Here is a 57671-nt window from a genome sequence, read left to right as displayed (position 1 = left end):
GGCACGCAGGAATAGAAGCTGTCCATCAGGAACGACTTGCCGCGCCCTACTCCACCCCACATGTAGACGCCCTTGGGCACATCGGGGTGCACCAGGAACTTCTTCAGCGCGTTGCTGCGGCGGCTCTTGTAGGCCACCCACTCGTCATAGCACTGCTGCAGCCGCGCCACGGCGCGCAGTTGCGCCTCGTCGGACTGGTAGCCGCGCTGCGTGAGTTCGTGCTTGTAAAACTCGGTGACGTTCATGTCGGGTTCAACCGGGGTGCTGCAAGTGAAAACGGCGCGCCGCAAGATGGCGGCGCGCCGGTGCTCACCAGATGGTGAACAGATGCCTTACATATTGAGCTGACGCTTGTCGACGGCCAGCGCGGCTTCGCGCATGACTTCCGACATCGACGGGTGCGGGTGGCAGACGCGACCGATGTCTTCGCTTGCCGCCTTGAACTCCATGGCCACCACGGCTTCGGCGATCAGGTCCGAAGCATTGGCCGCCACGATGTGCACGCCCAGGATTTCATCGGTCTTGGCGTCGGCCAGCATCTTCACGAAGCCGTCCGAAGCGCCCATGCCCAGTGCACGGCCATTGGCCATGAACGGGAACTGGCCCGACTTGTACTCGCGGCCTTCGGCCTTGAGCTGTTGCTCGGTCTTGCCGACCCATGCGATTTCCGGGAACGTGTAGATGACCCACGGCACCGTGTTGAAATCGATGTGCGGCTTCTGGCCAACGATACGCTCGGCCACGGCCACGCCTTCGTCTTCGGCCTTGTGCGCCAGCATCGGGCCACGCACCACGTCGCCAATTGCCCAGATGCCCGGCACCTTGGTCTGGCAGTGGTCGTCCACCTCGATGAAACCGCGCTGGTCCACGCCCAGGCCAACTGCTTCCAGGCCCAGGTTGTCGGTATTCGGCACGCGGCCCACCGACACGATCAGGCGATCGACTTCGAGCGTCTGGTCCTTGCCGTCCTTGTCGGTATAGGCAACGGTCACGTTGTCCTTGCCGGTCTTGACTTCGTTGACCTTGACGCCCAGGTTGAACTTCAGGCCCTGCTTGGTCAGCAGCTTCTGCGCTTCCTTGGCCACGCCATCGTCAGCGGCGCCCAGGAATGCGGGCAGCGCTTCCAGCACGGTCACGTCGGCACCCAGGCGGCGCCACACCGAACCCAGTTCCAGGCCGATCACGCCAGCGCCGATCACGCCAAGCTTCTTCGGCACCGAGTCGTACTTCAGCGCGCCTTCGTTGTCGCTGATCAGCTTGTTGTCGACGGCGATGCCCGGCAGATGGCGTGCCTTCGAACCGGTGGCGATGATGACCTGCTTGGCGGTCAGCGTTTCGCCGTTGACTTCGACCTGGAAGCCTTCGGCAGCCTTGCCGGCGAACTTGCCATAGCCCTTGAACAGGGTCACCTTGTTCTTGCGGAACAGGAACTCGATGCCCTTCGTCATCTTGCCGACGATATCGTCCTTGCGCTTGAGCATCTTGGCCACGTCGACCTTGACGTCGCCCACGGTGATGCCGTGGTCAGCCAGGTGGTGCGAGGCGTTCTCGAATTCTTCCGAGGATGCCAGCAGTGCCTTGGACGGGATGCAGCCCACGTTCAGGCAGGTGCCGCCCAGGCGCGCTTCGCCCTTCGGATCGTCATAGGCATTGCCTTCGAGGCAAGCCACGTTCAGGCCCAGCTGGGCAGCACGAATGGCGGCGATGTAGCCGCCGGGGCCGGCGCCGATCACCAGCACGTCGAATTGTTTGCTCATGGGAAATATCTCTTTGGCACGTCATGCCCGCCGCACGGCGGCGGGCATCCGGCGGCATCGCTTGCACGATGCGCTCGCCGGGTCCCCGCACCGGGTGCGGGGGCGACGACAAACGGTAGACGTAATGTCTGTCTGGGATGCGGACCGATTACAGGTCCAGCAGCAGGCGGGCCGGATCTTCCAGCGCTTCCTTCATGGCCACCAGGCCCAGAACGGCTTCGCGGCCGTCGATGATACGGTGGTCATAGGACATGGCCAGGTAGTTCATCGGGCGGATCACGATCTGGCCGTCTTCCACCACGGCGCGGTCCTTGGTGGCGTGCACGCCCAGGATGGCCGACTGCGGCGGGTTGATGATCGGGGTCGACAGCATCGAGCCGAACGTACCGCCGTTCGAGATCGAGAACGTACCACCGGTCAGCTCTTCCAGCGACAGCTTGCCGTCACGGGCCTTGGCGCCGAACTCGGCAATCTTCTTCTCGATATCGGCCAGGCTCATCTGGTCGGCGTTGCGCAGGATCGGCACCACCAGGCCACGCGGCGAACCGACAGCGATACCGATGTCGAAGTAGCCGTGGTACAGGATGTCGTTGCCGTCGACCGAAGCGTTGATGACCGGGTACTTCTTCAGCGCGTGCACGGCGGCCTTCACGAAGAACGACATGAAGCCCAGCTTCACACCGTGTTCCTTCTCGAAGCGGTCCTTGTACTTGTTGCGCAGGTCCATCACCGGCTTCATGTTCACTTCATTGAACGTGGTCAGGATGGCGTTGGTCGATTGCGACTGGATCAGGCGCTCGGCGATACGGGCGCGCAGGCGGCTCATCGGCACGCGCTCTTCCGGGCGATCGCCCAGCGCGGCAAAGTCAACCTGGGCCGACACTTGTGCCAGGGCCGGTTTGGCGGCGGCCGGAGCCGGGGCAGCCTTGGCGGCCGGGGCGGGAGCCGAACCGGCGGCCAGCACGTCACCCTTGGTGATGCGGCCGTCCTTGCCGGTGCCAGCCACTTGCGAAGCCGACAGGCCACCTTCGGCCATCAGCTTGGCAGCCGACGGCATGGCAACGGCGCCAGCGGCGGCCGGTGCGGCAGCGGCAGGTGCCGGGGCAGCGGCGGCCGGAGCCGGGGCGGCAGCAGCCGGAGCGGCGGCGCCAGCAGTGGCTTCGGTATCGATCTTGGCGATGATTTCATCGGCCACGACGGTGTCGCCGTCGTTCTTGATCACTTGCGACAGCACGCCAGCCGACGGGGCCGGCACTTCCAGCACAACCTTGTCCGTTTCGATCTCGATCAGGATTTCGTCCTGAGCGACGGCTTCGCCCGGCTTCTTCTTCCAGTTCAGCATGGTCGCTTCAGCGACCGATTCAGACAGCTGCGGAACCTTGACGTCAACAATAGCCATGGTTTGGTAATTCCTCGATGTATGCGTGTGTTTCGTTTCAGGGAGGTAGCCCCACGTGGCGCATTCCATTCGTTTGCGCCAGCGCGGGGTACCAACGAATTACTTGGTCAGAACAAAGCCCTTGAGCTTGGAGAAAGCAGCATCCAGCAGCGCCTTCTGTTGCTCGTTGTGCTTTGCGTAGTAGCCCACCGCGGGCGATGCCGAGGCAGGACGACCGGCATAACCGAGCTTCTGGCCTTCCGTCATGTTTTCCATGATGTAGTGCTGCACGAAGAACCAGGCACCCTGGTTCTGCGGTTCGTCCTGGCACCACACGATTTCGGTCACGCCAGGGTACTTCTTGAGTTCCGCGGCCACGGCCTTGTGCGGGAACGGGTACAGCTGTTCCATGCGGATGATCGCTGTGTCGGTCGCACCACGCTCCTTGCGGGTGTTGACCAGGTCATAGTAGACCTTGCCCGAGCACATGATCAGACGCTTGACCTTGCTGGCGTTCAATTCCTCGTGATCGGGGATCACGGTCTCGAAATGACCCTTGGCCAGATCGGACAGCGGCGACACGGCTTCCTTGTTACGCAGCAGCGACTTCGGCGTCATGATCACCAGCGGCTTGCGGAACAGACGGATCATCTGGCGACGCAGCAGGTGGAAGATCTGGGCCGGCGTGGTCGGCTGCACCACCTGGATGTTGTGGTCGGCGCAGAGCTGCAGGAAACGCTCGATACGGGCCGAGCTGTGTTCCGGACCCTGGCCTTCGTAGCCGTGCGGCAGCATCATCGTCAGGCCCGAGGCGCGGCCCCACTTCACTTCACCCGACGAGATGAACTGGTCGATCACGACCTGGGCGCCGTTGACGAAGTCGCCGAACTGGGCTTCCCAGATCACCAGCGCATTCGGTTCGGCGGTCGAGTAGCCGTATTCGAAGCCGAGCACGGCTTCTTCGGACAGCACCGAGTCGATCACCGTGAACGGAGCCTGGTTGTCCGACACGTTCTGCAGCGGCACGTACGAACCGGCATCCCAACGCTCGCGCGCCTGGTCATGCAGTACCGAATGGCGGTGCGTGAACGTACCGCGGCCAGCATCCTGGCCAGTGATACGCACCGGGTAGCCCGAAGCGACCAGCGATGCGAAGGCCAGGTGTTCACCCATGCCCCAGTCCAGCATCTGCTCGCCACGGCCCATGTTGGCGCGGTCCTTGATGACCTTCTCGACCAGCGGGTGCAGCTTGAGCTGTTCGGGGATCGTGGTGATCCGCTCGGCCAGGCGCTTGAGTTCGGTCACCGGCACGGCGGTGTCGGCGGCGTCGGTCCACTTGCGGTTCAGGAACGGCATCCAGTCCACCGCGAACTTGTTCTTGAAGTTCGACAGGACCGGGTCGGCCGTGTGCTTGCCTGCATCCATCGCGGCACGGTATTCCTTGACCTTCTCGTCACCGAATTCCGCGCCCACGAGGTTCTGCGCCGCCAGCTTGTCGGCGTACAGCTTGCGCGTACCCGGATGCTGGGAAATCTTCTTGTACATCAGCGGCTGCGTCACAGCCGGGGTGTCCTGCTCGTTGTGACCCAGCTTGCGGAAGCAGATGATGTCGACCACGACGTCCTTGTTGAATTCCATGCGGAAATCAACGGCCAGCTGCATCGCGTACACCACGGCTTCGGGATCGTCGCCGTTCACGTGCAGCACCGGCGCCTCGATCATCTTGACCACGTCCGTGCAATACAGCGTCGAACGGGCATCGCGCGGGTCGGAAGTGGTGAAGCCGATCTGGTTGTTGATCACGATGTGCATCGTGCCGCCCGTGCCGTAGCCGCGGGTCTGTGCCAGATTCAGCGTTTCCATCACCACGCCCTGGCCGGCAAAGGCCGCGTCGCCGTGCACCTGCACCGGCAGCACTTCCTTGTGGCCTGCGTCGCCACGGCGTTCCTGGCGCGCCTTCGACGAGCCTTCCACGACCGGGTTGACGATTTCCAGGTGCGACGGGTTGAACGCGAGCGACAGGTGAACCGGGCCACCTTCGGTCGAGACATCGCTCGAGAAGCCCTTGTGGTACTTCACGTCACCGGCCGGCAGGTCGTCGACGTGCTTGCCTTCGAATTCGGCGAACAGGTCAGCCGGCATCTTGCCCAGCGTGTTGACCAGCACGTTCAGACGGCCACGGTGGGCCATGCCGATCACGATTTCCTGCACGCCCTTGGCGCCGCCGTGCTGGATCAGTTCGTCCATCGCGGCGATGAAGCTTTCGCCGCCTTCCAGCGAGAAGCGCTTCTGGCCGACGTACTTCGTATGGAGGAAGCGCTCCAGGCCTTCGGCCGCGGTCAGGCGGTCAAGGATGTGCTTCTTCTTTTCGAGCGTGAACACGGGCTTGGAACGCGTGGTTTCCAGGCGCTCCTGCCACCAGCGCTTCTGCGCCTGGTCGCTCACGTACATGAACTCGGCGCCGATGGTGCCGCAGTATGTCTCGCGGAGGTTGTTGAGCAGCTCGCGCAGGCTCATCGACTCCTTGCCGAAATACGTGTTGCTGGCATTGAAGACGATGTCGAGGTCGGCCTCGGAGAAACCGTAGAACGCCGGATCCAGGTCAGGCAGGGGCGGACGCTCCTGGCGCTTCAGCGGATCGAGGTCGGCCCAGTGCGTGCCAATGTTGCGGTAGGCGGCGATCAGCTGCGTGGCAGCGACGCGCTTGCGGCCCATATCGGAATCGGCCGAGGCAACAATGGTCTTGATGGGGCCCTGCTTGGCGCGCTCGGCGAACGAGGCGACGATCGGTGCGTGGGGGATATCGCGGGCGTTGGAACCATCCACAGCCGGGACATTCTGCATCGCGTCGAAATACGCGCGCCAGTTGTCGGGAACCGAGCTGGGATTCTGGAGATAGGCCTCGTACAGCTCTTCCACATAGGGGGCGTTGCCGCCGAAGAGGTACGAATTGCTCTGATACTGTTGCATCATGGGGCGCTCACTATTCTCCGGGTATGCCGGAGTTAAGCGGGTTCATCAACCTTCCGCGACACGGCTTGACCGGTTAGCGGATTGCAAACAACTCTTGAGGATCCTGGCAGTGCCACCTTGGACGAACGGCACCACATGGGTGCCGTTGATCTTCGGCCTCACCGCCGGACCCGGAAGGGTCAGTTGTGCGGGGAAGGACCTAAGTCTTCACTCGCAAAAGCATAGCACGTTTGCTTATAAACAGTGGGGACTTTTCGTGATGCAAAATCGAGACAGTTTGTTCATGGACCTGCCCGGGCTCCGCTCAGGCGCCCGCTGCGTCCGGTGCAATCTGGTCGACCGCATCGGTAATCAGCCCATCGAGCCCCCACGACAACAGGTCCCGCGCCCTGCCCGGATCGTTGACCGTGTAGCACAGCACCTTGAAGCCAGCGGCGTGGGCAGCGGCAATGACGCCGGCATCGAGCTCGCGATGATTGGCGTCCAGCGCCACGCAATCGAGTCGGTGCAGGCGGTCGAGCCAGTCGCCGGGGAGCTTGTCGAGCAGCAATGCGCGCGGCAGGTCGGGCGCGGCACGGCGCGCGGCCGCCAGGGCATCCTCCGAGAACGACGATAGCAACGGTGGCACCGCAGCGCCCTTCCATAGCGAAAGTGCATCGAGGGCCACGACGGCACCGGTCCGGTCTTCCGCGCCCGGCACCGGCTTGATCTCGATATTGACCAGGAAGCCGTTGGCCCGCGTGTAACGGGCAATGGCCGCCAGCGTGGGAATTGGCTCGCCGGCGAAGGCCGGTCCGTGCCAGCTGCCGGCATCGAGGCCGGCCAACTCGCCCAGCGTCAGCGCATCGACCCGGCCGTGGCCTGAGGTCGTGCGATCCAGGGTGGCGTCGTGCATCAGCACCGACTTGCCATCGCCCGACAGCTTCACGTCGAACTCGAACATCCGGTAGCCGAACGACGCACCGTGCCGGAACGCCGCCAGCGTGTTCTCGGGCGCCAGCTTGCCCGCACCACGATGGGCGACATGGCGCGGATACGGCCAGTCGCGCCCGCTCATGCCATGGCCTCGATACGCTTGCCGCTCTGCACATCGAAGAAATGCAGGTGCTCGGCCGATGCCGTGATCGGCAGCTTGTCGCCGGCACGCACATGCATCTGGCTGTCCAGCCGCACCACGATCGGCTGGCCGCCGAGCGTGCCATAGGCATACGAGTCCGCGCCCAGCGCCTCCACCACGCGCACATCGACATTGGCGATGGCCTCATGCGCGGCGCATGGCTCCACGTGCTCGGGACGCAGGCCCATCAGCGCCTGCCCGGGCAGGTGCAGGCCCATCGGCAAGTGACCCAGCGTGGCCTGGCCATCGCCCTGCCCGTCCTTGGGCACCACGCGCATCTGCGCGCCACCCTGCTCACCGCTGCCATTGCCATTGCCGCTGCGCGCCACCGGCACCAGGTTCATGGGCGGCGATCCGATAAAGCTCGCCACGAAAGTACTGGCCGGGCGCGCGTAGACTTCGAGCGGCGTACCGATCTGTTCCACGCGACCGCCATTGAGCACCATCATGCGGTCCGCCAGCGTCATGGCTTCCACCTGGTCATGGGTCACGTAGAGGCTGGTGGTTTTCAAGCGGCGATGCAGGTCCTTCAGCTCCAGCCGCATCTGCACGCGCAGCTTGGCATCGAGATTCGACAGCGGTTCGTCGAACAGGAACACGGCCGGTTCGCGCACGATGGCACGACCCATGGCCACGCGCTGGCGCTGGCCGCCCGACAACGCGCGCGGCTTGCGTTCCAGCAGGGGCGCCAGCTCGAGGATGCCTGCCGCATGCTTGACGCGCTGCTCGATCTCGCCCTTCGACATGCCGCGGATCTTGAGCCCGTAGGCCATGTTGTCGTACACGCTCATATGCGGATACAGCGCGTAGTTCTGGAACACCATCGCGATATCGCGCTCGGCGGGTTCCAGGTCATTGACGACCTTGTCGCCAATATGCACCTCGCCACCGGTGATGGTTTCGAGTCCGGCCACCATGCGTAGCAGCGTGGACTTGCCGCAACCTGACGGCCCCACGATCACGATGAACTCGCCGTCGGCGATTTCCATGTCGATGCCATGCACGACCTGCGTGCCGCCGGCGTAGGTTTTCTGAACGTTGCGAAGAGACAGCTTTGCCATGGTCTGACCTTATTTTTCCGTTTCCACCAGGCCCTTGACGAACCAGCGTTGCATCAGCACTACCACCACGGCCGGCGGAATCATCGCCAGCATCACGGTGGCCATCACCAGGTTCCAGTCGGTCGCGGCATCACCGGAACGCGAAATCATCTGCGTCACGCCCACCACCACTGGCGTCATCGACTTCTGCGTGGTGATCAGCAGCGGCCACAGGTACTGGTTCCAGCCGTAGATGAACTGGATCACGAACAGCGCGGCGATGCTGGTGCGCGACAGCGGCAGCACGACATCCCAGAAGAAGCGCAGCGGCCCGGCGCCATCGATACGCGCCGCTTCGGCCAGCTCGTCCGGAATCGTCAGGAAGAACTGCCGAAACAGGAACGTGGCGGTGGCCGAGGCGATGATCGGAATCGTCAGCCCGAAGTAGCTATCCAGCAGCCCCAGGTCCGACACCACCTTGTAGGTCGGCAGGATGCGCACTTCCACCGGCAGCATCAACGTGATGAAGATCATCCAGAAGAAGAACTTGCGCAGCGGAAAGCGAAAATAGACGATCGCAAAGGCCGAGATGATCGAGATCGCGATCTTGCCCAGCGCGATGCCCAGCGCCATGATCAGGCTGTTCTTCATCATGGTGGAGACCGGCGACGCGGCCTCGCCCACGCCGTGGAACAGCACGGTGCGATAGTTCTCGATCAGGTGGCTGCCCGGGATCAGCGTCATCGGTGAATCGAGTACCTGCTCGGCCGTGAGCGTCGACGCCACGAAGGTCAGGTACACCGGGAATGCCACGATCGCGATGCCGAGAATCAGCACCAGATGTGTAATGAAGTCCAATACGGGACGACGTTCTACCATTGCTGTCTCCTCTTAGTATTGGACCTTGCGTTCCACGAACCGGAACTGCACCACGGTCAGGCCGATCACGATCACCATCAGCACCACCGACTGTGCCGCCGAGCCGCCGATGTCCATGCCACGGAAACCGTCGTGGAACACCTTGTAGACGAGCGTGTTGGTCGAATTGAACGGGCCGCCGTGCGTCACGGCATCGATAATCGCGAAGGTATCAAAGAACGCGTACACCACGTTGATCACCAGCAGGAAAAACGTGGTCGGCGAGAGCAGCGGGAACACGATCGACCAGAACCGCTTCCACGGTCCGGCGCCGTCGATGGCCGCGGCCTCGATCAGCGATTTCGGAATGCTTTGCAGCCCGGCCAGGAAGAACAGGAAGTTGTAGCTGACCTGCTTCCACGCCGCGGCCAGGATCACCAGCGTCAGCGCCTGGTTGCTGTTGAGCAGGAAGTTCCAGTCCACACCCATCTTGCGCAGTGCATACGACACCACGCCCAGCGTCGGGTTGAACATGAACATCCACAACACGCCGGCCACGGCCGGGGCCACCGCGTACGGCCAGATCAGCAGCGTCTTGTACCCGGTGGCGGCACGCACCACGCGATCGGCAAAGTACGCGAGCAGCAGCGCCACCGACAAGCCCACCACGGTCACGCCGATGGCAAAGATCGCGGTGACCTGGAACGACTCGATATAGTTCGCGTCCTTCCAGAGCGCCACGAAATTGTCGAGGCCGACGAAATCGAGGTTGATGCCGAAGGCATCCTGCTGCAGCATCGACTGCCACAGCGCCTGCCCGGCGGGCAGGAAGAAAAAGATCAGCGTAATGACAATCTGCGGCAGCACCAGCAGATATGGCAACCACGGTGACCGGAATACGACGCGTTTTTCCATGGTCGGGATACCGCTCCATCACTAGATACCAGACGAACCCCGGCGAACCCGAGCGAATCCGGACAAACGCAAGCGGGCGACGGTTGTGCCGCCGCCCGCCGCGTCCTGCGTTGCAGGAAACTCGTTCCTTCGTTATTCCTTCGCGGTCTTCTGGAAGCGTTCCAGCTGTTCGTTGCCGCGCGCAATTGCCGCATCGAGCGCTACCTTCGGCTCCTTCTTGCCGGCCCACACGGCTTCCAGTTCCTCGTCGATGATCGTGCGGATCTGCACCAGGTTGCCCAGGCGCACGCCGCGCGACTTGTCGGTGGTTTTCACGACCATCTGCTCGACCGACACCTCGGCACCGGGATTCTTGTCGTAGTAGCCCGACTTCTTGGTCAGTTCATAAGCAGCCATGGTGACCGGCAGGTAGCCGGTGGCCTGGTGCCAGTCCGACTGGATCTCAGGCTGCGACAGGAACGTGAAGAACTTGGCCACGCCCTTGTACTCTTCCGGCTTCTTGCCGCTCATCACCCACAGCGATGCACCGCCGATGATCGTATTCTGCGGCGCGCCCTGCACGTCCGGGTAGTAAGGCAGTTGCGACACCCCGAACTGGAACTTGGCGTTCTTGCGGACATTGGCCAACGACGCCGACGAGCCCGTGAACATCGCGCATTCGCCGTTATAGAACTTGGCTTGCGATTCCGCCTTGCGTCCGCCGTAGCTGAAATAGCCCTTCTTGACCATGTCCTGCAGGTTCGTGATGTGCTTCACGTGCAGCGGGCTGTTGAAGACCAGGCGCGCGTCGGTGCCGCCAAACCCGTTGTTCTTGCTCGCGAACAGCGTGTTGTGCCAGGCCGAGAAGCTTTCCAGGTGCACCCAGCTTTGCCAGTCGGTGGTGTAGGCGCAGTTCATGCCCGATGCCTTGAGCTTGGCCGAGTATTGCATCACCTCGGGCCACGTCTTGGGCGGCGCCGACAGGCCGGCCTTCTTGAAGGCATCCTTGTTGTAGTACATGACCGTGGTCGAACTGTTGAACGGGAACGACAGCATCTCGCCCTTGGACGAGGTGTAGTAGCCCGCCACAGCAGGAATGTAGGCCTTCTGGTCGAACTTCTCGCCGGCTTCCTTCATCACGACCGACACCGGCTTGATGGCACCCTTGGCGCTCATCATCGTGGCCGTGCCCACTTCAAACACCTGCAGGATGGCCGGCGCCCCGCCCGCGCGGAACGCGGCGATGCCGGCGGCCATGGTCTCGTCGTAATTGCCCTTGTTCACCGGCACGATCTTGTATTCGGACTGGCTGGCGTTGAACTTGTTGGCAATCTCGTTGACCTTGTCGTTCAGCGCGCCCGCCATGGCGTGCCACCACTGGATCTCGACAGCTGCGTGAGCCGTGCCGGCCAGGGCCAGGCTGGCTACTGCGGCAAATTTCAAAGCAAGGCGCGGAAAGGACATGGGCGTTTCTCCTGAGGCTGTTCGGTCCAACGATTTTTTTGAAAAAGCGACCGACTGTATGCATTTTTTGTGACATGGATGTTACGCCGCTCTTCTGTCATCGAACACCGGGCAAACCCGCGTTGCATAAGCGAATGTTGCAGCATATTGACGACAGACAACCGCTACATGCATGCCCTGTTCAGCAGGGCTACAATGCGCCGCCATGACTGCACCAATTCCGTTTGCCTTCCTGCCCGATGCCGCGCTGCGCCGCGTGCGTGGCATCCTGACCGACATCGATGGCACGCTGACCACCGACGGACGCCTGCCCGCCGCGACTTACCTGGCGCTGGACCGACTGGCGCGCGCCGGCCTGCATGTGATTCCGGTCACCGGACGCTGCATCGCCTGGGCGGAAATCCTGACGCGCCTCTGGCCCGTGGATGCGATCATCGGCGAAAACGGCGCGTTTTACTCGCATCTGCGCCATGGCAAACTGGTAACGCGCTATCTCGACGACGCGGCCACGCGCGATGCCAACCTGTACCGCATCCACGCGCTGGGGCAGGAGATCCTGCGCGAAGTCCCCGGCTGCGCGCTGGCCTCGGACCAGGCCTGGCACGCCGCCGACCTGGCGATCGACCATGCCGAGGACGTTTCGCCATTGCCCCAGGCAGCCGTGGAACGCATCGCCACGATGATGCGCAGCGCCGGCATGACAGCCACCGTCAGCTCGATTCATGTGAACGGCTGGTTTGGCCGTCACGACAAATTGTCGATGAGCCGGCTCTGTGTAGAGGAATTGCTCGGGGACGATATCGACGCGAAACGCGACGAATGGCTGTTTATCGGCGACTCAGCCAATGACGTGGCAATGTTTGGGCACTTTCCGTTGTCGGTGGGGGTGGCCAATGTGCGGGAGATTCTTGAAACGCTGCCGCAGAAGCCTGCATACATCACCGAGGCGGCCGGTGGCGAGGGTTTTGCCGAGATGGCCGAACGGCTGCTCGACATCAAGGGAAAGGGGCTGGTGCCACAGACGTAAAAAAACCGGCACCTGTTGGTACCGGTTTGCCCGCGACGAATTTCCGTGCGCTCAACTGTTCCCGGAGTGCCGGTCGATCTCGGGGGACACCCCGCCCGCCTGGATCCCGTTGCCGGACTCGTCGGCGTCGACGTCCGGATCGACGGATACGCTCTCGACCAATGCCTCGGCCCAGGTAGCATCTTCAGACTCCGCATCCATTGGCGGCGGCGCCTTGAGGTGCCACGCCGGGCCCGTCAGGCTATCAAAATAATACGCGCCGATACGAACCCGCTTGTCTTGCGCGTCGGCGCCCGCGCCAACATCGTCATTGCCGATGTGTGACGGAGGGCCCCAAACCTGATTGCCATCCGCAACCTCCACGCCAACCGCGCTAACATCACCGCTGCTTGCCGGCTCCGCGCCGCCAAGCCATTGGCCAAGGACACCCACCCTGGTGCCTCGTTCCGCTTCGATGCTGCTACCCTCGGTCTGCCGCATACCCGTGCCGTTGGTCGACGTGCCGTCGACGTAGCCGCTGCCGCCATCGGTGAAAGCGATCTTGCCACCCTGGTAGATGCCATCGCCGTCGACAGAGCGGCCGCTAAGGTCGAGGGACCCCAGGTCGCCAATCTGGATCGCGCTGTTGGCACCTTGTTCGAAACCTGTCCCGCTGACCGATTCACCGGCGATGGCGACGCTACCAGTGCCCGTCATGGAGACCGCTCCGCTCAGCCTTACACCGCTGCCGGCAACAGATTCGCCGGACACCGACACCGCACCTGAATCTCCGACACTCAGGCCCATGCCGTTGTCCATCCGGACACCAATGCCAGATTCCGATTTCCCTGCGATGTTCAGGCTGCCTTCATCTGCCACACTACGTTCTTTCTTGACCCAGATGCCGACACCAACGCCGTTCGTGGAGGTGCCGTCCACGTCGACCTGACCTTGGCCGGAGACCAGCAGGTCGTTGTTCAATACCACGCCAGCACCAGTGCGCGAGGTGCCTGTCAGCGTCAGTGTCGCGTTGTCATCGAGATCGAATCCGCCCGTGTTCTGAACGAGCCCAGTGTACGTATCGCTTGTGCCCCAGATTTCAGCTGCGGCATTTCCCGTCATCTTCGCGGCCACCACCGCTCCATCATCCGTCCTCGACGCGCCCTCCACCCGGACTTTCGCATCGTCGCTAAGGATCATGCCCACGACCACGCCGGCGGAGGTATTCGTTACGCCTGTCAGACTGGCGCTACCGCGCTCACTGACGACCAGCTTGTTCCCCGACGACCAGATGCCACTACCGGAAGCGCCCTTGCCCATCGCATTGAACGTCGCATCCTCCCTGACATAGACCATGCCACTCATTTGTAGGCCAGGGCCTGACACCGCCTGGGCGTTGATATTGAGCGTCGAGTTGCCAGTCAGTATCGTATTGCCTCTCAGCAGCACGCCCTGAAGGTTGGCGCCATTGGTGTTGGTGACCTTGCCGTGAATGTCCAATGTGCCATTACCCACCAGCGTCAGTCCCCGGTTGATCACCACGGCGTTCGCCTTGGCAGAGGTCCCGGAAATGAGGCCGCCGCCAATATTTTTCAGGCCGCCGGTAGAGACGGCGGTACCCGCACTGGTCTTGCCGAACATGTGCAACTGGCCGCCGTTGAGATCGATGTTCGAGGTCGTTAACTGATTGACAATGCCAGCCCCACTCCTGGCCGCCTGCGCGTTGAGGTTCAGCCCGGCTGATGTCGATGTGATATTGCCCTTGAGCGTGATGTTGCTGTCGGCAATCAGGTTCAGCGTTGCGTCTCCACCGGAGGTCTTTGTAATATCGGCCCCGGCAAGCTGCATGATGCTGCCGGCTGCCTTGCTGGCGCTGGCAGTGGTGATGGTCACGTCCGTACCGGCGTTCAGCGCGTTGCTGATCGTGGTATTCGTGACCGTTGCCTTGGTGGCGGCTGCGGCGAACCCGCCCGTGACGCCCCCTGTGTAGCCAGCATCCGGTCCCGTCGAAATCGTGATGTCGGTTGGGTCGATCAGCCAGTGGCCAGCCTTGCCGCCTTGCCCGGCGGCCGTCACCAGACCCTGCACATCGAGGTTGCTTCCAGATGTCTCCACGAAGCCTCCGTCACCATGGGCGGCGTTGGCGCGAACGCGGGCGCCGCTGTCCACCTGGGTGTGACTCGCGAACGCCATGCCGTCCTGCAACAGACCCAGGGCCTGCGTGCCGTCCAACTGATGCAGCGTGTCGCCGCCCAGGATCGCTACGCCACCTGCGGCATCGCCGCTCACATCCACGGTGGCGTCACCGAAGATGCCCACGCGGTCGCCGGCAAGCACCACCGTGCCACCCTGCCCACCGGCCGCCATGTTCGACGCATCGATCTGGCCCGTCACCACCGTGTCACCAGTGGTACCGGCGTCGGCGACGATGGTGCCGGCACGCGTAACGCCATCGAGGTTGATCACCGTATTGAGCAGCGTGTCCTTGCCGCGCGCGGTAACCAGGACCGTACCGTCATGCGCGACGATGTGGCCGGTGTTCTCCACCAGCGCATTGGCCGTGGCCTGGTCGAGCACCAGCGAGATGCCCAGGCCATTCGGCAGCGACACCGTAGCGCTGTCGCCCGCCGCCAGCACGACCTGGCCACCCTGCGATGTGCGAATCCTGCCGTCGTTGCGCACCTGATCGCCCATCAGTGTCACAAAGCCCTGGGCCTGGATATCGCCTTCGTTGATCACGCCGGCCTGGGTACCCGTGGATGTCAGGCGCAGCGGGTCCCCATGCATGAAGGCCTTGGCATCGATCAACTTGTTTGTGGCCAGCAGCGAGCCCACATTGACGACTGCGCCCTTGCCGAACAGCACGCCATTGGCGTTCTGGATCAGCACTTGCCCGTTGGCCAGCAAGCTGCCCTGGATGTTCGACGCGTCCGCGCCGGTCACCCGGTTGAGCATCTGCGCCTGGCCATTGGGCTGGTTGAACTGCACCGTTTGGTCCTGGCCGATACTGAATGTGTTCCAGTCGATCACGGCGCGCTGGCTGGACTGGTCCACATGCATCGTACTGGCGTTCGGTTGCGCGATGGTTGCCTGGCCGGCCACCACCTGGCCGCCGGTGGGCAGGGCCTGCGCCCGCGCATCCATGGCGTCGAACGCCAGCAATGCCAGTGCGATGGCGGTCAGCGTGGAAATCACGCCACGTTCGCCCGTCAGGTCGGGCGCGCGGGTTTCGCCGGTGCGCTTGCCCTGGCCTTTCACGTTTTCGGCTACGGCAACGAGCATGCCAAGGTGCCGGTTGAATACACGGCGGAAGAGATTCTTGTTCATGGGGGCCATCCTCTAGGTCTGGATATCTACACCCAGACTAGAAAACGGTGCCCGAACGGGACATCGCAAATTAGCGAAATCATGGGTGAACATGCCGCCCTACCCGGGAAGCCCGGAAACAAAAAAGGCTCCGCATTGGCGGAGCCTTTCCAACAGACAACAGATTTGAGCAGCGCAAACGATCCGCTTAATCGAAACCCAGTTCCTGCAGCTTCCGGGTAATGGTATTGCGGCCGATACCAAGTCGGGTCGCCGCTTCTACCCGACGACCGCGCGTCACGCCCAGCGCCGCTTCGAGCACCGCCTTTTCGAAACGGCGTGTGAGCGCATCCATGACCTCGGACTGTCCCGATTCCAGCATCGTCTTCGCCTCGCCGGCCAGCAGGCTCTCCCAGCTTTGCGACACCGCCGCATAGGCAGGCGCCATCGCCGCTGACGAGGCCGCCATCGGCGGGCGCGTGGCTACCAGCGTATCGCCATCGCCACCGGGCGCGCCCATGCCGTAGTCCGAGGTTTCGATCGCATCGTAGTCGCCGGCGGGACGCATGTCACCGGCCAGCGGACGCGGCGCCGACTGGCTTTCGCCATGCCCCACGTCGATCATCTCGCGCGGCAGGTCCTTGACCTCGATGGTCTGCGCCGGCGCCATCACGGTCAGCCAGTTGCAGAGGTTTTCCAGTTGCCGCACGTTGCCCGGGAACGGCAGCGTGCTGACATAGGACAACGCATCGTCGGACATGCGCTTGGGCTCGACACCGAGTTCCTTGGCACTCTTCTGCAGGAAATGGCGCGCCAGCAGCGTGATGTCCTCGGGCCGCTCGCGCAACGGCGGCAGGCGCAGGCGGATCACGTTCAGGCGGTGGAACAAGTCCTCGCGGAACAGCCCTTCCTTGACACGCGTTTCCAGGTTCTGGTGCGTCGCGGCAATGACGCGCACATTCGCACGCAGCGGATTGTGGCCACCGACGCGATAGAAGTTGCCATCGGAAAGCACGCGCAGCAGGCGCGTCTGCAGGTCGAACGGCATATCGCCGATTTCATCGAGGAACAGCGTGCCGCCCTCGGCCTGCTCGAAGCGACCACGCCGCATGGTCTGCGCGCCCGTGAACGCGCCGCGCTCATGGCCAAACAGTTCCGATTCCAGCAGGTCCTTCGGGATCGCCGCGGTATTCAGCGCGATAAACGGACCATTGGCGCGCGGGCTGTGCTTGTGCAAGGCACGCGCCACCAGTTCCTTGCCCGTACCGGACTCGCCGGTAATCATCACGGTCACATTCGATTGCGACAGGCGGCCGATGGCGCGGAACACGTCCTGCATCGCCGGGGCCTGGCCCAGGATCTCGGGCGCATCGACCAGGCGGTCTTCCATCTCCTCTTCGCGCAGGCTTTCTTCCAGCGCCCGGCGAATCAGTTCCACGGCCTTGTCGACATCGAACGGCTTGGCCAGATATTCGAATGCGCCGCCCTGGAACGCCGCCACGGCGCTATCCAGATCCGAGTAGGCGGTCATTACGATGACCGGCAGGCCCGGGTGCCGTGCCTTGAGGGCCTGCAACAGGTCCAGGCCCGAGCCGCCAGGCATGCGGATATCTGAAATCAGGACCTGCGGCTCGTCTTCTTCCAATGCCGCGAGTACGTCGCGGACATTGGTAAAACTGCGAGAGAGCAGGCTTTCACGTGCAAGGGCCTTTTCCAGGACCCAGCGGATTGATTGATCGTCGTCGACTATCCAGATCGGCTTCATGTGCGTCGCTTGTCTGCTCGGTGTCATGTGGTCTCCCGTGTGCCCCGCCGGAGTCGCTCGCACCGGATACGTCGATCGACGGTCAATGCAGCGGCAGCAGGATACGGAAGTCGGTACAGCCGGGCCGGCTCTCGCATTCGATCAAGCCCTCGTGCTGCTGCACGAAGGTTTGAGCGAGTGTGAGACCGAGACCGCTACCGCCATCCCTTCCCGATACCAACGGATAGAAGATGCGTTCGCGAATGTCCTCGGGGATGCCCGGGCCGTTATCTGTCACATGCAAATCCAATGCCAGCTTGTACAAACGCTTGGCAATCGTGACCTGGCGGGCCACGCGGGTACGCAGGACGATCTGTGCATCGCCATGCGCAATCCGCTCGTTGAGTGCCTGGGCGGCGTTGTGGACGATGTTCAGCACGGCCTGGATCAGCTGTTCCATGTCGCCGCGCAGGTCCGGCAGGCTGGCGTCGTAGTCGCGCACGATATCGAGCCCGTTCGGGAACTCCGCCAGGACCACGGACCGCACCCGCTCCAGCACCTCGTGGATATTGAGGTCCGACACGATATGCGGATGGCGATGGGGCTCCAGCAGGCGGTCCACCAGTGTCTGCAGCCGGTCGGACTCCTTGATGATGACCTGGGTGTACTCGCGCAACGCACGCTCGGGCAGCTCGAACTCCAGCAGTTGCGCCGCCCCACGAATCCCGCCCAGCGGGTTCTTGATCTCGTGCGCCAGATTGCGGATCAGCTCCTTGTTGGCCGATGTCAGGTCGAGAATGCGCTCCTCGCGGTCGCTGCGCACCTTCTGTTCGTTCAGCAGGATCTCGACCAGCACGGTGCTGGAGCGCCCTTCGATGCCGCCTACCACCACATGCGCATGCATCGGTTCCTGCAGCGGGGGCCGCAGGACCAGGTCCTGCCGCCGCACGTCGACCTGTCGCGCAATCACCGTCTCGATCATCGTGTCGAGCTCTTCCGATGCGCCAAACAGGTCTGGCAGCGACAGCTCCACCATGGCCTTGCGCGACACCGCGAAGCTGGCCTCGGCTGCGGGATTCGCATAGACCACGCGCAATCCCGGCTGGCGCACCAGCAGTACCGGGTTGGCCACGTTGTCCAGGCCCGGATGCAACACCACATCGCCCAGCGGCACGACATCGGCTTCACGCGGGTCGATGTCGGCGGGATCGGGCTTGCGGTCCGCACCGGTGACTTTGCGCGAGACTCCGCGAATCAGGCGACGCATAGGCTTCAGTCCTTCAAATTCGATAGCTCCCGCCGAAGCGATGCCACATTGGCTTCACTGCGGGAAACGTCATCGCGCAGGCGCGCCACGCGATCCAGATACTTTTGATAGTTACGCTCGTTACCCTGGCGTTCCGGCTCGCCATTGTTGAATTCCGAGCGCAGCCCGGCCAGCTTGGCCTCCTCGCTCTGCAGTTCCTGCTCCAGCACGGCGCGGCGCTCGCTGTCGCGGTTCTTCTGCGTGGCACTGTCCACGCGCGGGAACGCGGTTGGCGAAGCGGCCACACCGCCCGCCTTGCCGCCAGACGAAGCCGCGCCACTGGTGCGGCCACCCGGCACGGTCACCACGTCGGGCAGGTTGAGCTTCTTGCAGTCCTTGCTGTTGCCGGGATTGCCGTTGCGATACTCGGGCACGCCGTTGGCGCCCTTGCACATGTACACGTCGGACGACTGCGCCGGCGCCGGACCGCTCCAGACAGCCAGCGCCAGGGCCGCGACTGTCACCAGAATGGGGAAACCCACACGCATTTGGTGCGACCACGCACCACCAGCCCTGTTGTAAACCCTGCTCGAAATCGCTTCCATGAACATCGACATGAAGGTTAGGGAAAGAGCCCCATTCTAGCGATCAAACGTGGCTACAAAACAAAAAGGGACAGCCGAAGCCGCCCCTTCCTGGTGCCACTGTTGCCCGGTGACAACCTGGCAACGCACAACCCGCTTACAGCGAGTAGTACATGTCGAACTCGATCGGGTGAGTGGTCATGCGGAAACGCGTGACTTCTTCCATCTTCAGTTCGATGTACGCATCGAGCATCGAGTTCGAGAACACACCACCGCGCGTCAGGAACTCACGGTCGTTGTCCAGGTACTCCAGCGACTGGTCGAGGCTCGAGCAGACGGTCGGGATCTTTGCGTCTTCTTCCGGCGGCAGGTCGTACAGGTTCTTGTCGGCAGCTTCGCCCGGGTGGATCTTGTTCATCACGCCGTCCAGACCGGCCATCAGCAGTGCCGAGAAGCCCAGGTACGGGTTCATCAGCGGATCCGGGAAGCGCGTTTCGATACGGCGACCCTTCGGGTTGGCAACGTACGGAATACGGATCGATGCCGAACGATTGCGGGCCGAGTAGGCCAGCTTCACCGGAGCTTCGAAGCCCGGCACCAGACGCTTGTACGAGTTCGTACCCGGGTTGGTGATGGCGTTCAGCGCGCGCGCGTGCTTGATGATGCCGCCGATGTAGTACAGCGCGAATTCCGACAGGCCGGCGTAGCCGTTGCCTGCGAACAGGTTCTGGCCGTCCTTCCACACGGACTGGTGAACGTGCATGCCCGAACCGTTGTCGCCCACGATCGGCTTCGGCATGAACGTGGCCGTCTTGCCATAGGTGTGCGCGACGTTCTGGATCACGTACTTCTGCAGTTGGGTCCAGTCGGCGCGCTGCACCAGCGTGCTGAAGCGCGTGCCGATTTCGTTCTGGCCCTGGCCAGCCACTTCGTGGTGGTGCACTTCAACCGGAATGCCCAGCGATTCCAGAATCAGGCACATTTCCGAACGCATGTCCTGGAACGTGTCGATCGGGGCAACCGGGAAGTAGCCGCCCTTCTTGCCCGGACGGTGACCGCTGTTGCCGTGCTCGAATTCCTTGGCCGACGACCACGGTGCTTCTTCCGAGTTGATCTTGACCGAGCAACCCTGCATGTCGATGTTCCACGTCACGCCGTCGAAGATGAAGAACTCGGGTTCCGGACCGAAGAAGGCGGTGTCGCCCAGGCCGGTGCTCTTCAGGTAGGCTTCGGCGCGCTTGGCGATCGAGCGCGGGTCACGGTCATAGCCCTTGCCGTCCGACGGTTCGATCACGTCGCAGGTCAGCACCAGGGTCGGTTCTTCATAGAACGGGTCGATGTAGGCGGTACCCGAATCCGGCATCAGCAGCATGTCCGATGCTTCGATACCCTTCCAGCCAGCGATGGACGAACCGTCAAAGGCGTGGCCGCTTTCGAATTTGTCTTCATCGAAGTGCGACGTCGGAACCGACACGTGCTGTTCCTTGCCCTTGGTATCCGTGAAACGGAAATCGACGAACTTGACGTCGTTTTCCTTCACGAGCTTCATCACATCTGCAACGCTCTGCGCCATGCCTATCTCCTGGAAATTCGAGGCTGTGTCTGAGAAAGCCATTGTTGGTGCGGTCGATCGGTCATCCAATCCAGACCGCCCCAAAAGGGACGAGGAATGTTAGCAGAAAGCATGCCACCCTCCAGCCCTTCGTACCGGTAATCGCCCTGACTTCCCGAAAAACGTGCACCCGCCGGCCAGGGCCGCACCGGGACGGGGGACGAGGATTGCATACAACCTTGCGCACCTGCCTTACGCCGCCGCACGCGACGCCGTTCCGCTCCGGAGCCCTGCCCCATGAAACACCATACCGGTGCATGATTCAAGGTAACGCACCGTATCAGTGCTTGAGACCTGTAAATGCACCGTCATGATGCATTTTCGGCTTTCCTTGAATGCAGCGATTTTTTCGGGCCGGTCAGTTCACCACCAACGCACATCATCAACGCACCACCAACGGCCGCGCGCTAGAATAGCGCCGAATGCGGCCGGTTCCCAGCCCCATGTCGCTGCTGTTGCCCGCATGTTGCCCGTACGCCGCCTGCCGCCCGTTGGCCCCTCCTCTTATTGACACCGTCACACAGAATGACTACCCGAGACACCCTTCTCCAGACCGCCCACGCCCGTCAGCAACAGGGACAGCTCGCCTACTACGGCGCCCTTACCCCGGAAGAGACGTATGCACTACTGCAGGCCGACCCGCGCGCCGTGCTGGTCGATGTGCGCACGCAGGCCGAGCTGGATTGGGTGGGTGGCGTGGCGGTACCCGACGAACAGTTTGCGCACGTGGAATGGTCGACCTATCCGGGCGGCACGCAGAACCCGAATTTCGTGGCCGAACTCAAGGCGCGCATCCCGGCCGATGCCCCGGTACTGTTCCTGTGCCGCAGCGCAGCCCGCTCGAAGCATGCCGCGCGCGTGGCCACCGAGGCCGGCTATCAGTTCGCGATGGATGTACTGGAAGGTTTCGAAGGCGCCCGCGACGAACATCACCATCGCAAGACCGTGGAAGGCTGGTGCTTCCGCGGCATGCCATGGCATGGGGCGTGATTGATTGCTGAGTGTTGTTGCTCCCCTCTCCCGCACGGCGGGAGAGGGGAGAACCCCATGCTACTGCTCGATGATTTCGAAGCCCATGGCGCGCACGCCGTCGAGCAGCATGGCGTAGGCCGCCGGCAACTGATCGGCCGGGCCTTTCACACCGAGGTCGATGTGACGGCGCGCGAAACGGTCGCCGCGGCTGACATCTCCCACCGATGGCAGGCTGAATACGCGGATTCCCGGGAATACCGACTGCACCTGCTCCATCAGTGGTGTCAGCGTCGACTCCGGGGCCTCGAACACGTAGAACGCCCGTGACTGCTCCGCATCGCGATGAAACAGGTCGGTGTAGTAGTGGTCGAGCACCCATTCCATCATCGGCCACGCCATGACCGGGAAACCCGGCATGAAATGATGGTTGGCCACCGAGAAGCCCGGAATCCGGTTGTAGCTGTTTGGAATGATGCGCGCGCCGGCCGGGAACTCGCCCATCTTGAAACGGTGCTGGTTTTCGGGCCGGTTCAGGTCGGCCTTGACCGGATCGCCTTCGGCGGACTCCGCGATGCGCAGCGCAATCTGCTCGCGCGCATCGGGATGCAACACCAACTCCACCCCCAGGGCGGCCGCCGCGCATTGGCGCGTGTGATCGTCCGGCGTCGCACCAATGCCGCCCGTGCAGAAGACCACGTCTGGCCCGGCCAGCGTGCGCCGCAGCGTGGCGGTGATGCGCTCACGCTCGTCGCCGACATACTCGGCCCAGTCCAGCGCAAGGCCGCGCGCACCGAGCAGTTCGATGGCCTTGCGCATGTGCTTGTCTTCGCGCCGGCCGGAGAGGATCTCGTCACCAACGACAATCAAACCGAAACCCATGATGCCCTCTTTTTCTGTATTCAGGATTGCTCGATGCGGCGCACATCGGAAGGCGCCAGGTCGATCACGTCAGGTGCGGGCGGCGGCGGTGCGGCCGCCGCACGCTCGGCACGCAGGTCGGCCAGCGCGCGCAGGCAGAAATGGCCGAACCAAAGCGCCGAGAAGATGAAGATCAGCACGTAGAGCCACAGCGTGCCGGCCAGCACGACCGGAAACAGGAAGATGATGACAGCCGACCAGACCCACAGCAAGGTCGGCGCGGAACCCAGCAAACCCACTACCACACCCATCGTCAGCAAGGACACGCGGTGCCGCTTCATCAGCGTCTTGCGCTCCTCGGCCGTGGCGTGTTCGGACAGCGCGTCGTACGTCATCACGCGGTAGGTCAGCCAGCCCCACAAGACTGGCGGAATCAGCGCGAAGAATGGCGGAATCAGCCACAGCGGCAACGTCACCAGCACCAGCAACAGGAACACCAGCGTGTTGCCGAGCGCCTGGAACACGCTGCCCACGACGCTGCCACCATGCGCCTTCTGCAGATCGGGATAACTGCGTTCCAGATGCTTCACCACCGCCGGCACCGAGAACAGGCTGATAAACACCAGCATCGATGCGATCACCAGCGGAATCGCCAGTGTGAGCACGAACAGCGGCGCCACCACCGAGCGCAACGATTGCAGGCTCAGCCAGTCGAGCATCGAATAGATCCAGCTCGTGAATACCGAACCTTCGAGCAGCGTGCGCGCGCCACCCATGATCGGTTCCCAGCCCCACCAGATCAGTCCGCCCCAGAGCACGGTGGCCAGGACAAAAGGAATCACGGTCAGCATCAGCATGCGCGGATGCAACTGGCCAACCAGGGCGCGCCCGAAGGCGCGGAAGATATCGTTCATGCGGTCAAGAGATCAGGTAAGCCTGCAAAGCCTAGCACAGGCCAGCGGCGTCTCCATCACCCCAGACGCAACAGACGTTTGATGCCCAGCCATTGCTGGGACAGGAAGCCGGCGCCGTAGTTGCGGCCACGGCCTGCCGGAGGCGGCATCTGGTCGCGGATACCGGTCGGATAGTAGACGTCGGTAAATACGGCCGTACGGAACAGCATGTCCCACCACGGGAAAATCACGCCATAGTTGCAGCCACCCAGGCGCACCGGCTTGCCCTGCCCGCCTTGCCGCTCATGGCCCAGGCCCACCGCATGGTGCGTGCGATGAAACCTTGGGGAGACCAGCAGGCGCTCGCCCAGCCAGCCGAAGTGGAGCTTCAGGTTGGCATGCTGCAGGCTCTGCAGCAGCTGCGACAGCGCCACCAGCAGTACGTACTGCGACGGCTCGACACCCACCGCCAGCGCGACCGTGGCAAACACGAAGTCGCGCAGGATATCGTCGAGCAGGTGATTGCGGTTGTCGCTCCACAGCGTCATCTGCTGCTGGCTGTGATGTACCGCGTGCAGGCTCCACCACCAGCGGTAGGTATGCGAGAAGCGGTGATACCAGTAGTCGAGCAGATCGAACAGCAGCAGGTAGACAAAGAAGCTGACCAGCGGGATCGACGTCACCGCGGGCCACCAGTCTTCCACATTGATGCGCTGCCAGCCCAGCAGGCGCAGATGGCCTTCGATGCCGTCCATCAGCGGTGCCAGCAGGAAAAACATGGCCAGCCGGAACACACCGAGGCGGTGGAACACCGTGTAGAACATGTCGGTGCGGATGGCCTTGCGATCGGTCACCGGCTCCACCGGGCGCAATTTCTCCAGCGGGCCCAGGATCAGGATCATCACCGCAATCTGCACCACGCCCACCAGCAACCACTCGGTGCCGGTAAAGGCGTCCTCGGCATAGCCGCCAAACCCGAGGTTGTAGACCACGGGCAAGATCACGTCCTGGAAGACCGTGGCCTCGATCTGGCCGACCCACAGGTTGACCCAGTTACTGAACGCGTCCCACATTTACCGTTTCGACCCCGACGTCGCGCTGGATTGGGTTGATGATTGTGATTGTGCGCCGGTTTGCACCAGGCCGCGCTGGGCAATCCAGTTCTTGTACTGCGGATGCTCGCGCAACGTGGCAAAACAGAAGCCCTTCTGTTCCAGCCCGCTGATCAGCGGTTCCAGCACGGCCGGGGCCCAGGGATCCTTGCGCGACCAGATGCCCAGGTGGGCCATCGTGATGTCGCCGTCGCGCAGGTCGCGCAGCGCCTTGTCGAGCAAGGCCTGGTTCGGGAATTTCTCTGACGACAGTTCATCGCCGAGGAACCCGGCCGGGGCCCAGCCAACGTGCTTGAAGCCGCATTGCTCGGCCCATGCCAGGGTCTGCGGTGCGGTCCGGCCGCCGGGCGCGCGCCACAGCGGCACCATCGGCTGGCCGGTCATCGACTGCAACGCCTGCGCGCTGCGGCGCAATTCCGTACAGAAGGTGGCCTCGGTCATGGTCACGTCCTTGCCGCCCTGCGCACCGAACTGCGGGCGCATGGTGACCTTGTCGCCCTTCACACTGCGCAGGTAGACGTGATCGAACGTGTGCGTGCCAAACGCGTGGCCGTCGGCCGCGAGCGATTTCCAGAACGGCGCCCACGCCGGGTCCAGCGAACTGTCCTTGTTGACGGTCGGTTCATTGGCCAGGAAGAACGTGGCGCGGATATGGTGCTTGCGCAGCGTGCGGGCAATCAGCTCGGCCTGGCTCATGCTGCCAGTGTCGAACGTCAGGTAGAGCGTACCGGCCCGGCAGGCGCCGGGGCTGGCTTCGGCTGCCGCCGCCAGCGAACCGCCAACGGAGGCAGCAGTCACAACAGTAACCGCGGCAATACGCGAAATCGTGCGGCGCATGATGGCCTCAATACAGCGGTGCGCGGGTCTTGAAATAGATGCCGTGCGGCGACTTGCCCACGCGGATCGTCTTTATCAGCTTGCGGCTGGCCACGTCGATCAGGCCCACCGAGCGCGCCCAGCGGAACGTCACCCACAGCGTCTTGCCGTCGGCAGTCAGCTCCATGTCATCCGGCCCGGGCAGCAGGCCGGTGATATCCCCTACCTTGGACAGCGTTTGCTGGTCGATGATGCTGATCGAACCCGAGACACGATTGGTCAGGAACAGGTGGCGCTTGTCGCCCACGGCACGGAAGTTGTGCGCGCCCTTGCCGGTCTGGATCTGCTTGACCACCGTACGCGTGCGCCAGTCGATCACCGCCACGTAGTCGGCGCCGGTCATGCCCACCAGCAGGTACTTCTGGTCCGGCGTCACCCAGATGCCGGCCGGTGCCGAGCCCGCCTCCATGACCCACAGCACGTTGAGCGTGGTCAGGTCAATGGCGGCGATCTGGTTGGAATCCTGCAGCGTGATGAACGCAATCTTGCTGTCGGCCGTGAACGCGATATGGCTTGGCGTCTTGGGCAACGGGAACTGCTTGGCGATCTTGAGCTGATGTCCGTCCCAGCGGTACACGTCCACGCGATCGAGCCGGTTGCCGGTGGCCACGAACCACTTCTGGTCCGGCGAGAAGCCCACCTGGTATGGATCGTCGATATTGGGCACGCGCTGCTGCACCTTGCCCGTCACCGGATCCAGGAAGACCACGTCGTTGCCGACCGCATTGGCTACGATCAACGACTTTTCGTCGGGCGTCGCAATCAGATGGTGCGGTTCCTTGCCGATAGGAAAGGTCTCAATGACCTTCTGGGTGTCCTTGTCGATGAGAGTGACGCTTGCATCACCAGAATTCAGGATCACCACCACTTCCGCGCGGGCGGGCGCGGCGACCATTGCCAATGCCAGGGCGCCGACCGATACCACCCCAGCCACAACACGACGCAATGCGAGCATAAGACCGTTATTTCAAGACGAATCGCGCATTCTAACGTTTTGCCGCGCCGATGCGATGACGGCGCACCCAGATTCTTAAGCGACCCTTACATTTGGATACATGTGAATGACGCTTTCCATCCGAGCGACGCCCTCAATGCCTACCGCTGCATCGATTCCCAGACCTTCTGCAGCCGCTTGACCGAGATCGGCTGTGGCGTACGCAGCTCTTGCGCAAACAAAGCCACACGCAATTCCTCAAGCATCCAACGGAATTCGTCGAGGCGCGCGTCAGCAGCGCCACGGCCTTGCGCGCGCAACTGCTTCTCGGCGCGTTGCCACTGCTGCACCAGCGGCGACATTTCCTGGATGCGCTGGCTGTCGCGGCCCGGATCGCCCTTGAGCTTGTCCACGCGCATCGCCATGCCTTTGAGGTAGCGCGGAAAATGCACCAGCTGCGCATAGGGGGTATCGGCCACGAACGACTTGCTCATGAGCCGGCCCAACTGCGCTTCCAGGTCCTGGTAAGCCGATCCGAATGGCTTGGCTTGCAGCAATTTGCGCGGCAATGAGGCGAATTCCGCGAGGATGGTGCCGACCAGCCGCGCAATCTCCTGCGCCAACAATGACAGACGTGCCCTGCCCTCGTCCTTGCGTACGTTGAACTCAGCCTCGTTGCGTGGCAGCGGTGCTTGCAGGCAGGCGCGTTCGAGCGCCATCAGCACGATCTGGCTGCGCAGTTCCTCCTGCGTGCCCAACGCCATGTACTGCATCGCCATCTGCTGCAAGTTCGGAATATTCTTCTCGATGAATTTGACCTGCTCGCGCAACTGCAGCGCAAACAGCCGCAGCAGGCCCGCATGGTGAATGCGAGCGGCTTCCTGCGGATCGTCGAATACCTCGACGTCGCAATGGTCGCCATGGTCGACCAGCGCCGGATAGCCAAACAGCGTCTGGTTGCCCTTGCGGATTTCCAGCAACTCGGGCAACTCACCAAACGACCACGAGGTCAGGTTTTCGTACTGGCCAGCCTCGGCTGCCGGCACATCGCGCGCGGCAATGTTCTGGAACGACTGCTGCGCCTGCCCGCCAAACTCCGCGCGCAACTGGGCCAGGTTACGGCCCATGTCGAGCTGGCGACCGTGCTCGTCGATCACCTTGAAGTTCATCGAATGGTGCGCCGGCAGCGTTTCCAGCTTGAAGTCGGCGCGGCGGATCATGGTGCCGGTCTGCTCGCGGATATCGGCGATCAGCACATCCACCAGATCGCCCTCGCCAAACGGCTGGCGCTCGACAAACCCGGCCGCATAGTCGGGCAGCGGCACGCAGTGGCGACGCAGCTTCTGCGGCAATGACTTCAGCAGCAGATGCACTTTCTCCTTGATCATGCCCGGCACCAGCCATTCGGCGCGCTCGGGACGGATCTGGTTCAGCGCATACAGCGGCACGGTCAGCGTCACGCCATCACGATGGCTGCCCGGTTCGAAGTGGTAGGACAAACCCATGTCGATGCCGGCAACCGGCAGCAGCTTCGGGAACAGGTCGGTGGTGATGCCCGCCGCCTCGTGCCGCATCAGCTCGTCACGATTCAGGTACAGCAGCTTGCGATCCTTGGCGGATTCAGCCTGGTACCACGTCTCGAACGCTACCTGGTTATGGATCTCGGCCGGGATCGCGCGTTCGTAGAACGCGTAGATCAGCACATCGTCAACCAGCACGTCCTGGCGGCGCGACTTGTGCTCAAGATTCTCGATCTCGCGCACCAACCGCTGGTTATGCGCGAAGAACGGCAGGCGGGTGTCGAACTCGCCTTCCACCAGCGCGCTACGGATAAAGATCTCGCGGGCCTCGGACGGATTCATCGGCCCGAAATGGACCCGCCGGTGTTGGTAGACCGGCAAGCCGTACAGCGTGCCGCGCTCCATTGCCACTACCTGGCCCGCCTTCTTTTCCCAATGCGGCTCGCTCCAGCTCACATTGAGCAGATGGCGCCCCACCTGCTCGATCCATTCCGGCTCGACCTTTGCCAGCGTGCGCGCAAACAGGCGACTGGTCTCGACCAGTTCGGCGGCAATGATCCAGCGGCCTACCTTGCGCGCGATCAACGACCCCGGCCACAGGTGGAACTTGATGCCGCGCGCGCCCAGGTACTCGCGACCCTTGCCATCGGCTTCGTCCAGTTTCAGGCCCACATTGCCGAGCAGGCCGGTCAGCAGCGCCTTGTGTACCTGCTCGAACGTCGGCTCGGTTTCATTGAGGCGCCAGCCCTGTTCGCTGACCGTGGTGTGCAACTGCGAATGCACGTCACGCCACTCGCGCAGGCGCACATGCGACAGGAAATTGCTGCGGCACTGCTCCTGCAACTGGCGGTTGGTCTTCTTGTGGGCGACGGCGTCCTCGAACCATTTCCAGAGCTTGACCCAGCCCAGGAACTCCGAACGTTCATCCATGAACTTGCGATGCGCCTGGTCGGCGGCCTCCTGCGCGTCAGGCGGGCGGTCGCGCGGGTCCTGCACCGACAAGGCGCTGGCAATGATCAGCACCTCGCGCAGGCAATGCTGGTCCTTGGCGGCCAGGATCATGCGTGCTACGCGCGGGTCGAGCGGCAGCTTGGCCAGTTGCCGGCCGGTGCCGGTCAACTGGTTGGCCTCGTCGAGCGCCCCGAGTTCCTGCAGGAGCTGGTAGCCATCGGCCACCGCGCGGCCCAGCGGGGGCTCGATAAACGGGAAGGCCTCGATATCGGTCAGCCGCAGCGCCTTCATGCGCAGGATCACCGCGGCCAGCGACGAGCGCAGGATTTCCGGATCGGTGAAACGCGCCCGCCCCACGAAATCGCTTTCCTCGTACAGCCGGATGCAAACGCCGTCTGCCACCCGGCCGCAACGACCGGCACGCTGGTTGGCGGCGGCCTGCGAGATCGATTCGATCTGCAGCTGTTCCACCTTGTTGCGGTACGAGTAGCGTTTCACGCGCGCCAGGCCGGTATCGACCACGTAGCGGATACCGGGCACCGTCAGCGAGGTCTCCGCCACATTGGTAGCCAGCACGATGCGGCGCGCATTCGACGGCTTGAACACGCGCTCCTGCTCCTGCACCGAAAGCCGCGCGAACAGCGGCAGGATCTCGGTGTGTGGCGGGTGATGCTTGCGCAGGGCCTCGGCGGCTTCGCGGATCTCGCGTTCGCCGGGCAGGAACACCAGCACATCGCCCGAGCCCAGGCGGCACAGTTCGTCGACGGCATCGACGATACCGTCGTAGAGGTCACGCTCCCGGGCCTTCGCGCTGCGCGGCGCGGCGTCGGCCGGCTGGTCGTCCTGGATTGGCCGGTAGCGGATTTCCACCGGATACAGGCGCCCGCTGACCTCGATCACCGGCGCCGGCTTGCCATCGCGCGCGAAATGCTCGGCAAAGCGCTTGGCGTCGATCGTCGCCGACGTGATGATGACTTTCAGGTCGGGCCGCTTCGGCAGGATCTGCCGCAGGTAGCCGATCAGGAAATCGATATTGAGGCTGCGTTCGTGCGCCTCGTCGATGATGATCGTGTCGTACGCGCGCAGCAGCGGATCATTCTGCGTTTCCGCCAGCAGGATACCGTCGGTCATCAGCTTGACCGACGCGCCAGCCGACATGGTGTCGTTGAACCGCACCTGATAGCCCACGTGCTCGCCGATCGGCGTGCCCAGTTCCTGTGCAATCCGCTTGGCGGTAGACGTGGCGGCGATCCGGCGCGGCTGGGTGTGGCCAATCAGGCCACCGCCCGGCTTGCCTTCGCGCGCGGGCCCGCGTCCGATCGACAGCGCGATCTTGGGCAACTGGGTGGTCTTGCCCGAGCCGGTCTCGCCCGAGACGATCACCACCTGGCTGGCCTGCAGCGCCTTCGCAATCTCGTCGCGCCGTGCCGATACCGGCAGCGCTTCAGGGAATGTGATCTCGGGCAGCGGGTTGGCCAGGCGCACCGGCTGTGGCGGGCGCGGCGGGCGCTCCGCACGCGGCGGGCGCTGGGCATCCTGCTGGCCCGGCCGGCGCGGCTCGCCCTGCGGCCGTGGCGGACGCGGGCTGCCCGCCGGACCGGGTTGGCGCGGCGGGCGGGGCGGACGCGGTGGGCGAGTGCCGTCATCCGCCTCGCGCGGAGCGGAATGCGAACGGGCCGGGGAGGATTGCACCTCGGCGGACTTGGCCGGGGCAGGTTTGACGGGGCGTTGTGCTGACATTGGGCGGGATTATAATCCGCCGCATGAACGCCAGAACCGACGCCCCGCAGCAGGACCCCGAGCCTGCCGCCATCCCTGCCCCGCTGCCCGATACGGCTGCGCCCGCCACCCCGATTCCGTCCGCCACGGCCGCCAGTGAGCTGGCCGAGACCGGCGGCCCGGACCAGCAGCAATTTGTTGACTGGCTGCGCGCTGTCGCCCCATACATCCACACGTTCCGCGGCAAGACCTTCGTGATCGCGTTCAGCGGCGAACTGGTCAAGGCCGGCGTGCTCAACGCGCTGGTCAACGACGTGGCGCTGCTGCACGCGATGGGCATGCATGTGGTGCTGGTGTTTGGCTCGCGACCGCAGGTCGAGGAACAACTGGCGCTGCGCAATGTGCAGTCGCAGTACGCCGACGGCGTGCGCATCACGGATAACGCGGCGCTCGAATGCGCCAAGGAAGCCGCCGGCGAGCTGCGCCTCGATATCGAGGCGGCGTTCAGCCAGGGCCTGCCCAATACGCCGATGGCCGGCGCCCAGCTGTCGGTGATCTCGGGCAACTTCATTACTGCGCGCCCGGTGGGCATCGTCAACGGCGTGGATTACCAGCACACCGGCCTGGTACGCAAGATCGACAACGATTCGATGCGCATGTCGCTCTCCCATGGCAAGGTTGTGCTGCTGTCGCCTCTGGGCTTTTCGCCGACGGGCCAGGCATTCAACCTGTCAATGGAAGATGTGGCCAGCGCCGCGGCCAGCGCACTCAAGGCGGACAAGCTGATCTTCATCACCGAGGTCCCGGGCGTGCCGGACCAGGTCGGCAAGCTGATGAAGGAAATGTCGTTGCGCACCGCGCAGGAGAGGTTGCAGAACAACCATCTGCCATCCGACGTGGCCTATTACCTGCAACATCTGGTCAAGGCACTCAAGGGCGGTGTGCCGCGCGCGCACCTGATTCCGTTCGGCCTCGACGGCTCGGTGCTGCTGGAACTGTTCCTGCACGACGGCGTGGGCACGATGGTCTCGGACACCGACCTCGAAAGCCTGCGCGAAGCCACGCTCGACGATGTGGGCGGCATCCTCCAACTGATTGCGCCGCTGGAGGCCGATGGCACGCTGGTGCCACGTGGCCGTCACCTGATCGAACGCGACATCGACAAATTCTCGGTGATCGAGCATGACAACGTGCTGTTTGGCTGCGCCGCGCTTTACGAATTCCCGCGCGAGAGCATGGGCGAAATGGCCTGCCTGACCGTTTCCTCGGAAGCGCAGGGCACCGGCGATGGCGAGCGGCTGCTCAAGCGCATCGAGCGCCGCGCCCGCACGCTGGGCCTGGACCGCCTGTTCGTGCTCACCACGCGTACCGAACACTGGTTCCTGAAGCGCGGTTTCGTGCATGCCACGGTGGACGATCTGCCCGAAGACAAGCGCAAGCTCTACAACTGGCAGCGCAAGTCGATGGTGCTGATGAAGAAGCTGTAAGAAGCTGTAGATGTAGAAAACAACATGCGCCAGGGGCATGGGCGGCCGACGCTGCCCTGCCTGGCCAGCTTGGCTACAATAGCGGCCACACGAACAAGGAGTCCCTCATGGCCCGCATGGTCCATTGCGTCAAACTGAACAAGGAAGCCGAAGGTCTCGACCTCCCGCCGCTGCCCGGCGAACTCGGCAAGAAGATCTGGCAAAGCGTGTCGAAGGAAGCCTGGGCCGGCTGGCTCAAGCACCAGACCATGCTGATCAACGAAAACCGCCTGAACATGGCCGACGCCCGCGCGCGCCAGTACCTGCTCAAGCAGACCGAGAAGTATTTCTTCGGCGAAGGCGCCGACCAGGCCATGGGCTACGTGCCCCCGCCGTCGGCCTGAGCGCTTCCCGCTCCCGCCTGCGTGCCCTCTCCCGCTGTCCCATCCGTCATGCGGGACAGGGCACCATATCTCCCGCCGCCTCCGGCAATCCATTCCCAGCCCCCCGCCTTGCCTCCTAACCTGCGCTGACGCCGGCGCACTGCGCGCCGCGTTCACATCCATGCGGAGGCAGGAACATGGCAATTCTTTTCGATATCAAGGTGGAAAGCGGGGCATCGCAGTGGTACGGGGTCATCTCGATCACCAACATCCGTCATGCCGACGGCGCTCCCGTCAAGGTCAACCATTTCCTCGGCATGAAGTTCCGCTCGCCGGCAGCGGTCCAGCCGACCGACTTCAACGTGCAGTACCAGAACTGGGTACCGTCCACGACCGCGACCGAGAACGACCAGATCGATAGCCAGAGCTGGGACGTCGAGGCCAAGATCAACTTCGAGACGCCCCATACTTTTGCATCGCAGGACCGCATCAACATCGGCATCAATGGCGACCTGACCGGGACCGGCGCCGCGACCTACCTGTCTTCATTCGCGCTGGCCGCCGACGCGCTGCCCAACACCAATGGCACGGTGCGCGTGCAGGCGGCGTCGGCACCCGACCCGGCACTCTATTCGGTCGCGCAAACCATCCGGTTCACACAGGGCGACAAGTCCCATGTCGATGAAGTATCGCCAGGCACTACCACGCCACTGACGTTGCCTGCCGGCACCTACAGCGTGACGGTCGACGAACTGGCCAACGATGCCTACACGGTCGTGGCCGAGGCGCATGTGCATCCGACCACCATCACCATCACACCTGGCAGCACCGCCGCGGCTGTCGTGAACTACTCGGCCGCACAGCGCTACGCCAGGCTCGATGTGGTGCTCGGGCAGATCCCCGTGCTGGCCGACGAGGAACTGGATGTCAGCATCGTGGTGCGCAACACCGGCGAAACGCTGCTCGACTTCTGGATGCCACCTGGATCGGTGATGCCGCTGGGAGGTTTGCCACCGGTCGGCGTGGTGGATATCAGCGTGGCGACGCTGGCGCTCAACAATGTCCGGTACTCGTTTCCGACCAAGGTCCGCGACCTGTCCACATCGGCCGAGACCGTGACGTTCACCGCCAGCGACATGCAGACCACCGCGGTCAGCACCACGTGTTTCGTCACGCTGCCGATCGTCGTCACGTCGGACGTCAGCCTCGACACCACGCTCGATCTGCGACTGGTGGCATCGGGCATGACCTACCGGCAAGCCATTCCGCTTGCCGCAGGTACGCACACATACCCTTTGGCAGTGCCCGTGCAACCCCAAACCTATGCGATCGAGGCGCCGGACTTCATCGTCGATGGCGTGGTCCACAACGTGCAAACGGTCGACCAGCTCACCGTGGTGCCGAATGGCGCAACGCAATTGCGCATCGAGGTCACCACCGGCGCCAACCTCAAGGTGCGCGGCTTCCCTGACTTCCTGAGCTTTGGCGGTTGCGCCGACCTGACACCGGGCAACGCCGCGGATTTCGTCGCGGCACGCGCATCGTCGGTATTCAAGTACGCGGGCTTCGATGGCGCCGGCGATGCCAATGTCTACCTGACCTCGGACAATCAGACCACCGCTACGATCCTGCTGGCGCGCGATGTCGAGAAGCAGATCGGCGGCGGCCATCAGGTGCTTCCGGTCATCGTGTCGTACACCTGCAACCTGTCGCTCGGCGACACGCCGACGCAACTGGCCAACAAGCTGGGACTGGCGCACAGCTTCGCCAATCTGATCCTGTCGCTGAATCTTGCGAACCAGCACCTTGACGCCGGCCATCCCGTACCGGCCGGCTACGTCATCAATCCCGATTTCCTGGGCGCATGCCAGCAGGGGGGATTCGGCCCTGAGTACCCGATGCCTGTGCGCGAGCCGCTAAGGATGGCGCTCGACCACTGGAACGTGCAGGCCACCATCCCGCAGCACATCGAGGAAAACATCCGTGGCTACATTGCCGCCGTGAACTGGATGATCCGCACGGTCGCTCCGGCGGTCACGTTTGGCTGGCAGGTCAACCTGTGGGGCGTGGGGGCCTCCGAATGGATCTACGCGTCCGATGACACGCCCACCAGCAACGCCCGGTCGACCGCTGCGTTCATACGTGCGATGAAGGTCCATGAAGGTCCGGCGGTGCCGGATTTCCTGGCGGTGGACCGTTACGAGGCAGACGACTTCACGATCCGCAGCTACGCCAACGGGTACTGTTACTGGACGCACGAGTGGCAGCGCTTCTACGACTTCTGCGCGGAACTGAGCCGTGATCTCCGTTTCCCGATCATGCCGTGGCAGATTCCGGCCAGCCATGCTCCGCTGGTCTCGGACCCGGTCAACGACAACTTTGACACCCAGAACTGGGGAACCGGCGGCACCTACATCTTCGGCGATCCCGCCATCGGCTCGGACTATCGCAATATCAACCCGAAGATCGTTGCGCTGCCATTCCCGACCGCATTCCACTGGGCCATGGGGCGGACCGCCGAAGACATGTTCAAGCGTTCGGAACCGTTCAACGTCTCCGCGCCAGCCTACATCGACTTCCCGTATCGCGGCATCTTCACGGTATTGCTCGGTGGCGGCGCCACGACCGGCATCATCTCGACCGTGGGCGACGATACGTCCTTTGTGCGCGACAAGCTCAACGCCTATATGAAAGATCCGATTCCGTTCGGCAAACCCCTCGATGTAGCGGCCAGTGCCGGCGTACTGCGCAGGCCGGCACGCAAGGGCGCCCGCATACGCCGCGGCAAGTAGCCAGCTCCCCTCTCCCGCTCGCGGGAGAGGGGAGAAACCCCGGCATATGCCGGTCGAACTAGTTCGATCCGCATAGCCTTACCTCCTCTCCCGACGAATAGTCGCCAGCGCGCGGCAGGCCTACTCTGGCATCACTCTCCAAAGTGACTCCGGAATCTGGCCATGGCCACCGCAACCCTCCCCGCCCAACCCCTGGAATCTGCTCCATCAGGAGCCTGGACCACGCTCTGGTCCAGCACGTTCGCCTTCACCATCTGTTTCGCAGTCTGGATGATGTTCGCCGTGCTCGGCATTCCGCTGAAGCAGGAACTGGGCCTCAATGACACCGAGTTCGGGCTGCTGGCTGCCACACCGGTGCTCAGCGGTTCGCTGATCCGTGTGCCGCTGGGCATCTGGACCGACCGCTTCGGCGGCCGCATCGTGTTCTTCATCCTGATGCTGGCCACGGTGATCCCGATCTGGCTGATCTCGTACGTGCACACGTTCTGGCAATTGCTGGTGCTGGGGTTGTTCGTGGGCCTGGCTGGCGGTTCGTTCTCGGTGGGTACGCCCTACGTGGCACGCTGGTTTCCGCGCTCGCGCCAGGGGCTGGCCATGGGCATCTTTGGCGCCGGCAACTCGGGCGCCGCACTGACCAAGTTCGTGGCGCCGGTGCTGATCCTGGCCGCCGGCTCCTGGGAAATCGTGCCGAAGGTGTATTCCGTGGCGATGCTGGTCACGGCCGTGCTGTTCTGGCTGTTCTCGCGCAGCAATCCGGCCCATCGCTCGACCTCGGCCACGAGCTGGCGCGCACAGATGCAGATGCTGCGCGACCCGCGCGTGTGGCGCTATTCACAGTACTACTCGGTGGTGTTCGGCGGCTATGTGGCGCTGGCGCTCTGGATGACCCGCTACTACATCGGCGAATACGGCTTCGATATCAAGACGGCCGCATTCCTGGCGGCCTGCTTCTCGCTGCCCGGCGGCTTGCTGCGCGCGATCGGTGGCTGGATTTCCGACCGCCACGGTGCGCAACGCACGACGTGGTGGGTGATGTGGGTCAGTTGGGTCGCGTTCTTCCTGCTCAGCTATCCGAAGACCGATTTCACGATCTACACCGCCACCGGCCCGCAGAGCTTCCATATCGCGCTATCGCCCACGCTGTTCACGATCCTGATGTTCGTGGTGGGCATCGCGTTCGCGATCGGCAAGGCCTCGGTCTTCAAGTTCATCTCGAACGATTTCACGCACAACATCGGCGCCGTGTCTGGCGTGGTGGGCCTGGCCGGCGGCCTGGGCGGCTTCATCCTGCCGATCATGTTCGGCGCGCTGGCCGACCTGACCGGCATTCGCAGCAGCTGTTTCATGCTGATGTACGGCACGGTCTGCGTGAGCCTGGTCTGGATGCACTACAGCGGCCGCGCCGCGCAACGGCACGGACAGCTGCAAGCGCAAGCCGCGTAATGCCGTTGCCCTCCATCAACCCAACCTTCCTCACATCATGACCAGTTCCGTACTGACTCGCTGGGAACCCGAGAACGCAACGTTCTGGCGCACGCAAGGCGAACGTATCGCGTATCGCAACCTGTGGATCTCGATTCCGGCACTGATGCTGGCATTCGTGGTCTGGATGCTGTGGAGCGTGGTGGCGGTCAACCTTGATCGTGCCGGCTTCCAGTTCACCAAGAACCAGTTGGTCTGGCTCACCGCGCTGCCTGCGCTGTCCGGCGCCACGCTGCGCATCTTCTACTCGTTCCTGGTGCCGGTATTCGGCGGCCGCCGCTTCACCGCGATCTCCACCGCGCTGCTGCTGATTCCGGCGCTGGGCATGGGCTTCGCGTTGCGCGACCCGTCGACCACGTATCCGACGCTGCTGGTGCTTGCCCTGCTATGCGGCTTCGGCGGCGCCAACTTCAGTTCGTCGATGGCCAATATCAGCTTCTTCTTTCCGAAGGCAAAGAAGGGCCTGGCCACCGGCCTTAACGCTGGCATCGGCAACCTTGGGGTATCCGTGGTGCAGTTTGTCACGCCGCTGGTCGTATCGTTGGCCGTATTCGGCGCGCTCGGCGGCGAGCCGCAGAGCTATCAGGCCAACGGGGCCACGCAGACCCTGTGGCTGCAGAACGCCGGCTTTGTCTGGGTGCCGTTTATCGTGATCTCGTCGCTGGCCGCCTGGTTCGGCATGAACGACATTGCCGATGCCCGCGCGTCGTTCGCCGAGCAGGCCGTGATCTTCCAGCGCAAGCATAACTGGCTGATGTGCTGGCTCTATATCGGCACGTTCGGTTCGTTCATCGGCTTCTCGGCCGGCCTGGCGCTGCTGACCAAGTCGCAGTTCCCTGGCATCAACCCCACCGCCTACGCCTTCCTCGGGCCGCTGGTTGGCGCGCTGACGCGCCCCGTGGGCGGCTGGATTTCGGACAAGCTTGGCGGCGCACGCGTCACGCTGTGGACCTTCGTGGGCATGATCGCCGCGGTCTTCGGCGTGCTGGCCGCATTGCCGCAGGATGGACACGCCGGCAACTTCCAGATGTTCCTGGCGGCGTTCATCGTGCTGTTCGCGCTGACCGGCATCGGCAATGGTTCGACCTTCCGCATGATCCCGGTGATCTTCCTCACCGAACGCCAACGCGACGCCGCCGGCAAGGATGCCGCCGCGCAGAAGCAGGCGCTGCAGGACGCCGGCAAGGAATCGGCCGCCGTACTCGGATTCTCCGGTGCGATTGGCGCCTACGGCGGCTTCTTCATTCCAAAGAGCTTTGGCACGTCGCTGGAAATGACTGGCTCACCCGATGCCGCGCTCTATTGCTTCGTCGGCTTCTACCTGAGCTGCGTGCTGGTGACCTGGTGGTACTACGCCCGCCGCAACGCGCCCATGCCCTGCTGACCCTGCCGATCTTGCTGACGGTAGCGGCCCCACAAAACAAGCGGAGAACATAAGAAATGTCTCATTTTCTGGATCGACTGAAGTTCCTGTCGCGCGTGAAGTCCACGTATGCGGATGGGCATGGCGCGGTAGTGAACGAAGACCGCAAATGGGAAGACGGCTATCGCAGCCGTTGGCAGCACGACAAGATCGTGCGCTCCACGCATGGTGTGAACTGCACCGGTTCGTGCTCGTGGAAGGTCTATGTCAAGAATGGCCTGATTACATGGGAAACCCAGCAGACCGACTACCCGCGCACGCGCCCCGACCTGCCCAACCACGAGCCACGTGGCTGCCCGCGTGGTGCCTCCTATAGCTGGTACGTCTATTCGGCGCAGCGCGTGAAGTATCCGATGATCCGTGGCCGACTGATGGAGATGTGGCGCGAAGCCCGCAAGACCATGGACCCGGTTGCCGCATGGGCCTCGATCAGCCAGGACCCTGAAAAGGCCGCGCGCTACAAGAGCGTGCGCGGCCAGGGCGGCTTTGTGCGCGCGGACTGGAACACGGCCACCGAAATCATCGCGGCCGCCAATGCCTACACGATCAAGCAGTATGGCCCGGACCGCGTGATCGGCTTCTCACCAATCCCGGCCATGTCGATGGTCTCGTACGCGGCGGGCGCACGCTACCTGAGCCTGATCGGCGGCGCCTGCCTGTCGTTCTATGACTGGTACTGCGACCTGCCACCGGCCAGCCCGCAGATCTGGGGCGAGCAGACCGACGTGCCTGAATCCGCCGACTGGTACAACAGCACCTACCTGATGGTCTGGGGCTCGAATGTGCCGCAGACCCGCACACCCGATGCGCACTTCTATACCGAAGTCCGCTACAAGGGCACCAAGACCGTGGCCGTGTCGTCGGACTTCGGCGAGATGGTCAAGTTCGGCGACATCTGGCTCGCGCCGAAGCAAGGCACCGACGCCGCACTGGCCATGGCCATGGGCCACGTGGTGCTAAAGGAGTTCCATGCAACGGCCAGGTCGGCCTATTTCCGCGACTACGTCAAGCAGTACACCGACATGCCGATGCTGGTGCTGCTGCGCGAGCAGCAGGACGGCACGCTGGTGCCCGATCATTTTCTGCGCGCCTCGCACCTGGACGACAATCTCGACCAGGCCAACCATCCCGAATGGAAGACGCTCCAGATCGATGACGCCACCGGCGAGATCGTCGCGCCGAACGGTTCGATCGGCTTCCGCTGGGGCGAAGCCGCGCACGACGACGGCGCGAAGGTCGGTCGCTGGAACCTTGAAATGAAGGACGGCGGCAGCGGCCGCGCGATCGATCCGCGCCTGTCGCTCGTCGCCCATGCCGATGCGGTTGTCGAGGTGGGCTTCCCGTACTTCGGTGGCGAACACGATGCGCTGTTGCGCCGTCGCGTGCCGGTACGCCTGTTGACACTGGCCGACGGCAGCGTCGCGCGCGTGGCCACGGTCTACGACCTGCAGATGGCCAACTATGGTGTCGACCAGGGCCTGGGCGGCCCGAACGTCGCCAGTTCGTTCGACGACGACGTACCGTACACCCCGGCCTGGCAGGAGAAGCATACTTCGGTGCCACGCAAGCTCGTGATCCAGGTGGCGCGCGAATTCGCCGACAACGCCGATCGCACCCAGGGCAAGAGCATGGTGATCGTCGGTGCGGCGCTGAACCACTGGTATCACAACGACATGATCTATCGCGGCATCATCAACCTGCTGATGATGTGCGGCTGCGTGGGCAAGAGCGGCGGTGGCTGGGCCCACTATGTCGGCCAGGAAAAGCTGCGCCCGCAATTTGGCTGGGTGCCGCTGGCCTTCGGCTCCGACTGGTCGCGTCCACCGCGCCAGATGAATGGCACCTCGTTCTTCTACAGCCACACGAGCCAGTGGCGTCATGAAAAGCTCGGCGTGGACGAAATCCTGTCGCCCACGGCCGACCACCAGCGCTACGACAAACTGTCGCTGCTCGACCTCAACGCCAAATCCGAACGCATGGGCTGGCTGCCGTCGGCCCCGCAGCTTGGCAGGAATCCGCTCGACGTGGTGGCCGAAGCGCGCGCGGCAGGCAAGGACCCCGTAGCGCATACCGTCGAACAGTTGAAGTCCGGCACGCTGCAGTTTGCCTGCGACGACCCCGACAATCCGGCCAACTTCCCGCGCAACATGTTTGTGTGGCGTTCCAACATCCTGGGCAGCTCGGGCAAGGGTCACGAGTATTTCCTCAAATACCTGCTCGGTACCCAGAATGCCGTGTTCGGCGACGAGAACGATGCGATCAAGCCCAGCGAGGTGACCGTGCGTCCGGCCGCCGAAGGCAAGCTCGACCTGCTGACCGTGCTCGATTTCCGCATGAGCACCACCTGCCTGTACGGCGATATCGTGCTGCCGACCGCCACGTGGTACGAGAAGGACGACCTCAACACGTCGGACATGCATCCGTTTATCCATCCGCTGTCGGAGGCGGTGCAACCGCTGTGGGAAAGCAAGACCGACTGGGAAATCTACAAGGCCATTGCGAAGAAGTTCACCGAGATCGCCGGCCCTTACCTGGGCACGCGTGAAGACCTCGTATGCACCCCGCTGCTGCACGACACCCCGGGTGAACTGGGCCAGCCGTTCGAACCGAAGGACTGGAAGCACGGCGAGTGCGACCTGATCCCCGGCAAGACCGCGCCGTCGATGACCGTGGTGGAACGCAACTACGCCGACATCTACAAGAAGTTCACGTCGATCGGCCCTTTGCTCGACAAGCTCGGCAATGGCGGCAAGGGCATCAACTGGAACACCGAGCACGAGGTGCATGAGATTGGTCACCTGAGCAAGACTGTGGCCGAGCCCGGTGTCAGCTACGGCCGGCCACGCCTGGAAACGGCGATCGATGCCGCCGAGATGATCCTGACCTTCGCGCCCGAGACCAACGGCCATGTCGCCGTCAAGGCATGGGACGCATTGTCGAAGATCACCGGGCGCGATCACACGCACCTTGCCACCGGCCGCGAGCACGACAAGATCCGCTTTCGCGACGTACAGGCACAGCCGCGCAAGATCATCTCGGCACCGACCTGGTCAGGACTGGAATCGGAAGAGGTCAGCTACAACGCCGGCTACACCAACATCCACGAACTGATCCCATGGCGCACGCTGACGGGCCGCCAGCAGTTCTACCAGGATCATCGCTGGATGCTCGACTTCGGCGAAGGCGCGTGCGTCTACAAGCCGGCCATCGATACCAAGACCGTGAGCCCGATGCTGGGCCGCAAGCCCAACGGCAATCCGGAACTGGTACTGAACTGGATCACGCCGCACCAGAAGTGGGGCATCCATTCGACCTACTCGGACAATCTGCGCATGCTCACGCTGTCGCGCGGTGGCCCGCATGTCTGGATCTCGGAGGCCGAAGCCAATGCCAATGGCATCCGCGACAACGACTGGGTCGAGGTGTTCAACGTCAACGGCACGCTGACCGCGCGTGTGGTGGTGTCGCAGCGTGTGCCGCAAGGCATGTGCCTGATGTACCACGCCCAGGAAAAGATCGTCAATGTACCGGGCGCCGAGACCAGTGGCATGCGCGGCGGCATCCACAACTCGGTCACGCGCGCCGTGACCAAGCCCACGCACATGATCGGCGGCTATGCGCAACTGGCCTACGGCTTCAACTACTACGGCACGGTGGGCAGCAACCGCGATGAGTTCGTGATCCTGCGCAAGATGAACAAGGTCGAGTGGCTCGAAGGGCCGCGCAAGGAAGACCCCTCCCCCACCAACAAGACAGTGAAGACTGAAGGAGCATGGCAATGAAGATCCGCGCCCAGGTGGCCATGGTGCTGAACCTCGACAAATGCATCGGCTGCCATACCTGCTCCATTACCTGCAAGAACGTCTGGACCAGCCGCGAAGGTGTCGAGTATGCGTGGTTCAACAACGTCGAGACCAAGCCCGGCGTGGGCTTCCCGAAGGAATGGGAAAACCAGGACAAGTGGAATGGCGGCTGGAAGCGTCATGCCGACGGCAGCCTGACCCCACGCCAGGGCGGCAAGGGCAAGATCCTGGCGAACATGTTCGTCAACCCGAACCTGCCACAGATCGACGAGTACTACGAACCGTTCACGTACGACTACGAACATCTGCAGAAGGCCCCGCTGGTGGAGACACCACCGACCGCGCGTCCGGTTTCCGCCATCACGGGCAAGAAGATGGAGAAGATTGAATGGGGTCCGAACTGGGAAGACGATCTCGGCGGTGATTTTGCTTCGCGCGGCCGCGACAAGCTGTTCGACGAGATCCAGAAGGACATGTACTCGACATTCGAGAACACCTTCATGATGTATCTGCCGCGCCTGTGCGAGCACTGCCTGAATCCCACCTGCGTGGCCTCGTGCCCGTCGGGCTCGGTCTACAAGCGCGAGGAAGATGGCATCGTGCTGGTGGACCAGGACAAATGCCGCGGCTGGCGCATGTGCATCTCGGGATGCCCATACAAGAAGATCTACTTCAACTGGCAAAGCGGCAAGGCCGAGAAGTGCGTGTTCTGCTATCCGCGGATCGAAGCGGGCCAACCGACGGTCTGCTCGGAAACCTGTGTCGGCCGCATCCGCTATCTCGGCGTGATGCTCTATGACGCGGACCGCATCGAGCAGGCCGCTTCGGTGGCCGACGAACGCGACCTGTACCAGTCGCAGCTCGACCTCTTCCTCGATCCAAATGACCCGGCCGTGCAGGCCGAAGCGCTGCGCCAGGGTATTACGCAGAGCTGGCTCGATGCCGCGTGCAAGTCGCCGGTCTACAAGATGGCCTGCGAGTGGAAGGTAGCGTTCCCGCTGCATCCGGAGTACCGCACGCTGCCGATGGTCTGGTATATCCCGCCGCTCTCGCCAATCCAGTCCGCTGCAGAGTCCGGCTTCATGGGCATGAACGGCGTGATTCCCGACGTCAAGAGCCTGCGCATCCCCGTGAAATACCTTGCCAACCTGCTGACCGCAGGCGACGTCGGACCGGTGCTGTCGGCACTCGAACGGATGCTGGCCATGCGTGCCTACAAGCGCGGCCAGTCAGTGGATGGCATCGAGGATCTGGCCGTGCTCGAACAGGTTGGCCTGACGCCGGCCCAGGTCGAGGCCATGTACCAGACCATGGCCATCGCCAACTACGAAGACCGCTTTGTCGTGCCGTCCGCGCACAAGGAAATGACCGAGGACAGCTTCGACGAGAAAGGCAGCTGTGGCTTCAGCTTCGGCAACGGCTGCTCCGGTGGCGCATCGGACGGTACGTTGTTCGGCAAGAAGAAACCGCAGCCCGAGATTGCCTATGCCGACCTGCCGCGTTCGCGCCGCAAGGTCCTGGCCACATGAGCCAAACGGAGAACATCATGACCATACACCGCGTGCTGAGCGCCCTGCTCAGCTATCCCGAGCAACCGCTGCTGGACAGCCTTGCAGACATCGACTGGGCGCTTGCCGAATGGCCACAGGCCCGCGACATGCTTGCACCGCTGCTTGACGTGATGCGGGTTCAGCCGCTGATCACGCTGCAGGAAAACTACGTCGCTACGTTCGATCGCAATCCGGCCCACTCGCTGCATCTGTTCGAGCATGTACACGGCGAAAGCCGCGATCGCGGCCAGGCCATGGTCGACCTGCTGCAGGAGTACCGGCGCGACGGTTTCGAGCTGGTCAGCAGTGAATTGCCGGACTACGTGCCGCTGTTCCTTGAGTACCTGGGCAGCCTGGTGGTGGACGGCCAGGATGAGCGGGCCAGCCAGTTGCTGGGCGACGCCATCCATGTCCTGGCCGCACTTGGCACACGGCTGGCGCGCAACGGCAGTCCCTATGCCACCGCCTTCACCGTACTGCTGACGTTGACCGACACGCAGCCGCAGCCACAGGACGATCCGCCCGTGCGCACCATGGACGAGGCACTGGAAACGTTTGGTCCCGGCGTGGACGGCGTGGAACCGCTGCCGGGAGCCGTCCCGTTTGCCGCGCTGAACTGCGGCAACACCGGTGCGGGTGCGCGCATCGCCACGGTCCAGTTTGTGGCAAAGCCGACGCCAGCCCTCTCCCCCGCCCCTCTCCCGCACGCGGGAGAGGGGCGACAACCGGCGCTTGTCGGCAACGTGTCAGCGTGAATCCAATCAGAGCATCGTCATGAACCTGGTCCATCAATTCCTGTTCGGGATCTATCCCTACATCGCCGCGGCGATCTTCCTGTTTGGCAGCCTGGCGCGCTTCGAGCGCGAACAGTACACGTGGAAGTCAGACAGTTCCCAGGTGCTGTACCGCGGCAACCTGCGCATGGGCAACATCCTTTTCCACGTCGGCATCATCGGTCTGTTTTTTGGCCATCTGGCCGGACTGCTGACACCGGTGGCGGTGTGGGATGCGCTGGGTGTATCCCACAGCTTCAAGCAAGCCGTGGCCATGACCGCCGGCGGCGTGATGGGCTCCATGTGCCTGGCCGGACTGCTGATCCTGCTGCATCGGCGCCTCACCAATGCACGCGTATCCGCGGTCACGCGCACCGGTGACAAGGTGCTGCTGCTGTGGTTGCTGGTCACGCTGCTGCTGGGCCTGTCCACGATCCTTGCATCGGCCAGCCATATGGACGGGCACATGATGCTGCAACTGATGACATGGGCCCAGCATATCGTCACGCTGCGTGGCGACGCGGCCAGCTACATCGCCGACGCCCCGCTGGTGTTCAAGGCGCACCTGTTCATGGGGATCTCGCTGTTCGCGATCTTCCCGTTCACGCGACTGGTACATGTGTGGAGCGGATTTGCGTCGGTGGGCTACCTGGGCCGCGCCTGGCAACTGGTGCGTAGCCGCTAGGTAGTCGAGCATGCATGAGATCGAGCGCCTGCTGCAAGGCTTCGAACGCTTCCAGCAGCACTACTTCGAGGCAGCTCCGGCGCTCTTCGACGCGTTGCGCGCCGGGCAACATCCCCAGACGCTGCTGATCGGATGCAGCGACTCGCGCGTGGATCCGGGCCTGTTGCTCGGCAGCGATCCCGGAGACCTGTTCACGGTGCGCAACGTAGCCAACCTGGTGCCACCGTGCAACGAGACGGAAAGCGGGCGGCTCCATGGTGTGTCCGCGGCGATCCAGTTTGCCGTGGAGCAACTGCAGGTGGCTCGCATCATCGTGATGGGACACAGCGGTTGTGGCGGCATTCGCGCATTGCTGGCACGGCCCGAGCCCGACGGGATGGCCGCGGCACCGGGGCGGGATTTCATTGGCCCCTGGGTACGCATCGCCGCGCCGGCCCGACGCATGGTCGAACAGACGCTGCCCGATGCCAGCCCGGAACAGCGCCAGCATGCCTGCGAACAGGCCGCCATCCTGGTCTCGCTGCGCAACCTCGAGTCGTTCCCGTTCGTGCGCGATGCATGCGAGCGCGGTGCACTCACCCTGCACGGCTGGTATTTCGATCTCGCCGCAGGCGCGCTGCTCGCTTACTCGGAGCGCGCCGACAGCTTCCTGCCACTGGTATGTCCCCTTCCACAATGAACCCACTTCCCTCCCCTCTATCGCCACTGGCCTCGCTGAAAATTGCCGGAAGGCAGTTGTTGCCGATCGTCCAGGGCGGCATGGGCATCGGTATCTCGGCCCATCGGCTGGCCGGTACCGTTGCTGCCCACAACGGCATGGGCACGATCGCCAGCATCGACTTGCGTCATCATCACGCCGACCTCATGGCAAGTACGCGCGGGTCACGCGACAAGGCACACATCGAGGCTGCCAACCGCGTGGCGCTCGACCGCGAAGTCCAGGCGGCCCGCAAGCTGTCGGCAGGTCGCGGCATGGTTGCGGTCAACGTGATGAAGGCCGTGGGCTCGCATGCCCAGTTGGTCCGGCAGGCCTGCGAGAGCGGCGCGGACGCGATCGTGATGGGCGCCGGCCTGCCGCTGGACCTGCCCGACCTGGCGGCCGAACATCCGAAGGTGGCGTTGATACCCATCCTGTCGGAGACGCGTGGCATCGGACTGGTGCTGCGCCGCTGGATGAAAAAGGGCCGTTTGCCCGACGCCATCGTGATCGAACATCCCGCCCATGCCGGCGGCCACCTGGGGGCCGCGACGATCGAGGATCTCGGCGCGGACCGCTTTTCGTTCTCGCGCGTGCTCGATGAGTGCCGCGAACTGTTCCATTCGCTGGGCCTCGCCTGGGAAAGCATTCCGCTGATCCTGGCCGGCGGCATCAACTCGCACGACAAGGTACGGCACTGGATTGACCGCGGTGCCTCGGGCGTGCAACTCGGTACCGCGTTTGCCGTGACCGAGGAATGCGATGCCCACCCCGCGTTCAAGCAGGTGCTGGCAACCGCCACGCCAGAAACGCTGCGCGAATTCACGAGCGTGGCCGGCCTGCCGGCACGCGCGGTGCTTACGCCGTGGCTGGCGCGCTACCTGTCAGGCGAAAGTCGCCTGCAGCGACGTGCCAAGGCGCGCGACTGCCTGGAGGGCTTCGATTGCCTGCAGTCCTGCGGCTTGCGCGACGGGATCGCCAAGATCGGACAATTCTGCATCGACCTCAAGCTCGCACAGGCCGTGCGCGGCGACGTGGAGCGCGGCCTGTTCTTCCGGGGCAAGGGCAAGCTGCCGTTCGGCGAGGCGATCCGGCCGGTAGCCGACCTGATGCATTACCTGCTTACCGGGGAGAAACCCGCAGAATTGCCCGCGGAACCGACGTTGCCGTCCGGCGCAGCGGCATAGGCGCATAGGCGCATGCCGAAACGGAAATCATGTCGTAGATTTCATATTGTTTGATCTGGAGCAGGATCCGCCACCGATCGGAGGCGGAAAATTCCGACGAGGTTGAGCCCGCCCCCCGGTTAAGCCCGCCCCTCGCGCCAGCCTGTTCCAATGTCAGACCCTGCCCACTCCGAGACCCATACCACCTCTGGCACGCAACACCCGCTGCCGGACACCGGCCACGTTCCCGAAACGGTGCGCCTGACGCCGCCGCGCCATCGGCTTTCCACGCGCATCATCCTGCTGTCGCTGGCATCGTTGATGGCCGTGCTGGCCATGATCACCGGCACGCTTTACCTGTCCTGGAAACTCGAAGGCGCCGGCGCCGCCATCAACGACGCCGGCAGCCTGCGCATGCGCGCGAGCCGGGTCGCGCTCGAACTGTCGCTGGCGGCATCGGGCAAGCCCAATGCGCTGGCCGCACAGGTGGAGGCGCTCGATGACACGCTGGCGCAGTTGCGCCGCGGCAACCCGGCACGGCCGCTGTTCCTGCCCGATGAACCGGCCATTTCCGCGCAGCTCGATGCCGTGCTCATCGACTGGACGCAACGGCTCAAGCCGATGGCACTGTCCGGGAATCCCGACCGCTATATCGAAGCCTTGCCGGGCTTTGTCGACCAGGCCGACCGGCTGGTCGGGCAGATCGAACACAATAGTGCGCGCAAGACCGATGTACTGCGCCTGTCCCAGGTAGGCCTTGCCGTGATGGCTTGCGTGGGTACCGTGGCCGTGATCTACCTGCTCTATCTCTGGATCATCCTGCCGGTGCTACACCTTCAGGATGGCCTGCGGCGCATGGCCGCGCGTGAGTTCTCATTGCGGCTGCCAGTGGAAACCCGCGACGAGTTCGGCACGCTCAACGCCGGGTTCAATCGCATGGCGGCCGAATTGCAGGATCTCTATCACGACCTCGCGGCGCGCGTGAACAGCAAGACCGCCGAACTGGCGCGCCAGAACCGCGACCTGGAGGCGCTCTATGAAATGGCCGCATTCCTGAACCACACCGGCGATGCCGATGCGCTGGCGCGCGGCTTCCTGGAACGTGTGATGCAGCGGTTCGGTGCCGACGGCGGCACGGTGCGCATGTTCGATGCGCGGCAGCGCAAGCTTCATCGCCTGGCTTCGGTGGGACTGTCGAACACGCTGGCCGATCACAACCACTGCGCCGATATCGACGCCTGCCACTGCGGCCATGCCACCCATGCCGGCGTCGTGGCGATTGCCGACCTGCGCCGTGCCGCGCGCGGCCCGCTACCCAACCATTCCGAATCGCCGTGCCGGCGCGAAGGTTTCCTGTCGATGGCCGCCTTCCGGCTCGATACACAGCGCGGGCAGGTAGGCAGCTTCACAATGCATTTCCGTGCGCCACGCGAGTTGCCAGCGTCAGATCGGCAGTTGCTGGAGGCCCTGGCGCAGTTGCTGGCCACCGCGCTCGAACATGGGCGCCTGTCGGCCAGCGCACGCCAACTGGCGGTCGTGGAGGAACGCAACCTCGTGGCCCAGGGCCTGCATGACAGCATTGCGCAGGGCCTGAACTTCCTGAATCTGCAGGTCCAGTTGCTGGACGATGCCGTGGCACGCGACGCGCATGCGGAGGTCAGCGAGATCATTCCGCTGCTGCGGCACGGCGTGGAAGAAAGTTATCAGGACGTGCGCGAACTGCTGCACAACTTCCGTTCACGGTTGACTACCGGCGACCTGCGCCCTGCCGTGGAAGAAACGGTGGCACGCTTCCGGCGCCAGTGCCGCACCGAGGCCACGCTGGCGATGGACGATCCGGGCCTGCCGCTGCAGCCCGAGCACCAGTTGCAGGTGCTGTTCATCCTGCAGGAGGCGCTGTCGAACGTGCGCAAACATGCCATGGCCGAACACGTGTCCATCACGCTGCAGCACGGCCGCGTCTTCCGCCTCGTGGTCCAGGACGACGGCGATGGCTTCGACGCCGACCGGCTCGAGATTCCCGACACCAGTCATGTGGGCCTGCACATCATGCGCGAGCGCGCGGCACGCCTGGGCGCCGAGCTTGCTATCGACACCCGCCCCGGCCTTGGCGTACGCATCGAACTGACCCTGCCGCGCGGCAACGACACATCGACGCCGGACATTTCGTCCGCGCAGCCGCAACAGCTTGAGGAGCTGGCTTCATGACCATCCGTATCCTGCTGGTCGACGACCACACACTGTTCCGCTCGGGGATTCGCGCATTACTGCAACGGCAATCCGATTTCGAGATCGTCGACGAAGCTGCCGATGGCGTGGAAGGTATCAAGCGTGCCAAACAGCATCGGCCCGACGTGATTTTGCTCGACCTGAACATGCCCGGACTGTCCGGACTCGAGGCATTGCAGTTGCTGGTGGAAGACCTGCCAGACAGCGCAGTCATTGTGCTGACCGTGTCGGAGGAAGCTGAGGAACTGGCCACCGCGCTACGCAACGGCGCGCGGGGCTATCTGCTCAAGAATATCGAGACCGAGGCATTGACCAGCGCCATCCGCCGCGCCGCGGCTGGCGAACCGGTGATCTCGGAAAGCATGACGGCCAAGCTCGTGCAGCAATTCCGCGCGCCGTCACCGGTAGGCGCACCACGGAATGGGGCGACTGCGGGGCCCACCCCGCTCACCGCGCGCGAACGCGAGATCGTTCAAGGGCTGGTACGGGGGGAAAGCAACAAGGAGATCGCGCGCGAGCTGGGCGTGGCGGAAAGCACGGTCAAGATCCACGTTCAGAACATCCTGAAGAAACTCAGCCTCGCCAGCCGCGTACAGGTAGCCGTCTATGCGGTCGAGCATGGACTGACCGCGTAGACAGCTTAATACTTAGTAGTCAGTACGCTGGACGCCGTTCTCGGTACCGAGCAGCAGCACATTCGCGCCACGCAGTGCGAACAGGCCCACCGTCACCACGCCGGGCAACTGGTTGATGCGCTGCTCGAATGCCTTCGGATCTTCGATCTTCAGGCCGACCACGTCAAGAATCACATTGCCGTTGTCGGTCTTGAAGATGCCGCCTTCCTTGGTCATGCGCAGGCGCGGCTGGCCACCGAGTGCGGCCAGTTGGCGCGCCACGGCCGCGCGTGCCATCGGGATCACCTCGACCGGCAGCGGAAACGCACCCATGACCGGCACCAGCTTGCTGCCGTCGGCGATGCAGACAAAGGTCTGTGCCACCGAAGCCACGATCTTCTCGCGCGTCAGCGCGCCGCCACCGCCCTTGATCATCGCGCCCGAGGCATCGATTTCATCGGCGCCATCGACATAGACGGGAATATTGTCGACCTCGTTGAGATCGAGCACCGTGAAGCCATGCTGTTGCAGCCGACGCGTGGAGGCTTCGGAGCTCGACACGGCGCCGGAAAAGCGCTCCTTGAATGCCGCGACGGCATCGATAAAGAGATTGGCGGTGGAGCCAGTGCCGACGCCAAGAACCGCCCCTTCGGGCACTTCCTGCTTCACATAGTCAGCGGCGGCTTGCGCCACCAGCGCCTTGAGTTCATCCTGAGTCATGACAGCAGACGGAAAGCGTTGGGGAAAACGCGTAGTGTAGCGGATCGCGCCCAGCCGCCGATGAATCTTGCCGCAACGGTTGCCGCATCTCGCCACGCCGCTACAATGGTCCATTCCCGGCGTACGCTCCGCCTGTTCACTCCTGACGGATCCTGATCATGAATGCGCTCGAACAACTGAAACAGTTCACCACGGTGGTTGCCGATACCGGCGACTTCCAGCTGATGAAGCAGTACACCCCGCAGGACGCGACCACCAACCCGTCGCTGATCCTCAAGGCCGTGCAGAAGCCCGAGTACCGGCCACTGCTGGAACAGGCCACACGCGACCATCACGGCAATGCCGGCATGGATGCCGTCATGGACCAACTGCTGATTGCGTTCGGCTGCGAAATCCTGGCCATCGTGCCGGGTCGCGTCTCGACGGAAGTGGATGCTCGCCTGTCGTTCGATACCCAGGCGACCGTCGACAAGGCACGCCACCTGATCGGTCTCTATGAACAACGCGGCGTGGCGCGCGAACGCGTGCTGATCAAGATTGCGTCGACGTGGGAAGGCATCAAGGCGGCGGAGATCCTGCAACGCGAGAATATCCGCTGCAACATGACGCTGCTGTTCTCGCTGGTACAGGCCGTGGCCTGCGCCGAGGCCGGTGCCCAGCTGATCTCGCCGTTCGTGGGCCGGATCCTGGACTGGTACAAGAAGCAGGCCGGCGACAAATGGGACAACGACGCCAATGCCGGCGACAACGATCCCGGCGTACGCTCGGTGCGCCAGATCTACGATTACTACAAGAAGTTTGGCCACGCGACCGAGGTCATGGGCGCCAGCTTCCGTGGCACGGGCCAGATCCTGTCTCTGGCGGGCTGCGACCTGCTGACGATCAGCCCCGACCTGCTCGAGCAACTGGCGGCCAGCGAGGCTACGGTGGAACGCAAGCTGTCGGTGGAGCAGGCCCAGGCCGGCAATATCGCACGCATCGCTGCCGATGAGGCGGCGTTCCGCTGGCAACTCAATGAGGATGCGATGGCCACCGAGAAACTGTCGGAAGGCATCCGCCTGTTCGCGGCCGATGCAGTGAAGCTGGAAAAGCTGGTGGGAGAACTGGCGGGGTAATAAGTGGTAGTCGCTCCCCTCTTCCCATGCAATGGGAGAGGGGCCGGGGGAGAGGGCTAGCGGCTCACGCTGAGACAAGTCGCAATTTGAACCTCAATGCCCTCTCCCCCGCCCCTCTCCCGCTCGCGGGAGAGGGGAGAAAACCATATGTCAATCTACATCCTGCGGCCACAGCATCGGCAGGCACTCGCCGGCTGGTGCGGGCAGTATCAGATCCGCTGTGTCATCGAGCACCGATGGCTGCGGATTGACGACGATCACGCGTGCGCCGTGCTCCTTGGCCAGACCGGGGAGTGCCGCGGCCGGATACACCAGCCCCGACGTTCCCACCACCAGGCACAGATCGCAATGTTGCGCGGCATGATCGGCGCGAAAGCGCGCCACGCGCGGCAGGTCTTCGCCAAACCACACCACGCCAGGACGCATCATCGCGCCGCATAACGCGCAATGCGGCGGTTCTCCCGGTATCGCCGGCACCGTATCGCAGCGTCCGCATCCGTCGAGCCATTTGTTGGCGAACAGATTGCCGTGCAGTTCCACCACGTGCGCACTGCCGGCCTGCTGGTGCAGGCCGTCAATGTTCTGCGTGATCAGCGTCATCGTCTTCTGCCGCGCCAGCGCCGCCAGCGCGTAGTGCGCCGGATTCGGCTGCGCGGCGGACACCAGCGCGCGGCGGTGCTGGTACCACTGCCACACCAGCGCCGGCTGGCGTCGGTAGGCTTCCTCGGTAGCCAGCTCCTCGGGATCGAAGCGCGCCCAGAGCCCGGTCAGCGCATCGCGGAACGTGGGAACCCCCGATTCCGCGGAAATCCCCGCGCCGGTCAGGACAAAGAGATTCTGCGCGCCTGCGATCCAGGCACGTGCCTGCTCCAGATCCGACGCGTCGACGACCATGGTCAGCGTGGCGCGCGGCGCTGGCGCACCGCTTCATACAGGCACACGCCGCTGGCCACCGAAACGTTCAGGCTTTCCACGCCACCGGCCATCGGAATCGATACCAGGTCATCGCAGGTTTCGCGCGTCAGGCGGCGCATGCCCTCGCCTTCCGCACCCATCACGATCGCGGTCGGGCCCTTCAGGTCCACGTCATACAACGCCTTGTCGGTACCATCGGCGGTGCCGATGACCCACACGCCACGCTCCTGCAATTCGCGCAGCGTGCGCGCGAGGTTCGTCACGGTGATATAGGGCACGGTTTCGGCTGCGCCGCTGGCCACCTTGGCCACGGTCGTGTTCAGGCCGACGCTGCGGTCCTTCGGCGCGATCACGGCATGCGCGCCGGCACCGTCTGCCACACGCAGGCATGCGCCGAGGTTATGCGGATCGGTAACACCATCGAGCACGAGCAACAACGGCGTGCCTTCGATACCGTCGAGCAGTTCGTCGAGATTGAGGGCGAGCGAGACATCGTCGGCGCGCGCCACCACACCCTGGTGGCGATCGGTACCTGCCATGCCGCGCAGGCGGTCGGCATCGACCGGATGCAGCGTCACACCAAGACTCTCCGCCAGGCGGATAAAGTCCTGCATGCGCCGATCCTTGCGGTTCGCTTCGATGTAGATATCGGACACGCTCTGCGCGTTCTGGCGCAGGCGTGCGTTGACGGCGTGAAAGCCGATCAGGAGTTTGTGTTTGGCCATGGCGCGCATTGTACCCGCCATGGCCTCACTCAAACGCGGCTTTTGCGGCCGCGCGCGCCTAGCGCTTGCGCGCCGGGCGGCTGCTCTTGCCGGCGGGCTTCGCCGCCCGCTTGGGAGCAGGCTTCTTGGCCGCTTTCAGATGCGACGGCTTCGGCTTGGCAGCCCGCTTGGCGGACTTGCCGGCAGGTGCCTTGCGCCCCGGATGCGGCGCATGACCCACATGCGCATCGCGCGGCTTGAGCGGCGTAATCACCGCCTCGAACACCGGCTGCTCCTCGATCACGCGGTCGAGCGTTTCGTCGAACGACTCCTCGGGCTTCGAGGTACCGCCGAGCAGCGCCGCCAGTTGACGCCCCTTCTTGCGCGCAGGCACCGCATGGGCAGCCGGCACGCGCGGCTGTTCAGGTACCCCGGCACGCGCGCGCAGCGTCTTGGCCGAAGGTTCCTGCACCAGGCGGAAGTCGATCTTGCGTGCATCGAGATCGACGCGCGATACCTGCACCCGCACGCGGTCGGTCAACCGGTAGCGAATACCGGTACGCTCGCCGCGCAGTTCGTTGCGCGCCTCGTCGTACTGGAAGTAATCGCTGCCGAGTTCGGTCACGTGGACCAGCCCTTCGACATAGAGCTCGTCAAGCTGCACGAAGATGCCGAACGACGTGACCGCGCTGACCGTGCCGGCGAAATCGCTGCCGAGCTTGTCGCGCATGAAGTAGCACTTGAGCCATGCTTCCACATCGCGCGAGGCCTCGTCTGCGCGGCGTTCGTTGGCCGAGCAATGCAGGCCCAGTTCATCCCAGACGCCCTCGTTGCGCTTGGCACGCGCCGCGGCGCTTACCGCGCGCTTCTCGGCATCGGCGGCCTGCATGCGGCGCGCCTTCGGCGAGATCTGCGTATTGAGCTGGGTGCCCGGGATAAAGGCCGGCTGGTACTTGGTATGGGCCAGGATCGCCTTGATCGAACGATGCACGAGCAAGTCCGGATAGCGGCGAATCGGGCTGGTGAAATGCGCGTAGGCCTCGTAGGCCAGACCAAAGTGGCCGATATTGTCCGGGCTGTAGACCGCCTGCTGCATCGAACGCAGCAACATGGTCTGCAGCATCGGGGCATCGGGACGCGACTTGATCTTGTCCATCACCTCGGCATAGTCCGACGCCTGCGGCTTGTCGCCACCGCCCAGGGACAGCCCGGAAGTCTTGAGGAACTCGCGCAGGTTCTTGAGCTTTTCCTCGCTCGGGCCCGCATGGATTCGATACAGCGCCGGATGCTTGAAGCGTTCGAGGAAATCGGCTGCGCAGACGTTGGCCGTCAGCATGCATTCCTCGATCAGGCGGTGCGCGTCGTTACGCGTGCGCGGCAGGATCTGTTCGATCTTGCCCTGCGCGTTGCAGACGATATAGGTCTCGGTGGTATCGAAATCGATCGCACCACGCTCGCGGCGCGCCTTGAGCAGGACCTGGAACAGCTCGTACAGGTTCTGCAGATGCGGCACCAGATCCGCACGCTTATGCGCCTCGGGACCCTTGGTGTTCGACAGCACGGCCCAGACCTCGTTGTAGGTCAGGCGCGCCTTCGAGTGCATCACGGCCGGATAGAACTGGTAGCCCTTGAGCTCGCCCTTGGCGGTGATCACCGCATCGCAGACCATGCACAGGCGGTCGACATGCGGATTGAGCGAACACAACCCGTTCGACAGTTTTTCCGGCAGCATCGGAATCACGCGGCGCGGAAAATAGACCGAGGTCGCGCGATCGAGCGCATCGCCATCGAGCGGTGTGCCGGGGCGCACGTAATGCGACACGTCGGCAATTGCCACGATCAGGCGCCAGCCCTTGGCACGGCCGATCTTGACCGGCTCGCAGTAAACCGCATCGTCGAAGTCGCGCGCGTCTTCGCCATCGATCGTGACCAGCGGCACATCGCGCAGGTCGATACGATGATCGAGGTCGGCCTGGCGCACTTCGTCGGGCAGCGCCTGGGCTTCCTTGGCCGCGGCGGGCGAAAACTCGTGCGGCACGCCGTACTTGCGCACGGCGATCTCGATTTCCATGCCCGGATCATCGATGTCGCCCAGCACTTCCACCACGCGGCCCACGGGCTGCACATAGCGGTCGGGCCATTCGATCAACTCGACGCTGACCACCTGCCCCACGCGTGCCTTGCCTTGCGCCTTGGGCGGGATCAGGATGTCCTGACCAATGCGCTTGTCTTCCGGCGCCACCACCAGCACGCCGTTCTCGGACAGCAGGCGGCCAATCACAAAGCGGTTGGCACGCTCGACGATCTCGACGATCTGCCCTTCCGGTCGGCCGCGGCGGTCGTAGCCCATCACGCGCACCTGGGCGCGGTCGTTGTGCATGGCCTTCTGCAGTTCGCGCTCGGGCAGGAAGATGTCATCCTCGCCGTCGTCGCGAATCAGGAAGCCAAAACCATCGCGGTGACCCTGCACACGGCCGGTCACGAAATTCGGTTGATGGGCCAGCTCGTAGCGGCCCTTGCGGTTGAGTTCGATCTGGCCGTCGCGTTCCATCGCGGCAAGCCGTTTCTGAAAACCGTCATGCTCCTTGCGCGTGACGGCCAGGGCCTTGGCGATATCGCCGGCCGACAGGGGCGACCCCGAAGTTCTCAGTACGCCGAGGATTTCTTCCCGGCTAGGGATCGGATAGTTGTTCTGATTCAATTTTTCTCGAAACTGTTTGACAATCGTTTTACGGTCGCTATAATGGCCGCTTCGGTTGTTTCGACACCTGCCCAGGTGGCGGAATTGGTAGACGCACTAGGTTCAGGTCCTAGCGGTGGCAACACTGTGGAGGTTCGAGTCCTCTCCTGGGCACCAAGATTTAGCGAGAAACCCGCAACGCAAGTTGCGGGTTTTTTGTTTTGTGTCGCTAAATCCTTCAAATCTCGTTCCCCTCTGCCTTGTTCATTCTTTCTACTGCCTGAAACCACGAATGGCCGTGAATGAGTGTATCAGTTTCAGTGCCGATTCCGGCATTATCTCGCCATCTTCGCAACGCCGATCGCAAAAAATACATCAGCATCGCCATTCAGTTCGCAGCATGCGCGCAGGTTGATGCCGGTTGAGGCGGGTTGACGTTTCGGTGATCTGTAACTATGATAGTTTCATATTGAGATTTCCGCATGAGCACCAGTAGCCGGTTTGCCGTCGCCGTTCACATCCTTACCCTGCTCGCGCAGGCCGAGGGACCGGTGCCGTCATCACTGATCGCAGGCAGCGTGGGCACCAATCCCGCATTGATTCGCCGCATGATTGGCGCGCTGACCGAGGCTGGATTCGTGACCACCACGATGGGCAGCACTGGCGGCGCAATGCTGGCGCAGCCGGCCGCCAACATCACGCTGCTCGACGTGTTCCGCGCCACCGAGACCACGGCGCTGATCACGCTGCACCAAAGCGCACCGAATCCGGCGTGCATGGTGGGCCGCGAGATCACCGGCGCACTGCAGACGGTAGCCGATCGCGCCCAGGCGGCCATGGATGCTTCGCTCGCGGAAATCACGATTGCCAGCATGCTCAACGAGGTCGAACACGCAGCACGGCGCCGCAAGCGCTGATTTTTTTATCCCGATATGTAACCACGGTGGTTTCATATTCGAACTTATGCAAAGGAATCAACCATGAAGATCGCCATCATTGGTGCCACCGGCAACGTAGGCACCCGCCTGACCGATGAAGCCCTGCGTCGCGGCCATTCAGTGACCGCCCTTGCCCGCCAGGCTTCCAAGCTCCCGGCACGCGACGGCGTGACCCCGCACGATGTCGACGCCGCGAACACCGAAGCACTGGCCCAGGCACTGCGCGGCAGCGACATCGTCATCAGCACGGTGCGTTTCCTGCAGACCAGCGCCGCGCAGATCGTGGGCGCGGTCAAGGCCGCCGGCGTCAAGCGTCTGCTCGTGGTGGGTGGCGCGGGCAGCCTGTACGTGGCACCGGGAGTGCAACTGGTCGATACGCCGAGTTTTCCTGAGGCCTACAAGGCCGAAGCCTCCGCAGGCCGCGATTTCCTGAACGCACTGCGCGGTGAAGCCCAACTCGACTGGACTTTCCTGTCGCCATCGGCACTCTTCACACCCGGCGAGCGCACGGGCAAGTTCCGACTCGGACTCGACGAGCTACTTACCGCCGCGGACGGCAAGAGCTGGATTTCGATGGAGGACTATGCGATTGCAATGCTCGACGAAATCGAGCAGCCGAAGCACACGCGTGAGCGGTTTACGGTGGGGTATTGAAGCTTACGTAGTACTCTGTGGTGGTCTAATTTCCTCAGACAGGTCGATAGGTGGAAAATCACGATCGA

42 protein-coding genes and 1 tRNA gene (1 of these 43 running past the window's edge) are annotated in these 57671 nt (G+C 63.5%); 19 read left to right on the top strand and 24 right to left on the bottom strand.

Going from position 1 to position 57671, the window contains the following annotated elements; all coding sequences use genetic code 11:
- The 9 genes from zapE to ugpB form a co-directional block, all read right to left on the bottom strand.
- Positions 1 to 245: the start of a cell division protein ZapE gene (gene zapE / locus ACO550_RS27970; RefSeq protein WP_315595454.1), read on the bottom strand. The gene continues 853 nt to the left of window position 1, outside the view; the window shows 245 of its 1098 coding nt (coding positions 1–245); it begins with the start codon at positions 243 to 245; the stop codon falls past the left edge of the window.
- Between the two features lie 87 nt (positions 246 to 332).
- Positions 333 to 1757, bottom strand: coding sequence for a dihydrolipoyl dehydrogenase (lpdA, locus tag ACO550_RS27965; RefSeq protein WP_315595453.1), 1425 nt, complete (start codon positions 1755 to 1757; stop codon positions 333 to 335).
- 148 nt (positions 1758 to 1905) lie between these two features.
- On the bottom strand, positions 1906 to 3156 hold the full coding sequence (gene odhB / locus ACO550_RS27960; protein ID WP_315595452.1) for a 2-oxoglutarate dehydrogenase complex dihydrolipoyllysine-residue succinyltransferase: 1251 nt from the start codon (positions 3154 to 3156) through the stop codon (positions 1906 to 1908).
- Between the two features lie 99 nt (positions 3157 to 3255).
- Entirely contained in the window at positions 3256 to 6108 is a 2853-nt protein-coding gene (locus tag ACO550_RS27955) for a 2-oxoglutarate dehydrogenase E1 component (RefSeq protein WP_315595451.1), read from the bottom strand.
- A gap of 304 nt (positions 6109 to 6412) precedes the next feature.
- Positions 6413 to 7165, bottom strand: coding sequence for a glycerophosphodiester phosphodiesterase (ugpQ, locus tag ACO550_RS27950; RefSeq protein WP_315595450.1), 753 nt, complete (start codon positions 7163 to 7165; stop codon positions 6413 to 6415).
- A complete protein-coding gene (locus ACO550_RS27945) occupies positions 7162 to 8286 on the bottom strand; it encodes a sn-glycerol-3-phosphate ABC transporter ATP-binding protein UgpC (RefSeq protein ID WP_315595449.1) in 1125 nt (374 codons plus the stop codon). Before ACO550_RS27945 ends, ugpQ begins: the two co-directional genes overlap by 4 nt.
- Positions 8287 to 8295: 9 nt before the next feature.
- The gene (ugpE, locus tag ACO550_RS27940) at positions 8296 to 9144 is read right to left on the bottom strand and encodes a sn-glycerol-3-phosphate ABC transporter permease UgpE (RefSeq protein WP_315595448.1); all 849 of its coding nucleotides are present in this window, start codon (positions 9142 to 9144) and stop codon (positions 8296 to 8298) included.
- Between the two features lie 12 nt (positions 9145 to 9156).
- Positions 9157 to 10038, bottom strand: a complete 882-nt coding sequence (gene ugpA / locus ACO550_RS27935) for a sn-glycerol-3-phosphate ABC transporter permease UgpA (protein WP_315595447.1) — start codon at positions 10036 to 10038, stop codon at positions 9157 to 9159.
- Between the two features lie 132 nt (positions 10039 to 10170).
- Positions 10171 to 11481 carry a sn-glycerol-3-phosphate ABC transporter substrate-binding protein UgpB gene (ugpB, locus tag ACO550_RS27930; RefSeq protein WP_315595446.1) on the bottom strand — a complete coding sequence of 437 codons (1311 nt, stop codon included), beginning with the start codon at positions 11479 to 11481 and terminating at the stop codon, positions 10171 to 10173.
- Positions 11482 to 11686: 205 nt separating this feature from the next.
- On the opposite strand from ugpB, the gene ACO550_RS27925 reads away from it, so the two are divergent.
- Positions 11687 to 12508, top strand: a complete 822-nt coding sequence (locus ACO550_RS27925; RefSeq protein ID WP_315595445.1) for an HAD-IIB family hydrolase — start codon at positions 11687 to 11689, stop codon at positions 12506 to 12508.
- 51 nt (positions 12509 to 12559) lie between these two features.
- Here ACO550_RS27925 and ACO550_RS27920 read toward each other — a convergent pair whose 3' ends face one another.
- From ACO550_RS27920 to ACO550_RS27900, 5 genes are all read right to left on the bottom strand, one after another.
- Positions 12560 to 15814 (bottom strand): two-partner secretion domain-containing protein, encoded by a 3255-nt coding sequence (locus tag ACO550_RS27920; protein WP_315595444.1) that lies wholly within the window; start codon positions 15812 to 15814, stop codon positions 12560 to 12562.
- Between the two features lie 187 nt (positions 15815 to 16001).
- A complete protein-coding gene (gene ntrC / locus ACO550_RS27915; protein WP_315595494.1) occupies positions 16002 to 17558 on the bottom strand; it encodes a nitrogen regulation protein NR(I) in 1557 nt (518 codons plus the stop codon).
- An 82-nt stretch (positions 17559 to 17640) separates the two neighbouring features.
- Positions 17641 to 18804: a nitrogen regulation protein NR(II) gene (gene glnL, locus ACO550_RS27910; RefSeq protein WP_315595443.1), complete on the bottom strand. Its 1164-nt coding sequence runs from the start codon at positions 18802 to 18804 to the stop codon at positions 17641 to 17643.
- A gap of 5 nt (positions 18805 to 18809) precedes the next feature.
- Entirely contained in the window at positions 18810 to 19331 is a 522-nt protein-coding gene (locus tag ACO550_RS27905; RefSeq protein ID WP_315595442.1) for a DUF4124 domain-containing protein, read from the bottom strand.
- Positions 19332 to 19524: 193 nt separating this feature from the next.
- Positions 19525 to 20940, bottom strand: coding sequence for a 3-hydroxylaminophenol mutase (locus tag ACO550_RS27900; RefSeq protein ID WP_315595441.1), 1416 nt, complete (start codon positions 20938 to 20940; stop codon positions 19525 to 19527).
- A 564-nt stretch (positions 20941 to 21504) separates the two neighbouring features.
- Between ACO550_RS27900 and ACO550_RS27895 the strand changes: the two genes are divergently transcribed.
- On the top strand, positions 21505 to 21969 hold the full coding sequence (locus tag ACO550_RS27895) for a rhodanese-like domain-containing protein (RefSeq protein ID WP_315595440.1): 465 nt from the start codon (positions 21505 to 21507) through the stop codon (positions 21967 to 21969).
- 60 nt (positions 21970 to 22029) lie between these two features.
- Here ACO550_RS27895 and ACO550_RS27890 read toward each other — a convergent pair whose 3' ends face one another.
- The 6 genes from ACO550_RS27890 to hrpA all read right to left on the bottom strand — a co-directional run bounded on the left by ACO550_RS27890 (position 22030) and on the right by hrpA (position 30835).
- A complete protein-coding gene (locus ACO550_RS27890) occupies positions 22030 to 22830 on the bottom strand; it encodes a competence/damage-inducible protein A (RefSeq protein ID WP_315595439.1) in 801 nt (266 codons plus the stop codon).
- A 20-nt stretch (positions 22831 to 22850) separates the two neighbouring features.
- Complete coding sequence (locus ACO550_RS27885; RefSeq protein ID WP_315595438.1) at positions 22851 to 23723, bottom strand: EI24 domain-containing protein; 873 nt, start codon at positions 23721 to 23723, stop codon at positions 22851 to 22853.
- 56 nt (positions 23724 to 23779) lie between these two features.
- Positions 23780 to 24775: a sterol desaturase family protein gene (locus tag ACO550_RS27880; protein WP_315595437.1), complete on the bottom strand. Its 996-nt coding sequence runs from the start codon at positions 24773 to 24775 to the stop codon at positions 23780 to 23782.
- The gene (locus ACO550_RS27875; protein ID WP_315595436.1) at positions 24776 to 25651 is read right to left on the bottom strand and encodes a polysaccharide deacetylase family protein; all 876 of its coding nucleotides are present in this window, start codon (positions 25649 to 25651) and stop codon (positions 24776 to 24778) included. It lies immediately after the preceding gene.
- A 7-nt stretch (positions 25652 to 25658) separates the two neighbouring features.
- Positions 25659 to 26645 carry a YVTN family beta-propeller repeat protein gene (locus ACO550_RS27870; RefSeq protein WP_315595435.1) on the bottom strand — a complete coding sequence of 329 codons (987 nt, stop codon included), beginning with the start codon at positions 26643 to 26645 and terminating at the stop codon, positions 25659 to 25661.
- Between the two features lie 140 nt (positions 26646 to 26785).
- Positions 26786 to 30835, bottom strand: coding sequence for an ATP-dependent RNA helicase HrpA (gene hrpA / locus ACO550_RS27865; RefSeq protein ID WP_315595434.1), 4050 nt, complete (start codon positions 30833 to 30835; stop codon positions 26786 to 26788).
- A 23-nt stretch (positions 30836 to 30858) separates the two neighbouring features.
- Between hrpA and argA the strand changes: the two genes are divergently transcribed.
- The 13 genes from argA to ACO550_RS27800 all read left to right on the top strand — a co-directional run bounded on the left by argA (position 30859) and on the right by ACO550_RS27800 (position 49898).
- Positions 30859 to 32301 (top strand): amino-acid N-acetyltransferase, encoded by a 1443-nt coding sequence (argA, locus tag ACO550_RS27860; protein ID WP_315595433.1) that lies wholly within the window; start codon positions 30859 to 30861, stop codon positions 32299 to 32301.
- Between the two features lie 107 nt (positions 32302 to 32408).
- Entirely contained in the window at positions 32409 to 32684 is a 276-nt protein-coding gene (locus ACO550_RS27855; RefSeq protein ID WP_315595432.1) for an oxidative damage protection protein, read from the top strand.
- A gap of 176 nt (positions 32685 to 32860) precedes the next feature.
- Entirely contained in the window at positions 32861 to 35455 is a 2595-nt protein-coding gene (locus tag ACO550_RS27850; RefSeq protein WP_315595431.1) for a hypothetical protein, read from the top strand.
- A 162-nt stretch (positions 35456 to 35617) separates the two neighbouring features.
- Positions 35618 to 36898: an MFS transporter gene (locus ACO550_RS27845; RefSeq protein WP_315595430.1), complete on the top strand. Its 1281-nt coding sequence runs from the start codon at positions 35618 to 35620 to the stop codon at positions 36896 to 36898.
- A 37-nt stretch (positions 36899 to 36935) separates the two neighbouring features.
- Positions 36936 to 38321: a NarK family nitrate/nitrite MFS transporter gene (locus ACO550_RS27840; RefSeq protein ID WP_315595429.1), complete on the top strand. Its 1386-nt coding sequence runs from the start codon at positions 36936 to 36938 to the stop codon at positions 38319 to 38321.
- Between the two features lie 56 nt (positions 38322 to 38377).
- Positions 38378 to 42142 carry a nitrate reductase subunit alpha gene (locus ACO550_RS27835; protein WP_315595428.1) on the top strand — a complete coding sequence of 1255 codons (3765 nt, stop codon included), beginning with the start codon at positions 38378 to 38380 and terminating at the stop codon, positions 42140 to 42142.
- On the top strand, positions 42139 to 43692 hold the full coding sequence (gene narH / locus ACO550_RS27830) for a nitrate reductase subunit beta (RefSeq protein WP_315595427.1): 1554 nt from the start codon (positions 42139 to 42141) through the stop codon (positions 43690 to 43692). Before ACO550_RS27835 ends, narH begins: the two co-directional genes overlap by 4 nt.
- A gap of 17 nt (positions 43693 to 43709) precedes the next feature.
- Positions 43710 to 44468 carry a nitrate reductase molybdenum cofactor assembly chaperone gene (narJ, locus tag ACO550_RS27825; protein WP_485995034.1) on the top strand — a complete coding sequence of 253 codons (759 nt, stop codon included), beginning with the start codon at positions 43710 to 43712 and terminating at the stop codon, positions 44466 to 44468.
- A gap of 19 nt (positions 44469 to 44487) precedes the next feature.
- Positions 44488 to 45171, top strand: a complete 684-nt coding sequence (gene narI, locus ACO550_RS27820; RefSeq protein ID WP_315595426.1) for a respiratory nitrate reductase subunit gamma — start codon at positions 44488 to 44490, stop codon at positions 45169 to 45171.
- Positions 45172 to 45181: 10 nt separating this feature from the next.
- Complete coding sequence (locus ACO550_RS27815; RefSeq protein ID WP_315595425.1) at positions 45182 to 45850, top strand: carbonic anhydrase; 669 nt, start codon at positions 45182 to 45184, stop codon at positions 45848 to 45850.
- Positions 45847 to 47055: a nitronate monooxygenase gene (locus ACO550_RS27810; RefSeq protein WP_315595424.1), complete on the top strand. Its 1209-nt coding sequence runs from the start codon at positions 45847 to 45849 to the stop codon at positions 47053 to 47055. The genes ACO550_RS27815 and ACO550_RS27810 overlap by 4 nt, the downstream gene beginning before the upstream one ends.
- A 150-nt stretch (positions 47056 to 47205) precedes the next feature.
- On the top strand, positions 47206 to 49242 hold the full coding sequence (locus ACO550_RS27805) for a type IV pili methyl-accepting chemotaxis transducer N-terminal domain-containing protein (RefSeq protein WP_315595423.1): 2037 nt from the start codon (positions 47206 to 47208) through the stop codon (positions 49240 to 49242).
- Entirely contained in the window at positions 49239 to 49898 is a 660-nt protein-coding gene (locus tag ACO550_RS27800) for a response regulator (protein WP_315595422.1), read from the top strand. The genes ACO550_RS27805 and ACO550_RS27800 overlap by 4 nt, the downstream gene beginning before the upstream one ends.
- A 12-nt stretch (positions 49899 to 49910) precedes the next feature.
- On the opposite strand, the gene rpiA is transcribed toward ACO550_RS27800, so the two are convergent.
- Positions 49911 to 50597 (bottom strand): ribose-5-phosphate isomerase RpiA, encoded by a 687-nt coding sequence (rpiA, locus tag ACO550_RS27795; RefSeq protein ID WP_315595421.1) that lies wholly within the window; start codon positions 50595 to 50597, stop codon positions 49911 to 49913.
- A 158-nt stretch (positions 50598 to 50755) separates the two neighbouring features.
- Here rpiA and tal point away from each other — a divergent pair, with 158 nt between their 5' ends.
- Complete coding sequence (gene tal, locus ACO550_RS27790; RefSeq protein ID WP_315595420.1) at positions 50756 to 51712, top strand: transaldolase; 957 nt, start codon at positions 50756 to 50758, stop codon at positions 51710 to 51712.
- Positions 51713 to 51862: 150 nt separating this feature from the next.
- Here tal and ACO550_RS27785 read toward each other — a convergent pair whose 3' ends face one another.
- Genes ACO550_RS27785 through rnr form a run of 3 tightly spaced genes read right to left on the bottom strand, consistent with a single transcriptional unit; the run spans position 51863 to position 56032 of the window.
- The gene (locus ACO550_RS27785; RefSeq protein WP_315595419.1) at positions 51863 to 52606 is read right to left on the bottom strand and encodes an NAD-dependent protein deacylase; all 744 of its coding nucleotides are present in this window, start codon (positions 52604 to 52606) and stop codon (positions 51863 to 51865) included.
- 2 nt (positions 52607 to 52608) lie between these two features.
- Positions 52609 to 53352, bottom strand: a complete 744-nt coding sequence (gene rlmB, locus ACO550_RS27780; protein WP_315595418.1) for a 23S rRNA (guanosine(2251)-2'-O)-methyltransferase RlmB — start codon at positions 53350 to 53352, stop codon at positions 52609 to 52611.
- Between the two features lie 58 nt (positions 53353 to 53410).
- Complete coding sequence (rnr, locus tag ACO550_RS27775) at positions 53411 to 56032, bottom strand: ribonuclease R (RefSeq protein ID WP_315595417.1); 2622 nt, start codon at positions 56030 to 56032, stop codon at positions 53411 to 53413.
- A 69-nt stretch (positions 56033 to 56101) separates the two neighbouring features.
- On the opposite strand from rnr, the gene ACO550_RS27770 reads away from it, so the two are divergent.
- The 3 genes from ACO550_RS27770 (at position 56102) to ACO550_RS27760 (ending at position 57603) form a co-directional block, all read left to right on the top strand.
- Positions 56102 to 56188: transfer RNA gene (locus ACO550_RS27770), tRNA-Leu, on the top strand.
- A 305-nt stretch (positions 56189 to 56493) separates the two neighbouring features.
- Positions 56494 to 56928, top strand: coding sequence for an Rrf2 family transcriptional regulator (locus ACO550_RS27765; protein WP_315595416.1), 435 nt, complete (start codon positions 56494 to 56496; stop codon positions 56926 to 56928).
- 63 nt (positions 56929 to 56991) lie between these two features.
- Complete coding sequence (locus ACO550_RS27760) at positions 56992 to 57603, top strand: NAD(P)-dependent oxidoreductase (RefSeq protein WP_315595415.1); 612 nt, start codon at positions 56992 to 56994, stop codon at positions 57601 to 57603.
- Positions 57604 to 57671 lie beyond the last annotated feature (68 nt).

It is taken from the genome of Cupriavidus sp. (genome assembly GCF_057315035.1).
Note: the sequence above shows the minus strand (reverse complement) of the source record. Positions and strands in the feature narration are given on the sequence as shown.

Bases quoted from the DNA above. Each gene is read 5' to 3' on its own strand.
- lpdA (WP_315595453.1), bottom strand. From the start codon at position 1,757: ATGAGCAAACAATTCGACGTGCTGGTGATCGGCGCCGGCCCCGGCGGC.
- odhB (WP_315595452.1), bottom strand. From the start codon at position 3,156: ATGGCTATTGTTGACGTCAAGGTTCCGCAGCTGTCTGAATCGGTCGCT.
- ACO550_RS27955 (WP_315595451.1), bottom strand. From the start codon at position 6,108: ATGATGCAACAGTATCAGAGCAATTCGTACCTCTTCGGCGGCAACGCC.
- ugpQ (WP_315595450.1), bottom strand. From the start codon at position 7,165: ATGAGCGGGCGCGACTGGCCGTATCCGCGCCATGTCGCCCATCGTGGT.
- ACO550_RS27945 (WP_315595449.1), bottom strand. From the start codon at position 8,286: ATGGCAAAGCTGTCTCTTCGCAACGTTCAGAAAACCTACGCCGGCGGC.
- ugpE (WP_315595448.1), bottom strand. From the start codon at position 9,144: ATGGTAGAACGTCGTCCCGTATTGGACTTCATTACACATCTGGTGCTG.
- ugpA (WP_315595447.1), bottom strand. From the start codon at position 10,038: ATGGAAAAACGCGTCGTATTCCGGTCACCGTGGTTGCCATATCTGCTG.
- ugpB (WP_315595446.1), bottom strand. From the start codon at position 11,481: ATGTCCTTTCCGCGCCTTGCTTTGAAATTTGCCGCAGTAGCCAGCCTG.
- ACO550_RS27925 (WP_315595445.1), top strand. From the start codon at position 11,687: ATGACTGCACCAATTCCGTTTGCCTTCCTGCCCGATGCCGCGCTGCGC.
- ACO550_RS27920 (WP_315595444.1), bottom strand. From the start codon at position 15,814: ATGAACAAGAATCTCTTCCGCCGTGTATTCAACCGGCACCTTGGCATG.
- ntrC (WP_315595494.1), bottom strand. From the start codon at position 17,558: ATGAAGCCGATCTGGATAGTCGACGACGATCAATCAATCCGCTGGGTC.
- glnL (WP_315595443.1), bottom strand. From the start codon at position 18,804: ATGCGTCGCCTGATTCGCGGAGTCTCGCGCAAAGTCACCGGTGCGGAC.
- ACO550_RS27905 (WP_315595442.1), bottom strand. From the start codon at position 19,331: ATGCGTGTGGGTTTCCCCATTCTGGTGACAGTCGCGGCCCTGGCGCTG.
- ACO550_RS27900 (WP_315595441.1), bottom strand. From the start codon at position 20,940: ATGGCGCAGAGCGTTGCAGATGTGATGAAGCTCGTGAAGGAAAACGAC.
- ACO550_RS27895 (WP_315595440.1), top strand. From the start codon at position 21,505: ATGACTACCCGAGACACCCTTCTCCAGACCGCCCACGCCCGTCAGCAA.
- ACO550_RS27890 (WP_315595439.1), bottom strand. From the start codon at position 22,830: ATGGGTTTCGGTTTGATTGTCGTTGGTGACGAGATCCTCTCCGGCCGG.
- ACO550_RS27885 (WP_315595438.1), bottom strand. From the start codon at position 23,723: ATGAACGATATCTTCCGCGCCTTCGGGCGCGCCCTGGTTGGCCAGTTG.
- ACO550_RS27880 (WP_315595437.1), bottom strand. From the start codon at position 24,775: ATGTGGGACGCGTTCAGTAACTGGGTCAACCTGTGGGTCGGCCAGATC.
- ACO550_RS27875 (WP_315595436.1), bottom strand. From the start codon at position 25,651: ATGCGCCGCACGATTTCGCGTATTGCCGCGGTTACTGTTGTGACTGCT.
- ACO550_RS27870 (WP_315595435.1), bottom strand. From the start codon at position 26,645: ATGCTCGCATTGCGTCGTGTTGTGGCTGGGGTGGTATCGGTCGGCGCC.
- hrpA (WP_315595434.1), bottom strand. From the start codon at position 30,835: ATGTCAGCACAACGCCCCGTCAAACCTGCCCCGGCCAAGTCCGCCGAG.
- argA (WP_315595433.1), top strand. From the start codon at position 30,859: ATGAACGCCAGAACCGACGCCCCGCAGCAGGACCCCGAGCCTGCCGCC.
- ACO550_RS27855 (WP_315595432.1), top strand. From the start codon at position 32,409: ATGGCCCGCATGGTCCATTGCGTCAAACTGAACAAGGAAGCCGAAGGT.
- ACO550_RS27850 (WP_315595431.1), top strand. From the start codon at position 32,861: ATGGCAATTCTTTTCGATATCAAGGTGGAAAGCGGGGCATCGCAGTGG.
- ACO550_RS27845 (WP_315595430.1), top strand. From the start codon at position 35,618: ATGGCCACCGCAACCCTCCCCGCCCAACCCCTGGAATCTGCTCCATCA.
- ACO550_RS27840 (WP_315595429.1), top strand. From the start codon at position 36,936: ATGACCAGTTCCGTACTGACTCGCTGGGAACCCGAGAACGCAACGTTC.
- ACO550_RS27835 (WP_315595428.1), top strand. From the start codon at position 38,378: ATGTCTCATTTTCTGGATCGACTGAAGTTCCTGTCGCGCGTGAAGTCC.
- narH (WP_315595427.1), top strand. From the start codon at position 42,139: ATGAAGATCCGCGCCCAGGTGGCCATGGTGCTGAACCTCGACAAATGC.
- narJ (WP_485995034.1), top strand. From the start codon at position 43,710: ATGACCATACACCGCGTGCTGAGCGCCCTGCTCAGCTATCCCGAGCAA.
- narI (WP_315595426.1), top strand. From the start codon at position 44,488: ATGAACCTGGTCCATCAATTCCTGTTCGGGATCTATCCCTACATCGCC.
- ACO550_RS27815 (WP_315595425.1), top strand. From the start codon at position 45,182: ATGCATGAGATCGAGCGCCTGCTGCAAGGCTTCGAACGCTTCCAGCAG.
- ACO550_RS27810 (WP_315595424.1), top strand. From the start codon at position 45,847: ATGAACCCACTTCCCTCCCCTCTATCGCCACTGGCCTCGCTGAAAATT.
- ACO550_RS27805 (WP_315595423.1), top strand. From the start codon at position 47,206: ATGTCAGACCCTGCCCACTCCGAGACCCATACCACCTCTGGCACGCAA.
- ACO550_RS27800 (WP_315595422.1), top strand. From the start codon at position 49,239: ATGACCATCCGTATCCTGCTGGTCGACGACCACACACTGTTCCGCTCG.
- rpiA (WP_315595421.1), bottom strand. From the start codon at position 50,597: ATGACTCAGGATGAACTCAAGGCGCTGGTGGCGCAAGCCGCCGCTGAC.
- tal (WP_315595420.1), top strand. From the start codon at position 50,756: ATGAATGCGCTCGAACAACTGAAACAGTTCACCACGGTGGTTGCCGAT.
- ACO550_RS27785 (WP_315595419.1), bottom strand. From the start codon at position 52,606: ATGGTCGTCGACGCGTCGGATCTGGAGCAGGCACGTGCCTGGATCGCA.
- rlmB (WP_315595418.1), bottom strand. From the start codon at position 53,352: ATGGCCAAACACAAACTCCTGATCGGCTTTCACGCCGTCAACGCACGC.
- ACO550_RS27765 (WP_315595416.1), top strand. From the start codon at position 56,494: ATGAGCACCAGTAGCCGGTTTGCCGTCGCCGTTCACATCCTTACCCTG.
- ACO550_RS27760 (WP_315595415.1), top strand. From the start codon at position 56,992: ATGAAGATCGCCATCATTGGTGCCACCGGCAACGTAGGCACCCGCCTG.